The sequence below is a fragment of the Hymenobacter algoricola genome, assembly GCF_039539525.1.
GTDB classification, from domain to species: domain Bacteria; phylum Bacteroidota; class Bacteroidia; order Cytophagales; family Hymenobacteraceae; genus Hymenobacter; species Hymenobacter algoricola.
Map to the genome: position 1 here is coordinate 1 of NZ_BAABDH010000033.1, position 57671 is coordinate 57671.

Annotated in this window: 49 protein-coding genes (1 of these 49 running past the window's edge); 25 read left to right on the forward strand and 24 right to left on the reverse strand. The window is 65.1% G+C overall.

Features of this window, described 5'->3' with window-relative positions; translation table 11 throughout:
• Positions 1–173: 173 nt before the first annotated feature.
• The 6 genes from ABD842_RS08655 to ABD842_RS08680 all read right to left on the reverse strand — a co-directional run bounded on the left by ABD842_RS08655 (position 174) and on the right by ABD842_RS08680 (position 6286).
• On the reverse strand, positions 174–848 hold the full coding sequence (locus ABD842_RS08655) for a hypothetical protein (RefSeq protein WP_345112615.1): 675 nt from the start codon (positions 846–848) through the stop codon (positions 174–176).
• Positions 849–851: 3 nt separating this feature from the next.
• Entirely contained in the window at positions 852–1235 is a 384-nt protein-coding gene (locus ABD842_RS08660; RefSeq protein WP_345112617.1) for a GntR family transcriptional regulator, read from the reverse strand.
• Positions 1236–1250: 15 nt separating this feature from the next.
• Positions 1251–2027: a hypothetical protein gene (locus ABD842_RS08665; RefSeq protein WP_345112619.1), complete on the reverse strand. Its 777-nt coding sequence runs from the start codon at positions 2025–2027 to the stop codon at positions 1251–1253.
• Positions 2011–2865, reverse strand: a complete 855-nt coding sequence (locus ABD842_RS08670) for an ABC transporter ATP-binding protein (protein WP_345112620.1) — start codon at positions 2863–2865, stop codon at positions 2011–2013. Before ABD842_RS08670 ends, ABD842_RS08665 begins: the two co-directional genes overlap by 17 nt.
• A gap of 166 nt (positions 2866–3031) precedes the next feature.
• Positions 3032–4987, reverse strand: a complete 1956-nt coding sequence (locus ABD842_RS08675; protein ID WP_345112622.1) for a tetratricopeptide repeat-containing sensor histidine kinase — start codon at positions 4985–4987, stop codon at positions 3032–3034.
• A 297-nt stretch (positions 4988–5284) separates the two neighbouring features.
• Positions 5285–6286 carry an SDR family oxidoreductase gene (locus ABD842_RS08680; protein ID WP_345112623.1) on the reverse strand — a complete coding sequence of 334 codons (1002 nt, stop codon included), beginning with the start codon at positions 6284–6286 and terminating at the stop codon, positions 5285–5287.
• Positions 6287–6499: 213 nt separating this feature from the next.
• Here ABD842_RS08680 and ABD842_RS08685 point away from each other — a divergent pair, with 213 nt between their 5' ends.
• The 3 genes from ABD842_RS08685 (at position 6500) to ABD842_RS08695 (ending at position 10101) form a co-directional block, all read left to right on the forward strand.
• Positions 6500–8029, forward strand: coding sequence for a malate:quinone oxidoreductase (locus ABD842_RS08685; protein ID WP_345112624.1), 1530 nt, complete (start codon positions 6500–6502; stop codon positions 8027–8029).
• Positions 8030–8169: 140 nt separating this feature from the next.
• Positions 8170–8985, forward strand: coding sequence for a hypothetical protein (locus tag ABD842_RS08690; RefSeq protein ID WP_345112626.1), 816 nt, complete (start codon positions 8170–8172; stop codon positions 8983–8985).
• A gap of 531 nt (positions 8986–9516) precedes the next feature.
• A complete protein-coding gene (locus tag ABD842_RS08695; RefSeq protein ID WP_345112628.1) occupies positions 9517–10101 on the forward strand; it encodes a hypothetical protein in 585 nt (194 codons plus the stop codon).
• A 252-nt stretch (positions 10102–10353) separates the two neighbouring features.
• On the opposite strand, the gene ABD842_RS08700 is transcribed toward ABD842_RS08695, so the two are convergent.
• Entirely contained in the window at positions 10354–11901 is a 1548-nt protein-coding gene (locus tag ABD842_RS08700) for an ArnT family glycosyltransferase (protein ID WP_345112630.1), read from the reverse strand.
• 366 nt (positions 11902–12267) lie between these two features.
• Here ABD842_RS08700 and ABD842_RS08705 point away from each other — a divergent pair, with 366 nt between their 5' ends.
• From ABD842_RS08705 to ABD842_RS08715, 3 genes are read left to right on the forward strand one after another with little or no spacing between them, the layout of a single operon-like run.
• A complete protein-coding gene (locus ABD842_RS08705; RefSeq protein ID WP_345112633.1) occupies positions 12268–13722 on the forward strand; it encodes an AMP-binding protein in 1455 nt (484 codons plus the stop codon).
• Between the two features lie 20 nt (positions 13723–13742).
• Positions 13743–14855 (forward strand): DUF3419 family protein, encoded by a 1113-nt coding sequence (locus tag ABD842_RS08710; RefSeq protein WP_345112634.1) that lies wholly within the window; start codon positions 13743–13745, stop codon positions 14853–14855.
• Between the two features lie 11 nt (positions 14856–14866).
• Complete coding sequence (locus ABD842_RS08715) at positions 14867–16057, forward strand: aminoglycoside phosphotransferase family protein (RefSeq protein WP_345112636.1); 1191 nt, start codon at positions 14867–14869, stop codon at positions 16055–16057.
• Here the strand turns inward: ABD842_RS08715 and ABD842_RS08720 are convergent.
• The 3 genes from ABD842_RS08720 to ABD842_RS08730 are packed head-to-tail and all read right to left on the reverse strand — an operon-like array spanning position 16037 to position 20557.
• A complete protein-coding gene (locus ABD842_RS08720; RefSeq protein WP_345112638.1) occupies positions 16037–17107 on the reverse strand; it encodes a hypothetical protein in 1071 nt (356 codons plus the stop codon). The genes ABD842_RS08715 and ABD842_RS08720 overlap by 21 nt on opposite strands.
• A complete protein-coding gene (locus tag ABD842_RS08725; RefSeq protein WP_345112640.1) occupies positions 17091–19661 on the reverse strand; it encodes a PEP/pyruvate-binding domain-containing protein in 2571 nt (856 codons plus the stop codon). The genes ABD842_RS08720 and ABD842_RS08725 overlap by 17 nt, the downstream gene beginning before the upstream one ends.
• 11 nt (positions 19662–19672) lie before the next feature.
• Positions 19673–20557 carry a UbiA prenyltransferase family protein gene (locus tag ABD842_RS08730; protein ID WP_345112641.1) on the reverse strand — a complete coding sequence of 295 codons (885 nt, stop codon included), beginning with the start codon at positions 20555–20557 and terminating at the stop codon, positions 19673–19675.
• Positions 20558–20605: 48 nt separating this feature from the next.
• Between ABD842_RS08730 and ABD842_RS08735 the strand changes: the two genes are divergently transcribed.
• Entirely contained in the window at positions 20606–22870 is a 2265-nt protein-coding gene (locus ABD842_RS08735) for an efflux RND transporter permease subunit (protein WP_345112642.1), read from the forward strand.
• Here ABD842_RS08735 and ABD842_RS08740 read toward each other — a convergent pair.
• The gene (locus ABD842_RS08740; protein WP_345112644.1) at positions 22867–23112 is read right to left on the reverse strand and encodes a hypothetical protein; all 246 of its coding nucleotides are present in this window, start codon (positions 23110–23112) and stop codon (positions 22867–22869) included. The genes ABD842_RS08735 and ABD842_RS08740 overlap by 4 nt on opposite strands.
• 151 nt (positions 23113–23263) lie before the next feature.
• Here ABD842_RS08740 and ABD842_RS08745 point away from each other — a divergent pair, with 151 nt between their 5' ends.
• Entirely contained in the window at positions 23264–24610 is a 1347-nt protein-coding gene (locus ABD842_RS08745; RefSeq protein ID WP_345112645.1) for a YfcC family protein, read from the forward strand.
• A gap of 14 nt (positions 24611–24624) precedes the next feature.
• Here the strand turns inward: ABD842_RS08745 and ABD842_RS08750 are convergent, their stop codons facing one another.
• A complete protein-coding gene (locus ABD842_RS08750; RefSeq protein ID WP_345112647.1) occupies positions 24625–25026 on the reverse strand; it encodes a DUF6960 family protein in 402 nt (133 codons plus the stop codon).
• Between the two features lie 284 nt (positions 25027–25310).
• Between ABD842_RS08750 and ABD842_RS08755 the strand changes: the two genes are divergently transcribed.
• The 7 genes from ABD842_RS08755 to trpS all read left to right on the forward strand — a co-directional run bounded on the left by ABD842_RS08755 (position 25311) and on the right by trpS (position 33526).
• Positions 25311–27125, forward strand: a complete 1815-nt coding sequence (locus ABD842_RS08755) for an alpha-amylase family glycosyl hydrolase (protein ID WP_345112649.1) — start codon at positions 25311–25313, stop codon at positions 27123–27125.
• A 182-nt stretch (positions 27126–27307) separates the two neighbouring features.
• Positions 27308–29152: a glycosyltransferase gene (locus tag ABD842_RS08760; RefSeq protein ID WP_345112651.1), complete on the forward strand. Its 1845-nt coding sequence runs from the start codon at positions 27308–27310 to the stop codon at positions 29150–29152.
• 89 nt (positions 29153–29241) lie between these two features.
• Positions 29242–30081: a DUF4198 domain-containing protein gene (locus tag ABD842_RS08765; protein ID WP_345112652.1), complete on the forward strand. Its 840-nt coding sequence runs from the start codon at positions 29242–29244 to the stop codon at positions 30079–30081.
• Between the two features lie 105 nt (positions 30082–30186).
• Positions 30187–30561 (forward strand): STAS domain-containing protein, encoded by a 375-nt coding sequence (locus ABD842_RS08770; RefSeq protein ID WP_073111726.1) that lies wholly within the window; start codon positions 30187–30189, stop codon positions 30559–30561.
• A 118-nt stretch (positions 30562–30679) separates the two neighbouring features.
• Positions 30680–31597 (forward strand): ribonuclease Z, encoded by a 918-nt coding sequence (locus tag ABD842_RS08775; protein WP_345112654.1) that lies wholly within the window; start codon positions 30680–30682, stop codon positions 31595–31597.
• A 98-nt stretch (positions 31598–31695) separates the two neighbouring features.
• Positions 31696–32445, forward strand: a complete 750-nt coding sequence (locus tag ABD842_RS08780) for a queuosine precursor transporter (RefSeq protein WP_345112655.1) — start codon at positions 31696–31698, stop codon at positions 32443–32445.
• A gap of 103 nt (positions 32446–32548) precedes the next feature.
• The gene (gene trpS / locus ABD842_RS08785) at positions 32549–33526 is read left to right on the forward strand and encodes a tryptophan--tRNA ligase (protein ID WP_345112657.1); all 978 of its coding nucleotides are present in this window, start codon (positions 32549–32551) and stop codon (positions 33524–33526) included.
• A 215-nt stretch (positions 33527–33741) separates the two neighbouring features.
• Here the strand turns inward: trpS and ABD842_RS08790 are convergent, their stop codons facing one another.
• A complete protein-coding gene (locus ABD842_RS08790) occupies positions 33742–34596 on the reverse strand; it encodes a hypothetical protein (protein WP_345112659.1) in 855 nt (284 codons plus the stop codon).
• A 360-nt stretch (positions 34597–34956) separates the two neighbouring features.
• The gene (locus ABD842_RS08795) at positions 34957–36090 is read right to left on the reverse strand and encodes a CaiB/BaiF CoA transferase family protein (RefSeq protein WP_345112661.1); all 1134 of its coding nucleotides are present in this window, start codon (positions 36088–36090) and stop codon (positions 34957–34959) included.
• A gap of 160 nt (positions 36091–36250) precedes the next feature.
• Here ABD842_RS08795 and ABD842_RS08800 point away from each other — a divergent pair, with 160 nt between their 5' ends.
• Complete coding sequence (locus tag ABD842_RS08800; protein ID WP_345112662.1) at positions 36251–37903, forward strand: DEAD/DEAH box helicase; 1653 nt, start codon at positions 36251–36253, stop codon at positions 37901–37903.
• A 61-nt stretch (positions 37904–37964) separates the two neighbouring features.
• Here ABD842_RS08800 and ABD842_RS08805 read toward each other — a convergent pair whose 3' ends face one another.
• From ABD842_RS08805 to argS, 7 genes are all read right to left on the reverse strand, one after another.
• Positions 37965–38468 carry a hypothetical protein gene (locus tag ABD842_RS08805; protein WP_345112664.1) on the reverse strand — a complete coding sequence of 168 codons (504 nt, stop codon included), beginning with the start codon at positions 38466–38468 and terminating at the stop codon, positions 37965–37967.
• 111 nt (positions 38469–38579) lie between these two features.
• Positions 38580–39398, reverse strand: a complete 819-nt coding sequence (locus ABD842_RS08810; protein ID WP_345112666.1) for an SDR family oxidoreductase — start codon at positions 39396–39398, stop codon at positions 38580–38582.
• Positions 39399–39488: 90 nt separating this feature from the next.
• Positions 39489–39824 (reverse strand): hypothetical protein, encoded by a 336-nt coding sequence (locus ABD842_RS08815; RefSeq protein ID WP_345112667.1) that lies wholly within the window; start codon positions 39822–39824, stop codon positions 39489–39491.
• Positions 39825–39918: 94 nt separating this feature from the next.
• Positions 39919–40854, reverse strand: a complete 936-nt coding sequence (locus ABD842_RS08820; protein ID WP_345112668.1) for a 1,4-dihydroxy-2-naphthoate polyprenyltransferase — start codon at positions 40852–40854, stop codon at positions 39919–39921.
• 137 nt (positions 40855–40991) lie between these two features.
• Complete coding sequence (locus ABD842_RS08825) at positions 40992–41585, reverse strand: glutathione peroxidase (protein ID WP_345112670.1); 594 nt, start codon at positions 41583–41585, stop codon at positions 40992–40994.
• Positions 41586–41770: 185 nt separating this feature from the next.
• Positions 41771–42352 carry an LOG family protein gene (locus tag ABD842_RS08830; protein WP_345112672.1) on the reverse strand — a complete coding sequence of 194 codons (582 nt, stop codon included), beginning with the start codon at positions 42350–42352 and terminating at the stop codon, positions 41771–41773.
• Between the two features lie 185 nt (positions 42353–42537).
• On the reverse strand, positions 42538–44331 hold the full coding sequence (argS, locus tag ABD842_RS08835; RefSeq protein ID WP_345112674.1) for an arginine--tRNA ligase: 1794 nt from the start codon (positions 44329–44331) through the stop codon (positions 42538–42540).
• Between the two features lie 485 nt (positions 44332–44816).
• Here argS and ABD842_RS08840 point away from each other — a divergent pair, with 485 nt between their 5' ends.
• The gene (locus tag ABD842_RS08840) at positions 44817–45593 is read left to right on the forward strand and encodes a hypothetical protein (RefSeq protein WP_345112675.1); all 777 of its coding nucleotides are present in this window, start codon (positions 44817–44819) and stop codon (positions 45591–45593) included.
• Positions 45594–45822: 229 nt separating this feature from the next.
• Here the strand turns inward: ABD842_RS08840 and ABD842_RS08845 are convergent, their stop codons facing one another.
• Positions 45823–46812 (reverse strand): arginase, encoded by a 990-nt coding sequence (locus ABD842_RS08845; protein WP_345112676.1) that lies wholly within the window; start codon positions 46810–46812, stop codon positions 45823–45825.
• Between the two features lie 271 nt (positions 46813–47083).
• On the opposite strand from ABD842_RS08845, the gene ABD842_RS08850 reads away from it, so the two are divergent.
• Both ABD842_RS08850 and ABD842_RS08855 read left to right on the forward strand, forming a co-directional pair.
• On the forward strand, positions 47084–48487 hold the full coding sequence (locus ABD842_RS08850; RefSeq protein WP_345112678.1) for a type III PLP-dependent enzyme domain-containing protein: 1404 nt from the start codon (positions 47084–47086) through the stop codon (positions 48485–48487).
• A 195-nt stretch (positions 48488–48682) separates the two neighbouring features.
• Positions 48683–48838, forward strand: a complete 156-nt coding sequence (locus ABD842_RS08855) for a hypothetical protein (protein WP_345112679.1) — start codon at positions 48683–48685, stop codon at positions 48836–48838.
• A 290-nt stretch (positions 48839–49128) separates the two neighbouring features.
• On the opposite strand, the gene ABD842_RS08860 is transcribed toward ABD842_RS08855, so the two are convergent.
• Positions 49129–49665: a D-glycero-alpha-D-manno-heptose-1,7-bisphosphate 7-phosphatase gene (locus ABD842_RS08860; protein ID WP_345112681.1), complete on the reverse strand. Its 537-nt coding sequence runs from the start codon at positions 49663–49665 to the stop codon at positions 49129–49131.
• An 80-nt stretch (positions 49666–49745) separates the two neighbouring features.
• On the opposite strand from ABD842_RS08860, the gene hemG reads away from it, so the two are divergent.
• From hemG to ABD842_RS08880, 4 genes are read left to right on the forward strand one after another with little or no spacing between them, the layout of a single operon-like run.
• Positions 49746–51074 (forward strand): protoporphyrinogen oxidase, encoded by a 1329-nt coding sequence (gene hemG / locus ABD842_RS08865; RefSeq protein ID WP_345112683.1) that lies wholly within the window; start codon positions 49746–49748, stop codon positions 51072–51074.
• Positions 51075–51095: 21 nt separating this feature from the next.
• Positions 51096–51899: a polyprenol monophosphomannose synthase gene (locus ABD842_RS08870; protein ID WP_345112684.1), complete on the forward strand. Its 804-nt coding sequence runs from the start codon at positions 51096–51098 to the stop codon at positions 51897–51899.
• A 59-nt stretch (positions 51900–51958) separates the two neighbouring features.
• Positions 51959–52906, forward strand: a complete 948-nt coding sequence (locus ABD842_RS08875) for a TerC family protein (protein ID WP_345112686.1) — start codon at positions 51959–51961, stop codon at positions 52904–52906.
• A gap of 52 nt (positions 52907–52958) precedes the next feature.
• Positions 52959–53840: a bifunctional transcriptional activator/DNA repair enzyme AdaA gene (locus tag ABD842_RS08880; RefSeq protein ID WP_345112687.1), complete on the forward strand. Its 882-nt coding sequence runs from the start codon at positions 52959–52961 to the stop codon at positions 53838–53840.
• Between the two features lie 105 nt (positions 53841–53945).
• Here the strand turns inward: ABD842_RS08880 and ABD842_RS08885 are convergent, their stop codons facing one another.
• Positions 53946–56090 (reverse strand): transglycosylase domain-containing protein, encoded by a 2145-nt coding sequence (locus ABD842_RS08885; protein ID WP_345112689.1) that lies wholly within the window; start codon positions 56088–56090, stop codon positions 53946–53948.
• A gap of 162 nt (positions 56091–56252) precedes the next feature.
• Between ABD842_RS08885 and purB the strand changes: the two genes are divergently transcribed.
• Together purB and ABD842_RS08895 are read left to right on the forward strand one after the other, a co-directional pair.
• A complete protein-coding gene (purB, locus tag ABD842_RS08890) occupies positions 56253–57617 on the forward strand; it encodes an adenylosuccinate lyase (protein ID WP_345112691.1) in 1365 nt (454 codons plus the stop codon).
• A gap of 34 nt (positions 57618–57651) precedes the next feature.
• On the forward strand, positions 57652–57671 hold the start of the coding sequence (locus ABD842_RS08895) for a hypothetical protein (protein ID WP_345112693.1). It continues 205 nt past the right edge of the window; the window shows 20 of its 225 coding nt (coding positions 1–20); it begins with the start codon at positions 57652–57654; its stop codon lies off the right edge, out of view.

The window sequence follows — 57671 nt, forward strand, 5'->3', positions numbered from 1 at the left end:
ATTGCCGAAGTTGTGCGGGCGCTGCCGTGGAGTATTTGTCCCATAAGTGTGTACGAAATTCCAGCCCGGAAAATACACCTTCTCTCCCTGGGACTATACACCTAGGCCGGCCGGCCAAAAAAAGAGCCCGACGAAAGCCGGGCCTTTTCCACCAACCAAACTAAAATCAGCCGCTACTGCCGCATCATCCGCAGCGAGGCACCCGATACGGTGGCCGCGGCACTGTCGGAAAACTGGCAGCTGAACTGCGGAATAAATACATTTTCGAGTTCCAGCTCGCCCTGGCTCTGCACCGACAGGCGGGCGGCCTGAATGCGGTTGGTAGCGTCGATTTTCAGGGTCGAGCGGCTGCCCGCGCTCCGGCCGGCGGTGGCCCGCAGGTAGCCGATGCGGTTGTCGGTCAGCGCCACTTCCCCGGTACGGTTTTGCTCTATTGCCAGGCTGTCGAGGGTGAAGCCGCTCACGTCAAGCGTGTTGCCGTCGGTAGTCAGGGCCGTCAGCCGGGGGCAGCTGATGAGCACCGCGCTGTTGCCGGACCAGTCGGTATCGGTGGCCGGCCGGCTCGTTACCACCAGGCGCGACCCGACCTGGGTGATGCTCACCCTGCCCGTGGCCCCCTTGTTTACCCGCACCGCAAACGGGCCGGACGAAATTTTTACGCTCAGGCCGCTGCCCACCACCTGCACGGCGCTGAAATCCTGGTGGGCCAGAGTGGTGTAGTTGCGGAATAGGTCTTTGTCTTTGTAGCTGCCCTTGCGGTACTCGGCGCGCAGGGCCAGGTTGTAAGTCAGCAGAGAGCCCAGCAGCAGGGCCAGCGTCGTCAGCAGAAGTTTGTTGCTCGTTTTCATCGGTTAGCTTTTAGCGAGGCCCAGTTGGGCCAGTTTGAATTGCTCGTAGCGCTGGCGCAGCTCTTCCAGGTCAATTTCCAGCAGGGAAATGGTCTTGAAAAACCGGGGCAGATCCTGCTGCAGAAACCGCTCCCGGCGGTACTGCTTCACCTTCTGGTCGGCACCCGGCGCCACGAAGTAGCCGATGCCGCGCTTGTTGTAAATCACCTGCTGGTTCTGCAGAAACTCGTAGGTCCGCATCACCGTGTTCGGGTTCACCTGCAGCTCCACGGCCAGGTCGCGCACGGAGGGAATCTTGTCTTCCACCGGCCACTTGGCCAGCAGGATATTTTCGCTCACGTACCCGGCAATCTGCAGGTAAATGGCCTCGTTGTCCTGAAATTCCATGGTTTTCCGCTTCGCTTAAATTTCCTTCTCCTGCACCCGGAAGTAGGCCGCCACCCACAGCAGCAGCGTCATGGCTACCGGCACCAGCTTCACCAGCTTTTCCTGGGCCGGCGACACGTAGAGCCGGTAGTGCTCCTTGCCCAGGGCCAGGTCGGCGCCGCTGAAGGGCAGCACCATCTCGCTGACCACGTGGCCGAGCAGCAGCTTGACCACCTGAAAGTTGGCAAACAGCAGCAGCCCGGCGCCGACAAACACGGCAAAGGCTGTGCGGACCAGGTGCAGCTTCTGAAAAAACAGCGCGCCCCAGATAAAGATGGCGTGAATGAAGGCGTAGCCCAGCACCAGGGCACCCATGTTGTATTCCGGGTCGAAGAGGTTCAGCAGCTGGGGCGGCTGCCCGTGCCAGTCGTCGGCATTGACTATAACCACCGCAACCAGATAAAAGCACCCCACGCACACCAGCGTGAACACTACGAACGAGTAGAGCCAGCCCACCAGGTACTTTTCGAGGTGGGACGCCGGCAGCATCAGGATGGCCATGCCCTGCTTCTTCTCGGCCAGGCCGGCAAAGATGCTGCTGGTGAACACGGCCCCGCCCATGATCAGGAAGATGCCCAGGAAGGCGGCCTGCTGCCCCGGCCCGAACGGTTTCGACTGCAGCGTCTGCAACCCCATCAGCAGGGCCAGCAGCCCCAGCAGCACGCCCACGCCCAACAGGTAGCTTTTGCCGTACTCGGCGGTATGCTTGCGAAACAGCCGGCCGAAGCGGGGCAGGCTAAATTGATTGCTCATAAACGGGTTGCTTTAAGTAGTTGATGACCGACTGTCCGCCGCCGGCAATGGCGTTGAACAGCAATTCCATATCCACGCGGCTGGGGCGGCCGTCGGGGTTGGGCACAATGGCCTGCCGCCCGCGCACCGATTCTTCGGCGTAGAGCACCTCGCCCTCCTGCCCCTCGCGCAGGGTGGTGAAGGTGAGGCGCTCGGCCAGCTGGTCCAGCGCTTCGTTGAGCACGATTTCGCGGTTGTGCAGCACCACCACCGTGTCGATGAGGCTGTCCAGGTCGCGCACCTGGTGAGTGGAGATAATCAGGCAGCGCTCCTCGGTCAGGGCCGAGGCCATGATCTTGCGAAACTGCACCTTGGAGGGGATATCCAGGCCGTTGGTGGGCTCGTCCATCACTACCAGGCTGGTGTTGGTGGCCAGCCCGAAGGCAATCATAAATTTCTTCTGCTGCCCAAACGACAGCTTGTCGAGCACCGCGTGGTCGGGCACCTCAAACTCGCCCAGGTAGTCGGCCAGCTGCTGGTGGCTGAAGCGCGGGTAGAAGCCGGCGGTGTTGGCCACGAACTGCCGGGCCGTCAGGGCCGGTACGTAAAGCTCCTCGGGCAGAAAGTACAGGTCTTCGAGCACCGACGGCAGGCGCTGGGCGGCCGGCTGCCCGTTGATGAGGCAGCTGCCGGCCTGCGGAAAGACCAGCCCGGTCATGTTCTTGAGCAGCGTCGACTTGCCCGCCCCGTTTTTGCCCAGCAGGCCGTAGATGTGCCCCCGCTCCAGCGTCAGGCCCAGGTTCTCGAAGAGGGGCACCTGCCGGGAATACCCAAAAGTCAGCTTGTGAATGCGCACCATAGCTTATTGCTTTAGTGTACTACTTATCTAGTACACTACAAACGTAAGCAAATAATTCACCCCCCAAATACTTGGGCGAAAAATATTTTTTAATTCCGATATACGATTCGGGTCAGCGGACTACGAAACCCGGTTTCTGCGCCCGCCAGCGCGCTTTTTCGCCCGACTACTGCGGCAGCGTAATGATGAACTCGGTGCCCTCGCCCTCCCGCGACTCCACCGTGAGAGTGCCGCCGTGCCCGGTGCTGATGATGTCGTAGCTCAGCGACAAGCCCAGGCCGGTGCCCTCGCCCACGGGCTTGGTGGTGTAGAACGGCTCGAAGATGCGGGCCTTTACGCCGGGCGGAATGCCCGGGCCGTTGTCGCGCACCCGGATTTCTACTCCGCCGGGCAGCGGGCGGGTGACGATGGTTACCGCGGGCCGGTAGCTGGCGCTGTGGGGCTGCTGCTGGCGCTGGCGCACGGCGTAGAAGGCATTGGTACACAGGTTCAGCAGCACCCGGCCCAGATCCTGCCCGATAACCGGCACCGCCGGCAGGCGGGGGTCCAGCTGGGCCGTGAGCGTAGCCTGAAAGTCGGGGTGCTCGTTGCGGGTGGCCTGGTAGGCGAGGCGCAGGTTTTCTCCGGCCAGGGCATTCAGATCCGTCAGCTCCCGGGGGCCGGAGCCGGTGCGGGCGTGCTCCAGCATGCCCTTGATGATGGCCGTGGCCCGCTGCCCGTGCTGGCTGATGTTCATGATATTCTGCTTGAGGCCGTCCAGAATCTCCCGCTCCAGCCGGCCGTCGCGGGCCAGGCGCTGGGCCCCGTTTATCTCGTCTACCAGGTCGGTGCTGACCTCGGCAAACTTCTTGACGAAGCTGAGCGGATTCTGCAGCTCGTGGGCGACACCGGCGGTCAGCTCGCCCAGAAACGCCATTTTCTCGCGCTGCACGAGCTGGTCCTGGGTGGTTTTGAGCTCGGCCAGGGAAGCCTGCAGCGCCGCGTTGGCCCGCTGCTGCTGCTGGTAGTTGCGCACCAGCAGCCCGCTAAAGCCTAACAGCCCGAGCAGGCCGGCCAGCAGCGCATAGAGCCGGTAGCGGGCCGTCAGGGCCTGGCGGTCGGCGGTGGCCTGCTGGGCGCGCTGCTGCTCGTTGTAGTTGATGCTTTGCAGGCGCATTACTTTTTCCTGCCCAAAGAGCGTGTCCTTCATGGCCAGCATCAGGCTCTGGTACTTAAAGGCGCTGTCGATGGGGCCGTATTTTTTAAAGCTCTGGGTCAGCAGCGTGCTGGAGTTGAGCACGCCCCGCAGAAAGCCGTTGGCCTGGGCCGCCTGGCAGCCCCGGCGGGCGTAGTAGATGCTCGAATCGATGAGGCCCTGCTGCTGGTAGAGAGTAGCCAGGCCGACGTAGGCAAAGTTGCTGCTGCGCAGGTGGTGCCGCTTGTCCGACTCGGCAATGCTGCGGCGGTAGTAGGCCAGCGCCGCCGCCGGGCGCCCCTGCTTGCGGGCCACGTTGGCCAGCCCGTAGAGGATGTAGTTGGTGGGCGAGTGCAGCCGCTGGGCCAGCTGGTAGGCCTGCTGCTGAAAGTACCGGGCCGAGTCGGTTTCGTTGTACAGGTCGTAGGCCAGGCCGATGTTGCTGAGCTCGATGACGATGCGGTGGTCGTCGCGCAGCTGCCGGCCCAGGCGCAGGGCCTGAAAGTAGTAGGCCAAGCCCTGGCGCCGGTCGCGCAGGTACACGTAGATGATGCCGATGCTGCGCAGGTTCTGGGCCTGCATGGCCACGTCGTGGGTGGTTTCGGCCAGCCGCAGCGACTGCTGAAACAGCTCCAGGGCCCGGGACAGGTTGCTTTCGCGCAGGGCCGCGCCCAGGCGGTTCAGCGCCGCGCACTCGCCGTGGCGGTACCCGATGCGGCGGGCCAGCGCCAGGGCCCGCTGGGCGTAGGCCTCGGCCGAATCGGTGCGCAGGGCCCAGTACTGGTCGCTGCCCTTGCAGAGCAGCAACACCCGGCTGCTATCGGGCAGGGGCTGCTGCAGCTGCTGGCGAAGGGCATTCAGGGCCGGACTTTGCGCCCGGGCGGCAGGACAGGCGGCCCAAAGCAGCAGAATAAGCGCCGTAAAACGGACGCGAAACCAGGAGGGCATGCAATCAGGTGTGGTAAGGGTATGGGTCGGGGCTAAGCAACCCGGCACAGGCTCTGGGGTTTAGCTCCCGGCGACTTTGCGTGAGCAAATATCTTCCGAATTAGATTAACTCCGGCTATGGCCCCGCCCCACTCACCTACCCACCCCCGAAGAGCATTCCCAAAGCCGGCTCATCTGCCCCGAAAGCCCTTCTGGCCGGGCCGGGCGGGCAAAAGAAAACCCCGGCCTACAGGGGCCGGGGTTTTGCAGGCGCGGGAGCTGGCAGGGCCGCTGCCCCCCGAGTCAGGGTAGCAGGCCTCAGCCCTTGCGCAGCAGGGAAGTGGCCAGGGCCACGCCCGAGCCGACCAGGGCCACCGTGAGCAGCGGGTTCAGGGTGGCGGCGGTGTACACGCTGGTTTCGCGGGTGTGGCCGGGGTAGCTGCCGCGCTCCTGCAGGGTACCGGCGGCGTGGTCGAGGCCATTCTCGCGGCGGGGCCGCGGGGGGCGGCTGGACTTTTCCTGCTTGGCAAACACGTTTTCCATGAACTTATCGAGCAGGCGCGGGGTCAGGCTGGCCATGGTCATCATCATGCGGCCGCCGCCGCCGACGGTGATTTCGCGCTCCGGCGTTTCGGCGCAGTGCAGAATGGCGCTGGCCACAATATCGGGCGAGTACGCCGGCGGCGCGTGCTGGGGCTCCCGGTCCATGTAGTTTTTGGCGTGCTGCGGGTAGGGCGTGTCGATGGCCGCCGGCTTGATGAGCGTCACCGAAATCGGCGCCTCGTCCATTGCCAGCTCCATGCGCAGGCCGTCGGTGAAGCCCTTCACGGCGTGCTTGCTGGCCGAGTAGATGCTTTGCAGGATGGCCGTGCTTTCCGACAGGATGCTGCCCACGTTGATGATGGCCCCACCCCGCTGCTTGAGGTGCTTGGCCGCCTCCAGGGAGCCGTAAACCAGCCCCCAGAGGTTGGTTTCGAACAGCTGCCGCATATCCTCCACCGGAATTTCCTCCAGCTTGCCGTAAATCGAGACGCCGGCGTCATTGACCCAGGTATCGAAGTGCCCGAACTCCTGCACGGCCACCCGGGCAATGCGGCGCACGTCGTCCTGCTGGCTTACGTCGGCCACCACGTACACGGCGCGGCCCCCGGCCTGGTTGATTTCGCCGGTCAGCTGGCGCAGGGCTTTTTCGCTGCGGGCGGCCAGCACGAGGCGGGTGCCGGCCTTGGCGGCCTGCCGGGCCGTGACCAGGCCAATCCCGGACGAGGCGCCGGTGATGACCAGCACCTGGTCTTTGAGCTTTTTGAGTTTAACTGCCATAACGGGGCTCAGGAAGTGAAAAGTGAAAGAATAGGACGGTAAAAAAAAGCAAAGCGCAAGCCCTGTAAACGCGGCGCAGCCCCGCGGAGTTAATATAAAATCCGGCCCGGGCGGGGGGCAGTGCCGACGCACTCCGGCGGGGCCGGGGCAGATTTTTATAACCTGTGGCCGGCCCCGGCGGTAAAGCAGGAACCGCTGAACAACCCTGCCGCCATGACTCCTCCTGCCGATACCACCGCTGCTGCCCCGCTCCCCGACGTTGTGCTGATCGGGGCCGGCATCATGAGCGCCACGCTGGGCGTGCTGCTCAAGCAGCTGCAGCCCGGGCTGACCATCGAAATATTTGAGCGCCTCGACAGCGCCGCCGCCGAAAGCTCCGACGCCTGGAACAACGCCGGCACCGGCCACTCGGCCTTCTGCGAGCTGAACTACACCCCCGAGCGGCCCGACGGCTCCATCGAGACGGACAAGGCGGTCAAGATTGCCGAGCAGTTTGAGGTGTCGAAGCAGTTCTGGAGCTTTCTGGTGGAGCAGCAGCTCCTGCCCCCGGCCCCGGAGTTTATTCAGCGCATCCCGCACATGAGCTTCGTGTGGGGCGCCGAAAACGTGGAATTCCTGCGCCGCCGCCACGCCGCCCTCACCCGGTGCCACCTGTTCCGGGGCATGGAATATTCCGACGACCCCGCGCTGCTGCGCCAGTGGATTCCGCTGGTGATGGAAGGCCGCGACCCGCAGGAAAAAGTGGCCGCCACCCGCATGGACCTGGGCACCGACGTCAACTTTGGCGCCCTCACCCGGGCCATGTTCCGGCAGCTGCAGCAGCTGCCCGGCATCACGCTGCACTTCCACCACGAGGTGAGCAAGCTGCGCCGGGACGAGCACGGCCACTGGCTGGTGAAGGTGCGCGATCTGAGCACCGGCGAGAAGCGCCGGGTCCGCACGCCCTTCGTGTTTATCGGGGCCGGCGGGGGCTCGCTGCCGCTGCTGGAGAAGGCCGACATCCCCGAGGGCCACGGCTTCGGCGGCTTCCCCGTGAGCGGGCAGTGGCTGAAGTGCACCAACCCCGCCGTCATTGCCCGCCACCAGGCCAAGGTCTACGGCAAGGCCTCGGTGGGCGCCCCGCCCATGTCGGTGCCCCACCTCGACACGCGCATGATTGAGGGTCGGCGGGAGCTGCTGTTTGGCCCCTACGCCGGCTTCACCACCAAGTTCCTGAAAAACGGCTCCTTCTTCGATTTGCCCGCCTCGATTCAGGCCAACAACATCGGGCCCATGATTTCGGCCGGCCTGCACAACCTGTCGCTGACCAAGTACCTGATTGACCAGGTGCGGCAGTCGCCGGAAGACCGGCTGGCGGCCCTGCGCGAGTACCTGCCCGCAGCCGAAATGCCGGACTGGGAACTGGAAGTGGCCGGGCAGCGGGTGCAGGTGATCAAGAAGGGTGAAGACGGCGGCGGCGTGCTCGAATTCGGCACCGAGGTCGTCAGCGCCGCCGACGGCAGCATTGCCGCCCTGCTGGGCGCTTCGCCCGGCGCCTCCACGGCCGTGGCCATCATGCTGGACCTGCTCCGGCGCTGCTTTCCCCGGCAGCTGGCCACCGCGGCCTGGCAAGCCAAGCTGCGCCAGCTGATTCCGTCGTACGGGCTGCCGCTGGGCCAGGATGCCGGGCTGGCCGCCGACGTACGGGCCCGTACCACGGCGGTTCTGCAGCTGCAGACGAGCCAAACAACTCCGGCCCGCTAAGGGCGGCCGGGCGGGTTTGGCCAAAGCCCGAATTCTTCCCGGCCCCGCGCCAAAGTTCTGAGTAACTTGCGCTTTCGGGCGCGGGGCCCGGGGAGTAGCGTCGTATACTTATGCCTTGGTTGTTTGTTCAGATACCGCTTTTGCTGCTGCTTTTCGGCCTGCTGGAGCCGACCGCCCAGCCGCCCATCGAGCCCCTGCAGATTGCCGAGCGGTTTGTGGCGCCCGAAGGCTGGCCCCAGATGCGGGACTACCTCTGCTGCGAGGCGGCCGGCCAGGCCAGGCGCGAGACGCTGGGCCAGCAGATTCCGGCCCGGCTGCGTCGCCACAGTGAGCTGCTGCACCAGGACTCGGCCCGGGCCGTGGTGGCCGTGGAGCTGCGCGACTCCACCACCCGCAACGACTTTTACCTGCACTTCACCCGGGAAGCCGCCGGCTGGAAGCTGCAGGCCGTCCGCTCGTTGGCCATGACGGCCCTGGGCGCGCCCATGCTGAAGATGCTCACCGAAATGCCGCCGGCCGAGGTGACCCGCTACAACCAGGCCCACCCCGCCGCCAACCACGCCTTTGCCGTGGGCAACATCCGCCTCTGGGTGGGCGCCGACGCCGACATCATGCGGCACTTCAACCGCCGCCGCCCGGATTTCCAGAAGGTAGTGCGCCTGCTCAAGGCCAAGCAGTACTTTACCGCCGGCCCGGCCGGGGCGGCCGCCGACGAGCAGGCCGCCAACGCCGACCCGGCCGTGCAGGCTCTGCTCCAGTCGTTGTTTATCAGCCGCGTCACCCGCCGCGACACCAGCTGCGGCACCTGCCTCGAATTTGTCATCGGCGGCCGCGTCGACAGCACCGTGGGCGTGCTCTATCAGCCCGACGCGGCGGCGGTGCCCGCCATGAGCCCCGACCGGCTTATCGTGGTGCGGCCCCTGGGCAACGGCTGGTACCTGTATAAAACCAGCTGAGCCGGGTTCGGAAGGAGCCTCCCCCCCCCCCCGCCCCCGCACATGCTTTAAGCGCATTATCCCCGGGAGAGGGGGAGCCTGACGAACCCAACGACAAGGGCCGGCCGCTGCGCAGCGGCCGGCCCTTGCGCATCGTACATCCTGATTACCGGGAGCTGCGGGTGACTCTGGAGGCGAGAGCCGGCAAGGTCAACCCACCCGCGCCGCCGTGGCGGCCCCTCTCCCCCTGGATAGCAAACCAGGGGACGAGGCCCTGCTCCACCACCAGACGCACAGCCTGGGTGCCGGTGCGCACCAGGTATACGCCCGCCGGGCGGCGGGCCGGGCCCAGCGGTAGGCCACCGTCGGAAAACCGGCAAGGCCACTGCTACCAGCGGGGGGGGGGGTATAAATTTTCGAGGGGGCCTGAAATTTATACCCCCAACCGGGCCAGGGCAAGGGGGTATAAATTTTCGAGGGGGTCAAAAAATTATACCCCCTTGCCGGCCCGTGTTATATTTGGGGTATAAACCCCGCCGCTTAGTCTTGCCTATGAAGAATCCCCACAAACTAGCGGGCACCCCGGACCTGCTGCCCACCGTGCGGGCGTATTTCGGGCTGACCCAGGCCGAGCTGGCCTGCCTGCTGGGCGTACCGCAGCCCCGGCTGGCCCAGGCCGAAACCGACGCGCGGCCTCTGTCCACCGATGCCTACTACCGCCTGCGGGCTCTGCGTCCGCTGCTGGCCCTGCCGGAGCCCGCCCCCACCCTCACTCCCACCGACGTGGCCGCCCTGCAGGTCCGCCTGGCCGCCGCCCGCGACCAGGCGCGCCGCCTGCGCTACCGCCTCGCCCACGACGTGCCGGCCCGGGCCGCCCCGGCCGCCCGCCGCCTGGCCGTGGCCGAGGCGCTGCCCGCCGCCCTGGCCGCCACCGAGCCCGACGCGCCCCTGCCCCCGCGGACCCTGGAAAACCAGTACTGGCAGTGGCGGCTCCTGGTCAACAAGGCCATAGATGAGCTGGAAAGCCGCAGCGGCCCCGGCCCCGCGGCTCAGCTGCGCGCCCGGCTGGCCGGACTGGAAGCCGAGGCCGCCGCGCTGGCCCAAACGCTGGCTGAAGCGGGCGCGGCAGAATCTTAGGGCCGTTTCGGCGCCGATGGGCCACAGCTCGGATTTTAGCTTGGAAACTGTTTGAGTCAGGATGAGAAGGCTTTCAGAACGATGTGGAGACGCCTGCTTGCGTCTCGTCGTCTGCCCGTTTGGCGGCTATCGCTCAACGAGAAGAAGCAAGTAGGCGCCTCTACCGTGTTTGCCAGCTAACGCAAATAGCTTCTTAGAAACTGTTCCGGGCAGTCATCCGGCGGCTGGGGCGAGCATTCGAGGCCCGGCGGCTCAGCGGGCGGCCGGGGGCTGCTGCTCCCACTCGGCCAGGGCCTGCCGGTGGTCCTGGTAGAGCGTATCGAGGGCAGCCGGGGTGGGCGCGGTGCCGAGCATGACCACGGTGCCTTGCTCGCGGGCGTAGGGGTTGAGCACCGCGGCCCGGCGCTGCCAGCGGGCGTAGCGGGCGGCGTTGTCGCGCTCCTGCTCCTGCACCCGGATGACGTAGCGGTAGGGCGGCGCCGGGCGGGGCGGAAACCAGTACAGGTAGCTGCCGTTGAAGCTCTGCGCCGCGGGCAGGGCGCGGTGGCGGTTGTAGTAGTTGATGGCGCCGGCCTGGCCGTAGTTGTCGCACAGGATCAGGGTGCGGGCCCGGGTCGAGTCGGGCAGGCTTCGGTACACCTGCCAGGTTTTGTCGGCCAGCTCCTGCCAGCCCAGCATGTCGGCGTAGTCCTGGGGCAGGGGGTGGTTCTGGCCGTCTTCCCAGCGGTGGACGCCGGTGCTGCGGTAGGCCCGGCCAATGGCCTGCATGCGGGCCGGCGGATACACGCTGTAGACGTACGGAAACAGCGGCACGGCCAGCAGCAGCAGCAGCCCCGGCAACGCGGGCCGCAGCACCCGGGCCAGCCGGGGCCGGGGGGCCAGCCACTGCTGCCACCACACCGCGCCGGCCGCAAACAGGATGGGGTAGTAGCCCAGGGCGTAGTAGCTCTTGCCGTGCAGCACCGTCAGGATCAGCAGGCCCGCCAGAAAGAGAAAGCCCACGGCGCGGTAGGGCCGCAGCGGCCGGTACAGCAGCAGGGCCAGCAGCCCCGGCAGCCACACGCCCAGCGCCGGGAAGCACATCAGCAGCTGATCCTTCCAGAAGTCGGCCGCCCCGACGTGCACCAGCTGGGTGTCGTGCAGCAGGGCCATGTGGTGGCGAAACGGGATACCGTGGCGCAGCTGCCAAAGCAGGTTGGGCAGCCATAGCAGCAGCGCCAGCCCCGCCGCGGCCGCGGCCCGCCAGGTCAGCAGCAGGCGACGCTGCGGGGTCAGCAGCAGGCCCGCCAGCAGGGCGCCGATGAAGAAGAAGGCCGTGTACTTGTTGAGCAGGCTCAGCCCCAGCACCAGCCCGATGCCGTAGAGGTAGCGCGGCCGGTGCTGCTGCAGGTAGACCATGAGCCAGTAGCAGCTCAGCGTGAAGCTGAACACCTCGAACGAGTTGGGCTGAAACAGGAAGTTGAGCCGGGCGTAGGCGCCCACCAGGTAGCTCAGGCAGGCCAGCAGCTGCGCCCACCGTCCGCCCCCGAGCCGCTGGGCGGCCCGGCCCACCACGTACACCGTGGCCGCCCCCCAGAGCAGGGGCCAGAACTTCACCCAGAAGTAGCCGCCGCCCAGGGCCAGCGTGAGCCAGCTTTGCAGGGCCGTCAGCGGGGGCACCTCCAGGTAGCCCCAGGCCAGGTGGCGGCCGTAGTTGAGGTAGAGGTATTCGTCGCGGTGCAGCTCATACACGCGGCTGGTCAGCGCGAAGCCCAGCCCGAACTTCAGCGCGGCAAACAGCAGCGGGACAAGGCGCTTCATGGCAGAAAACTCTAGGGTGACGGCGGCCGGGCAGTGCAACCCGGCCGCGGCTGATGGACTCGTTAACGGGACGCTTAAGTACCGCACATTTTGGCAACGACCAAATCCCTGGCCGCAATGGCCGCCCGCCGGGGCCGCAGTCCGGGCCGCCCGCTCTGCCGCTCAAGCCCCCGGAAGCGAGGCTGCAATATCTACCTGCCTCTGTTTAGACACTTGTTTTACAAAGACTTGCCTGCCCAAAAAACTCATCTTCTCCTCCTGCGGCGGCGGAATGTGGTTTGCGGTGCCTGGGCGGACCGGCTATGTTTATCAAAACTTCCTGCCCGCCCTGCTCTCCCGCCTTTCTGAACCCGTTGCCCTTCGGCCATGCACCCCAATTTCTTCGCCACCATCCACGCTACGCTGAGTGCCCACCCCGACCGGGTGCTGGTCGTTTGGCCCGCGGCGTGCGCCGGGCAGGCGCCGGCCACCTACACCGGCGGCGCGCTGCTGCTCCGCATCGAAGCCGGGCGGGCGGCGCTGCGGGCCCAGGGCGTGCGGCCGGGCCAGCCCGTGCTGCTGGCCCGGCCCGTCAGCTTCGAGCTGATCTGCCTGCTGCTGGCGGTGATGTCGCTCGGGGCCGTGCCGGTGCTGCCGCCGGCGGGCGCTTCGGCCCTGGGGTTGTGGCGCGTGGCCCGGCGCAGCAAGATCCGCCAGGCGCTGGTAGCCCCGGCCCTGCCCTGGCCGGCGCGGCTGCTGGCCCGCGCGCTGGGCCTGCGCCTGTCCGCCGACTCCGGGGCGCTGCCCGCCCCGGCCCCGGCCTGGACCGCCCAGCGAGTCGCCGCCGGCCAGCCCGCCCTGATTTCGCACAGCTCCGGCTCTACGGGGCCGGCCAAGCCCATCCGGCGCAGCCACCGGGTGCTGCAGGCCCAGCACGAGGCGCTCCGGCAGGCCTTTCCACCCTTGCCCGGCCAGCGCGACTTCCCCCTGTTTCCCAACGTGCTGCTGCACAACCTGGCCGCTGGCGTGTGCACGCTGCTGCCCGACGTGGCGTGGGGCGCCCCGGCCCGGCTGGAGCCGGCGCGCATCGTGCGGCAGCTCCGGCAGCAAGGCGTGCAGACCCTGACGGGCAACGTGTTCTACTTCGCCCGGCTGGCCGACTACCTGACCGCGGTGCCGACCGCGCTGCCCGCGGTGGTGGCCCTGGGCGTGGGCGGCTCCCCGGTGCCCGAAGGGCTGATGCGGCGGCTGGCGCAGCTGTTTGCCCAGGCCCGGTGCTACGTCATCTACGGCTCGTCGGAAGCCGAGCCCATTGCCGTGCGCCAGCTCACCGACGCGGCCGGGCTGCCCGAAGCGGGCTACTGCGTGGGTCCCATTCTGCCGGCCCTGAGCTGGCGGCTGCACCCGCTGGGCGCGGTGTGGGTGGGCGCGGGCCGGCCGCTGGCCCAGGTCGGCGAGCTGCAGGTGAAAGGCGCGCACGTGGCCACCGCGGCCCCCGACGGCTGGCTCAGCACCGGCGACTTCGGCTACCTCGATGCCGACGGCCGGCTGTGCCTGACCGGCCGGCAGGGCAACGAGGCCATCCGGCAGCAGCAGCAGCACTACCAGCTGGAGCACGTGCTCCAGCACCTGCCCGGCGTGGCCCGGGTGGCCGCCCGGCCCGGCCGGCGGGGCTTCGTGGTGTACGTGGAGCCGGCGGCCGGGGCCGTGGTGGCGGAAGCGGCCGTGCGGGCGGCGCTGGCCGTGTTTCCGGGGCCGGTGTGCGAGCAGGTCCACTTTCGCCGCCGCCTGCCGGTCGACAGCCGCCATCTATCTAAAATCCGCTACGGGGCCGTGCGCTAACGGCTTAACTCACTCCGACCATGCAATCCGAATTCTATAACGTCGAGCTGGACCGCATCCGCTACTCCCTGGTGTGGGAGGACAGCCGCACCCTCTACGATACGCTCGACATTACCCCCGCCGACCACGTGCTGGTGATTACCTCGGCGGGCTGCAACGTGCTCAACACCCTGCTGCGCGGCCCCCGCCACGTCACCGCTACCGACCTGAACCCGGCCCAGAACCAGCTGCTGCGCTTCAAGCGCCACCTGATTCTCTACCACGACCACCAGGTGCTGCGCGGCCTGCTGGGCTTCGACGGCCCGGCGGGCGTGGCGGCGGCCTGGCGCCACCTGGCCCCGCGCCTGCCCCTGCGCCTGCGCGACTACTGGACCCCGTTTTTTGTGGCTCACCCCAGCGGCATCCTGACTTCGGGCAAGCTGGAAAGCTATATCACCGGCTTTCTGCCCACCCTCGACCCGGCCACTCAGGCCAGCCTGCGCCGGCTGGTGCAGTGCGCGTCGGTGGCCGAGCAGCGGGCCTTCTTTGCCGACTACCTGCACGGCACCCGCTTCCAGGCCCAGTTCATTGCCTACTTCGACGAGGCCAACCTGAGCAAGGGCCGCGACCCGCGCCTGTTCCGCTACGCCACCGAAACCGGCGGCCAGGCTTTTTACCAGCGCCTGTGCCAGGCCGTGGGCAGCCAGCTGCTGCGCGACAATTTCTTTTTCCGGTTCTTCTTCTTCGGCCCCACCAATCTGCCCGAAGCCATTCTGCCGCCCTGCTACCAGCAGCGCCATTTTGCCGCGCTCCGGCAGCAGCTGCCCCACCTGACCATCCGCACCGGCGAGGCCGCGGGCTACCTGCTTACGCCCGAGGGCGCCGACATCACCAAGGCCAGCCTGTCCAACATCTTCGAGTACGTGAGCCCCGAGGAGTTCGGGCGCGTGGGCCGGGCCCTGTTTGCCCACCGTGCCCGGCCGCTGCGGCTGGTGTTCTGGAACCTGCTGCAGGACCAGGGCGCCGACCCCGCCGATGAGCTGCCCCTGCTGCCGGAAGCCACCGCCGCCCTTTCCCGCCAGCCGGCCTGCTTCTACTTCCGCAACGTGCGGGTACTCGACTCCTGCCGCCACCTCATTGCCTTACCGGCCTAGCGCCCCCCATCATGGAAACCTCCCCGTATCTCAGCGTCGCATTTCTGGAGCCGCTCATGCGCCGGCACGCCCCGGAGCACAACATCCGGGTGCGGGCCGTGCGGCCTTTCGCCGTCGACAGCTCGGCCAGCATCCTGGCTACGCTGACCGCCGGGCACAGCGGCCGCCCCATCGGCCACTTCGGGCTGGAGGTAGACCTGGAGGTGGCGGGCCAGACGCAGACCCGGCGGCTGCTGCTCAAGATCAAGCCCCACGGCCGCGAAATAGCGGGCATGCTGGCGTTTCTGGCCCAGGCCTGCGGGGGCGAGCTGGCCGCCGTGTACCCGAACTACCAAAACCTGAGCGGCTTTCAGCACACCCACCACCGCGAGCTGGCCGTGTACCCGCTGACTACCGCCGCGCTGGCCCCGCGGCTCTGGGGCCTGCACGCCGACGAGGAGCAGCAGGTGTACGTGGTGCTGATGGAATACCTGGAAAACACCGAGCTGCTGAACTCGGTCATGGCCCCCGCGCAGTGGACCGACGCCCACCTGCGGGCGGCGCTGACCCAGCTGGCGGCCTGGCACGCCCGCCACCTCACCACCACCCCGCCGGCCTGGCCCGACCTGCCTTCCCTGGCGTATATGCAGCAGCTGCGCCCGCTCTGGTCGGCACTGCTGAGCAACGCCGCCACCCACGCCCCGGCGCTGTATCCGCCGGCCCGGGTCAGGCAGCTGCGGCAGGCCATTGAAGCCATTCCCGCCACCTGGGCCGCGCTGGCCACCCGCCCCCGCACCCTGATTCACAACGACCTGAACCCGCGCAACACCTGCTTCCGCCCCGGCCCCGAAGGCCTGCAGTTCTGCGTGTACGACTGGGAGCTGGCCACCTACCACGTGCCGCAGTACGACGTGGTGGAGCTGCTCTGCTTCGTGCTGGAGGCCGACCGCTACCACCTGCGCCCGGTGTACCTCGAGCACTACCGCCAGGCTCTGCACGCCCTCACCGGCCAGTACGCCGATGCCGACGCCTTCCGGGCCGACTTCCACCGTGCCGCCCTCGACTTTGGCCTGCACCGGCTGGGTATGTACCTGATGGCGCACTCGGTGAGCCCCTACCCGTTTCTGCCCCGGGTTATTCACAGCTTTTTCAACACCCTCGACCAGGCTGAAGTCCTCGCGGGGCCGGCCGCAAACCGGGCCTTACCAGCGGTGCTCGAATAGCGCGTACCGGGCGGTTTCCATCGGCAGGCCGTCGGTGAAGTGCAGGGAAAAGTTGTCGGAGCGCATCAGGCAGAACAGCACCTCCTCGTAGTACTCGCGGAAGTGCACCATGCCGTAGGCGCCCAGCAGATCCATCAGGCCGCGCTGGCGGAAGTCGGGGTGCACGCCCACGGTTTTGGCCAGCAGCACCTTGCGGGGCAGCCGGGGGTAGTCGCGGGCAAAGTCGGGCGCCGTGCCGGCGGGCAGGTGCAGGGGCTGGTAGTTGGGGTGGCAGAAGCTCAGCGCCACCAGCCCGCCCGACTCCCGGCTGCGGAACAGCACCGAGGTGTGCGGGCACAGCTTGCGGGCGTAGTCGGCGTTGTAAAGCAGCCGGAACTGGGCCAGGGAAATGGGCCGGTAGTTGGGGTTGGCGCCGAATATCAGCTGCACCAGGGCAAAGATTTCGGCCTCGTGCTGCTGCCAGCTGGCTTCGTTGAGCGGGATAAACTCGAAGGGCAGCTTGCGCAGCTCGGCCAGGGCGTCGGCCTTGTGGGCGTACACCACCGGCACCGTCTCGCGCCGGATCAGCCGGCTCTCGAAGGTGCTGCGGGGCACAAAGCCCAGCCGGGCCAGCAGCGGCGGGTAGTAGTCGGGGTGGGCGGGCTCCCGGTCAAACAGGCCCCAGGAAGGCGCGGGGCCCAGGCGCAGGCGGTAGTCGTGGTAGGTGTTGAAGTTGATGGGCCCCACCAGCGCCGGGCGGCCGCGCTGCGCGGCGTCGGCCCGCAGCAGGGCAAAGGCAGCCTGGTTGAGCCCGATATCCTCCACCGTTTCCCACCAGCCGAAATACGCATCACTGCCGTCCGCGGGGAATATGCCGACCAGGCGCAGGTCCTCGTAGTTGGTGTAGAGGATGATTTCGTTGCGGGCCGCTTCCAGCCTGAATAATGCCTGCACGGCCGCCGGCTTTTCGGCGGGCCGGAACGGCTGCGGGGCGTACACCTTGTCGGCAATGGCAAAGAAATACGGGGCCAGCTCCCCCGCGTACGGCACCCGCTCAACTGGCTTTTTCATCGGCAGCAATTCGGATTTCACCCGTGGCGGCATTCAGGATAATCTGCTGGCCGGAGCGCAGGTGCCTGGTCACGGCGGGCACGTTGACGATGGTCGGAATGCCCAGCTCGCGCAGCAGAATAACCGAGTGGGACAGCGCCGAGCCCTTCTCGATAATCACGCCCCGGCAGGTGGGAAACAGCGCCGCCCAGCCCGGGTCGGTGCGCAGGGCGCAGATGATTTTGCCGGTCACCTGAAAGTCGCCGCCCGGGTCGGTGATGACCACGACTTCCCCGCTGACCACCCCGGGAAAGCAGCCCGTGCCGCGCAGCACGCCATCGGCCGGCGCCGCTACGGCTTCCGCCGCCAGCGGCGGGGCGGGCACGGTGAGGCGGGCCGGCACGTCCAGGGTGGCGTAGTGGGCAAATTCCTGCCGGCGCTGCCTTACCAGTTCGGGGCCGTCGAGGTCGGAACCGGGGGTGAGCAGGCGGGCAATTTCGGCTTCGGTGAGCAGGAAGATGTCCCGGGCCGCGGGCAGCCGGCGGGTGGCCGCCAGCTTTTCGCCCAGGGCCAGATAAGCGGCCCGGTACATGCCAAACAGCCGGGTGCGCTCCAGCCGCAACGACTCGCGGTACTGAATGGCGCGCTGCAGGGCCGGCAGGCCACGGTTGACCCGCCGGCGCAGCCGCCAGGAGCAGGTTTGCAGCAGCCGGGCCAGCTCCTGCCCGGCCGCGGCGTGCAGCCCGGGCGTGTCGGGCCGCGCCGCGCCGGGGGCGGCCTCGCCGAGGTAGTTGCGCAGGTACTGGTAGAAAATGGCGGGCTCGGTGCGCATGGTGCGGGTTTCCAGCTTCAGCTCGCCCATGGTCCGGTCGCCGTAGCGGCTGATAAACTCCTCCACGCCCCCGAAAAACTCCGGCGCCAGGGCCCGCGTCTGCGCGTGCACGTCCGGGGGCAAGGCCAGGATCAGCTGGCGTAGCGGGGTGTGGGCGCGGGCCTGGGTGGCCAGAGCCTGCAGGTGGCGCACGGGCTGGGTGCTTTCAATCTGGGCGTCGCCGGCCAGGTAGCGGGCCAGGAAGTCCTCGGGCTCGGCCACGCCGGCCTGACGCAGATGCTTCTGCAGGCGGCCGTTGGTCATCATCACGTAGAAGTCGTTGATGATGGGCGTGGTCCAGCTTTGCAGCAGCGCGGCGTCCAGCTGCTCCTTTTCGCGCCAGATGTCGGCGGCGCTCAGCCCGGCCAGCGGCAGCTCATAAAAGCGCTGGTAGTGGCGCTGGAAGCGGGCGTGAAAGGCGGGCACGGCCCGGGGCAGCCGGCGGAAGGCCCACAGCAGCCGGCCCAGGTTCAGGGCCAGCCGGGGCAGCAGCCGCACTTTTTCGCCCAGGGTTTTCCGGCGGCTCACCACAAAATCCACCGGCTCGAGCACGCCCATCATGCGCTCCATGTCGGCCTTGTTCTGGCGGAAGGCCGGCAGCAGCTGCAGGCCGCGGTACCAGTTGTTGATGTTGTAGTAAATCCGGCCCTGCACCAGCCCCAGCAGCTGGGTTACGACCGGTTCGTGGGCCCGGATGGCGGCCGCGGGCAGCCCCAGCGCCTGCATGGTCTGGCGGTAGACGGTGGCGTAGGCGCGCTGGGCAAAGCTGAAGGTGAGCGGGGTCGTCACCCCGCAGTAGCTTTCCTGGATGTTGGAGTTGTCGTAGACCACCACCTCGGCTATGGGCTGGGTGATGGGCCGGGCCTGCACCACCCACACCTGCCCGGCGGCATCGGCCACGAATTCCACGTCCTGGGGCCCGCCAAAAGCCGTTTCCAGGGTACTGCCCAGCGCAAACAGAGTGGTGAGCTGGGCCGGGGTGAGGCAGGGCTGCTGCTGCTCTGCGGCCGGCACCGGCGCCACGGCCAGCCCGGGGCCGGCGGCGGCCAGCAGCTGCTCGGGCTTGGCGGCAATCTTATGGCGGTGGAGCTGGCCGCTGGCTTTGGCGAAGTAAAACTCGTCGGGCTCCAGCCGGCCGCCCACCAGCCCTTCGCCGAAGCCCCACACGGCGTGCACGGCCAGCTCCTGGGGGTATTCGGGAAAGGTAGAAAACAGCACGCCGCTGCTGCGGGGCCGCACCTGCCGCTGAATGATGACGGCGGGCCGGGCCACCGGCGTCAGGCCCTTCTGCTGGCGGTAGGCCACGGCCCGGGCCGAGTAGGCGCTGGCGGCGCAGTCGGCTACGGCGGCCCACACGGCCGGGAGCGTGGTCAGGTTCATAAACGAGTCCATCATGCCGGGGAAGGCGGCCTGCTGCCCGTCCTCGTCGGCCACGGAGGAGCGCACCACCACCGGCCGGGCCGGAAAGTCCCAGGTGGCCAGCACGGCCAGGATGGCGGCCTGGTCGGCGGCGCTCAGCACCGTGGCCGCCAGCTGCCCCCGGCGCGCCTCCCCGGCCGCGGCGGCCGGGGCCGTTTCGAAGGTTTCGGCGGGGATAACCAGGAAATCGGGGACCGGCTGCCCGGCCGCCCGCAGCCGGTACAGGCCGCGGGCTTTGCCGCCAATGGTGGCGCGGGCGGGCAGTTTCGGGCCGTGCAGGATCATTGGGCTGGTGGTTAAAAATTGAGGGTAATAATCAACGACAGGTAGCTGCTGAGCATAAACAGCGACACCAGCAGCTCCCCGGCCTTGAGCCGCTTTTCGTGGGGGCGGCGCCAGCTCAGGCCGTACACGAGCAGCGTGAGTAGGTAGAGCGCGGCCAGCAGCGCGAAGGGCCAGGCCGCCGCGTGCAGCTGCCGCAGCAGATAGCCCTGCACCAGCGTGCCGGCCAGCAGCACCAGCAGCACCGCCCCGATGGCCCCGCCGAAGCCCAGGGACTTGGAGTAGGAGGCAATACCGTCTTTTTCGGCCGCGGGGGCGTGAATCTTGCGCGCCAGCTCGAAGGAAAACCCGCCCAGCAAGCTCAGCAGCCCCAAAGTATAGACGGGGGAGCCGGTGCCGAAGTCGGGGCTGTAGGCCCGCCACAGCCAGCCGATGAGCAGCGGCATAATCAGCATGTGGCTGACGGCGTACAGCACCAGCCGGGGCTGCAGCCAGCGGCCCACGAAAAACTCGTAGCGCATCAGCAGGCTGTAGCCCACCACCAGCAGCCAGCCCACCAGCACCGGCCCGCCCAGGTACGCCGACCACGCCGCTTCCAGCCCGGCGCCCACCGCGGCCAGCCCCCGCAGCTGCCGCAGGCTCACCCGCCCCGACTGCAGCACCCGCTGCGGATGGTGGCGGGCGTCGAGGGCGTAGTCCTTGATTTCGTCGAACACCCGCAGCCGGAAAAAGAAAGATATTGTCGCCAGGACGCCCACGGCTTCCCGGGCGCCGAAGCCGGGGCCGGGCGTACCGGCCCCGGCCACGGAAAACACGGTCAGGAACAGGATGGCAAACAGGGCCATGTTGACCACCGGAAACCGCTCGTTCAAGTAAGCCAGCAGGTTTTTCAGATTCATTCCGCGTTATTACGAGCTCAGTACGAAAGCCCCGGAGCGGGCCCGCCGATGGTAAATATCCTCTATAAAATCCGCTATTACCTCCTAGCGGTGGTGGCCACGGCCTGCGTGCTGCTCTGGCCCGGCGCCCGGGCCGCCACCGCCGTCGACAACAGCCTGGCTACCTGGTTTTTGAAAGACGACCCGGCGCTGCGGGCCTACGCCGACTTCCGCACCCGCTTCGGCAACGACGAGGTGGTGATTCTGGTAGTCCACGACCCGCAAACGCTGCTGCAGCCCGCTTATTTCACCAGGTTCCGGGCCCTGACCCGGCAGCTGGAAGCCCTGCCGACGGTGCAGTCGGTGACCGGGCCGGGCAATGCGCGGGTGCCGGGGCGCGACCTGACCGGCGCCTCCGCCCGCCCGCTGCTGGGGCCCGGGACCGGGGCGGCCCAGGTGCGCGCCGCTCTGCACGACCGGCCCACGCTGGGCGGGCAGCTGTTCAGTGCCGACTACCGCAGCGCCCGCTTTCTGGTGGAGCTGCGCAACCTGCCCGACTTCGACAACCGCCGGGCCGAGGTGCTGGCCCAGGTGCAGCGGGTGGTGGACGCCCACTTTTCGCCCGCGCAGGCCTACCTGGGCGGCGTGGGCATCGTGTACGCGGGCCTCAACGCGCTGTCGCAGCACGACTTCGGGCTGTTTCTGGGGCTGGGCTACCTGCTCATGTTCGGGGTGTTTCTGGGGCTCTACCGCAACCTGCGCCTGCTGCTCTACACGCTGGGCATCGTGGCCCTGAGCACCTACCTCACCTTCGGCATCTACGGGGCCCTGGGCTACCGCCTGAATCTGATGACCGTGCTGCTGCCCATCGTGATTATTCTGCTCGGCATCATGGATTCGATGCACGTCATCAACGAGCGCAACCTGCTGGCCCGCCCCGGCAGCCCGGCCCTGGCCGACACGCTGCAGACGCTGCGCAACGTGTTTTACCCCTGCCTGAGCACCATGCTGACCACCGTGGCCGGGTTTCTGGCCCTGCTCACCAGCCCGATGGCCATCCTGCAGACCTTCGGCGTCTTCGCGGCCCTGGGTATCTTCTTCTGCCTGCTGTTTACCTACCTGCTGGGCGTGCTGCTGCTGCCCCACACCCGCCCCGCGCCCAGGGCTACCGCGGCGGCCAGCGTGTGGGTCGGGCAGTTCTACCAGTTTCTGCTGGCCCGCCAGCGGCTGTTTACCGCGCTTTCCCTGCTGCTGATTGCCGCCTTCGCCGTCGGCACCACCCGGCTGCGCACCGACACCTACACGCTGGGCTACCTGCCCGCCGACCACCGCGTGGTGCGCGACCATCAGGCCATTGAGGCCACCTGGGGGCCCTACATGCCGCTGGAGCTGCTGGTCCGGCCCCGCCCCGGGCACACCCTCCACGATACCGCCGTGGTGCAGGCCGCCGCCGCCTTCACCGACTCGGTGCAGACGCTCACGGGCGTGGGACGGGTGTTCGGGTTTCAGTCTTTATACCAGGGCGGACTGGAGGCGCAGGCCAAGGGCAAAGCCCGCCGGCTGCTGGCCAGTCAGGGTGCCCTGAACGCGGTGCACCGGCAGCTGCTGACCCCGGAATATGCCCCGCTGGCCCGCCAGTTTGTGCACGAGCCCAGCGGCACGGGGCGCATCACCATTTCGGGCACCATGCTTTCGGCGCGGCAGCTGACGGCCAAGATGGACTCGGTGCTGGGCATGGCCCGCGCCACGCTGGGGCCGGTAGCCACGGTGCAGCCGGCCGGCTACCAGCCCATGTATTCGGGCATTGTCCGCTACGTCACCGCCTCCCAGACCAACAGCCTGCTGTGGTCGTTTCTGCTGGTATTTGCCCTGACCTGGGCGTTTATCCGCGACTTCCGGCTGGCGGTGCTCACGGTGCTGCCCAACCTGTTTCCGGTGCTCGTGCTGCTGGGCCTGATGGGCTGGCTGGGCATTCCCCTGGATACGGCCACGGCCAGCATTGCCGCCATCGTGCTCAGCTTCTGCACCGACGACTCCATCCACTTCATCTACGCCTACCGGCAGCGGCGCCGGGCCGGCCTCTCCCCGGCCGAGGCCCGCCTGACTACGCTCACCCACATCGGCCCCACCATCGTGCTGACCAGCGTGATTCTGTTTTTCGGCTACTCGTCGATGCTGCTGGCTTCGCTGAAAACCGTGGAGCTGTTCGGGGCCCTGACCGCCCTGGCCATTATCGGCGCCCTCTACGGCGAGCTGGTCATCTTCCCGCTGGTGCTGGAGCGCTTCGACCGGGAGCCCGGCGCCAAACCAAAACCGGTGGCCGGCGGCCGCTAGAACACCTCCGGGAGCTGAATCTTTTTCAGGTACTCGGTCAGGCCCGCGGGCTGCTGAAACAGGTGAATAAACAGAATGGGGTCCTCATCCAGCACCCGCCACACTTCGGCGTAAAAGTCGCCCAGGGCGTAGAGATGCAGGCGGAAGCTGTCTTCCCGCCGCTCGGCCAGGAAGTCGCCGTGGCAGGTGAGGCAATGGGCTTGCTGCCCCATCGGGAGCTTTTTGAATACGCGTAGGTTCATAGGCGGCCTGCAGAACCCGGCGCCGTAGCCGTCTGGTTCCAAGCGAGGTAAACAATATTCGGTATTTACTATTTGCGGCCGCTTTCCAGCGGGTGAGCGGGCAAAGCGGCGTATTATATTAATACTGCGGCCGCTCTTTTACCTTCGCCCCATGAAAACGTTCCGCTTTCCCCACCCGCTCGTGCTGCTGGTCGGCTTCATCCTGCTGGCCATGCTGCTGAGCTACGTGCTGCCCGCCGGCGAGTTTGCGCGCCAGGCCGACGCCGCCACCGGCCGCGACGTGGTGGTGGCCGGCTCCTACCACCGCGTGCCCGCCACGCCCGTCACCCCGCTGCAGGCCCTGGTCGATATTCCGAAGGGCCTGGCCGATGCGGCCAGCGTGATTTTCCTGGTGTTTTTGGCCGGCGGCGCCTTTACCGTGGTCGACCATACCGGGGCCCTGCGCCGGGGCGTCGACTGGCTGCTCGACAAGTTCCGGGGGCGGGAGGCGGTGGTGATTCCCATCATCTCCGTGCTGTTTGCCACCATGGGCGCGCTGGAAAACATGCAGGAGGAAATCATTCCCCTGGTGCCGGTGCTGCTGATTCTGATGCGGCGCATCGGCTACCCGCCCCTGACGGCGGTGGCCGTCAGCCTGGGCTCGGCGGCCGTGGGCGCGGCCTTCAGTCCGCTGAATCCGTTTCAGGTGGGCATTGCCCAGAAGCTGGCCCAGCTGCCGCTGCTGTCGGGCGGCGGGTTCCGGATGGTGTTTCTGGTGGTGGCCCTGGGGTTGTGGATGGCGGGTACGGTACGCTACGCCCAGAAAAACCGCATGGCCCCCGAGGCGGCCGATGACACCACCGTAGCTACCAAAGGTGCGGGCCGGCACGGGCTGGTGCTGCTGCTGCTGCTCTTCACCTTCGCCTACTTTGCCTACGGGGTGCTGGAGCTGGGCTGGGACTTCGAGCAGATGGCGGCGCTGTTCTTCACGCTGGGCGTGGTGGCCGGCCTGGTGGGCGGCCTGGGCCTCACCGGCACCGCCGAGGGCTTCATTGCCGGCTTCCGCGACATTGCCTTCTCGGCCCTGCTCATCGGCTTTGCCCGGGCCATCTTCGTGGTGCTGGAGCAGGGCCACATCGTCGATACCATCGTGCAGGCACTGTCGGCCCCGCTGGCCCACCTACCGGTGACGGTGGCGGCGCTGGGCATGATGGGCGTGCACACGGCCCTGCACCTGCCCGTGCCCAGCGTGAGCGGGCAGGCCGTGCTGACCATGCCCCTGCTGGTGCCCCTGTCCGACCTGATCGGGCTGCCCCGGCAGGTGACGGTGCTGGCCTACCAGTACGGGGCCGGCCTCTGTGAGCTGCTCACACCCACCAACGGCGCCCTGATGGCCATGCTGGTCGCCTGCGGCGTGCGGTTCGACCAGTGGTGGAAGTTCGTGTTTCCGCTCTACCTAGTGCTGCTGGCCGTGGGTGTGGCGGCCGTTATCATCGGCATTGCCATCGGGCTGAAGTAACGCCCGGCCCGTCTTTACACAAACCGCAGCTCCCCGGCCTCGAAGATGCGCCTGAGCTTGCGCTTCTTCTCTACCAGCTGGAAGCGGGCCTCATGGCGGGTTTCGTCCCAGTACACGTCCGAAATCAGGCCCTGGTGGGGCGCGCGGCCGGGTTCGGGGTGGGCTTCTTGCACCAGGTCGCCGAAGCTGAAGGCGGGCTTGTCGGACAATTCCGTGAACAGCTCGCCGCTTACTTTGAACTGCTGCTCGTCGTAGCGGAGCAGAATCCACTCGTCGGTTTCATCTATTTTCTCGAACAGCTTGCCCACCGGCTCCAGCCACTCGAAGGTGCGGCGGTTGGCGGGGTGAATGTAGCGGAAGCCGTAGTCGGGCGTCCAGGCGTAGAGGCCAAAAACAACGGGTTTGGGTCGGGGCACGGCAGCGGGGAATTAGGAATAACAGGCGGGTGCCGCCGCCAGGACCGGCGGCAGCTTACAACCACAAAACTCCGCTATTTATTCCCGCCAGTCAATCTGCCGGCCCGATTTCAGCTCGGTTTGCGCCGCCGCCGCCGCCCGCCGACAACGCCGCCCCGCCCGGCCGGCCGGCTTATTTACTGCTTCATTTTCAGCCCGTTCAGCCCCGCGCCATAACCTCGCTTCGGTCTGGGCAGTTAGTAGGCCAAAGCTGTTGCGCTCCGCGCTGAATTTCCCGCTGCCCTATGCCCCAAACTACTTCCCTACCTACTCCCACGCTGCAAGCCGGCATGGGTGCCATTCCGCACGCAGCCGGCACCACTTTCCGCGTGTGGGCTCCTCACGCCGAGGCCGTGGCCGTGGTCGGCCCCTTCAACGACTGGCACCACCAGGCCCACCCGCTCACCCACGAGGCCGACGGCTACTGGGCCGCCGACGTCGCCGGCCAGGGTCCCGGCACCGAGTACAAGTTCTGGCTCCGCAACGGCGCCCGGGAGCTGACCCGCAACGACCCCTACGCCCGCGAAGTCACCCACTCGGCCGGCAGCTCGGTGGTGCCCACGCTCGACTTCGACTGGGAAGACGACCACTTCGCGATGCCCGCCTGGAACACGCTCGTCATCTACGAGCTGCACGTGGGCACCTTCAACCCACAGACGGCCGACCAGCCCGGCACCTTTCTCGACGTGGTAGCCAAGCTGGACTACCTGCGCGGGCTGGGCATCAACGCCATTGAGGTGATGCCGCCCACCGAGTTTCCCGGCGGCCGCAGCTGGGGCTACAACCCCTCGCACCCGTTTGCCCTCGAAACCGACTACGGCGGCCCCCAGGCGTTCAAGGAGCTGGTGAAGCAGGCCCACCGCCACGGCATTGCCGTCATTCTGGACGTGGTCTACAACCACTTCGGCCCCGGCGACCTGGACCTGTGGCAGTTCGACGGCTGGCAGGAAAACGAGGGCGGCGGCATCTACTTCTACAACGACTGGCGGGCCGAAACGCCCTGGGGCCACAACCGCCCCGACTACAGCCGCCCCGAGGTGCGCCGCTACATCCGCGACAATGCTGTGATGTGGCTCGAAGACTACCGCGTGGACGGCCTGCGCTGCGACTCCATCTCCCACATCCGCAACGTGGACGGCACCGACGACCCCAGCCGCAACCTGCCCGACGGCTGGAGCCTGATGACGTGGATCAACGAGGAGATTCAGGCGCGCATGCCCTGGAAAATCACCATCGCCGAGGACCTGCAGGGCAATGAGTACATCACCCGCCCCACCGACCAGGAAGGCCAGGGCTTTGCCTCGCAGTGGGATGCCGCCTTCGTGAACATCCTGCGCGACGCCCTCACCGCGCCCCACGATGCCGACCGCAACCTGGCGGCCGTGGCCCAAACCCTGGGGCAGCGCTACAACGACGACGCTTTTCAGCGCATCATCTACACCGAGTCGCACGATGAGGTGGCCAATGGCAAGAGCCGGGTGGCCGAGGAAATCATGCCGGGCGAAGCGGCTTCGTGGTTTCCCAAGAAGCGCACCACCCTGGGCGCCGCGCTGGTGTTTACCGCCCCCGGCGTGCCGATGATTTTTCAGGGTCAGGAATTTCTGGCCGACGGCTACTTCTCCGACGACCAGCCCCTGCAGTGGCAGCGCGCCGACGACCTGCGCGGCCTCGTGCACCTGTACCGCGACCTTATTTCTTTGCGCCGCAACCTGCCCGGCACCACCCGCGGCCTCACGGGCCAGCACACCGACGTATTTCACGTCAACGACGAGCAGAAAACCCTGGCCTTCCGCCGCTGGGACGCCGGCGGCCCCGGCGACGAGACCATCATCGTCGCCAACTTTGCCGACGTTTCGCACGAGCGCTACACCATCGGGCTGCCGGCCGCCGGCCGCTGGCACGTGCGCTTCAACTCCGACTGGCAGGGCTACGACCAGGATTTTGGCAACTTCGAAAGCACCACGGCCGAGGCCGAGGAGGGCGAGTACGACGGGCAGCCCTTCCACGCCGCCTTCGGGCTGGCGCCGTACTCGGTGTTGATTATTTCGCAGGACGCCTGAGCCGGCCCGGTTTCCGGCCGGGGCAAACCGATAGCAGGCGTGCCTGCCCGTCAGCTGGCAATAATTATGGGGGCGAAGCAATTATTGTTGTCAGGCGCTGGCAACAATAATTGCTTCGNCTTTCCAGTGTGTGAAATCGGGCTGGCTCCCATATCTTGCCGCTCCACGCCAAAACTCCCCGCATGCAAGTTCCCGCTTCCGTCCCGAATCCCGTTGCTCCCGATGCCCTGCTGGTTGAGGTGGCCTGGGAAGTCTGCAACCAGGTGGGCGGCATCTACACCGTTATCCGCTCGAAAGTGCCCGCCACGGTGCAGGTCTGGGACGAGCGGTACTGCCTGCTCGGGCCTTATTTCGCCCAGCAGGCCCAGGGCGAGTTTGAGCCCATCGACGAGTACGAGCTGGAGCACCTGCGCAAGGACGACCCGTTTGCCGGCGCCGTGCGCCAGCTGCGCGCCCAGGGCTTCGACGTGCAGTACGGCGTCTGGCTCGTCACGGGCCGCCCCCGCACGGTGCTCATCAACCCGTATCAGGTTTATAACCAGCTGGGCAGCATCAAGTCGGACCTGTGGGAGCACCACGGCATTCCGACGCCCGACACCGACGATTTGCTGCACCAGGTGGAGGCGTTTGGGCTGCTGGCGAAGATTTTTCTGCAGACGCTGACGGCCGAGGTCACCCCACCCCAGCGCGTGATTGGCCACTTCCACGAGTGGATGACGGGCGTAGCCATTCCGGCCCTGCGCCGCGAGCAGGTGCCGGTGCACCTGGTCTTTACCACCCACGCCACGCTGCTGGGCCGCTACCTGGCCATGAACGACCCCAACTTCTACGACCACCTGATGCAGGTGAACTGGGCGGCCGAAGCAGTGCACTTCAACATCGAAACCGCCGTGCGCATCGAGCGGGCCGCGGCCCACGGCAGCCACGTCTTCACCACCGTGAGCGAGCTGACCGTGCGCGAGTGCATCTACCTGCTCGACCGGATTCCGGACGCGGTGCTGCCCAACGGACTCAACATCGAGCGGTTTGTGGCCCTGCACGAGTTTCAGAACCTGCACCAGCAGTACAAGGCCAAGATTCACGAGTTTGTGATGGCCCACTTCTTCCAGAGCTACTCCTTCGACCTCGACAACACGCTCTACCTGTTTACCTCGGGCCGCTACGAGTACCACAACAAGGGCTTCGACCTGACCCTGGAAGCGCTGGCCCGCCTCAACCACCGCATTCAGCAAAGCGGCATGGAAGGTCAGGTTGTCATGTTTTTCATCACCAAGCGGCCCTTTCACAGCATCAATCCGCAGGTGCTGCAAAGCCGCGCCGTGCTCGATGAGGTGCAGGCTACCTGCGAGGCCATTGAGCGGCAGGTGGGCGAGCGGCTCTTCTACGCCGCCGCCGCCGGCACCGACCACCGCCTGCCCGACCTGGGCAGCATGGTCGACGATTACTGGAAGCTGCGCTACCGCCGCACGCTGCAAAGCTGGAAAACCACCAACCTGCCGCCCGTCATCACCCACAACCTGGTCGATGACGCGAATGACGACATCCTGAATTTCCTGCGCCGGGCCAATCTGGTCAACAACCAGCACGACCGGGTAAAAATCGTGTACCACCCCGATTTCGTGTCGCCTACCTCACCCCTGTTCGGCATGGAGTACGGGCAGTTTGTGCGCGGCTGCCACCTGGGCATCTTTCCCAGCTACTACGAGCCCTGGGGCTACACCCCGTTAGAGTGCGTGGCCCGGGGCGTGCCGGCTATTACCTCCGACTTGTCGGGCTTCGGCGACTACGTGCTGCAGACCGTGCCCGACCACGAGGAAAAGGGCATTTACGTGGTGAAGCGCCAGGAAAAGACCTTCGAGGAATCGGCGGAAGAGCTGACCGACATGCTCTGGAACTTCGTGCAGCTCAACCGCCGGGAGCGAATCATGCAGCGCAACAACGTGGAAAGCTCCGCCGAGCTCTACGACTGGAAAAACCTGCGCGTGTACTACGACCGGGCGTACACGCTGGCCCTGGAGCGGGAGTAGGATGCTCCGGAACAGCTGCGGCAAACACTGGCTTTGGCGCGAATAACTACGGTATTAATGCCTTCCCGATTGGTCTTCCTTCATCCGCTATGAGTCAAAAACCCTTGTTTGGCATTGCCCTTATCCTGCTGCTGGCGGGGGCCGCCACGGCCGTTGCGCACGAGTTCTGGCTGCTGCCACCCCGTTTTTTTGTGGCGCCCGGCACCCGGCAGAACATCCACGTCTTTGTGGGCGAAAGCTTTACCGGCGAGCGGTGGGCCGGGAAGAGCAGGCGCCTCACCAGCTTTGTGCAGTATACCCCAACCGACACCCTGAATCTGACCAAAGCCGCCAGCCAAACTGACACGCTGCACACCGCCGTGGAGCTGCGGCAGCCGGGCATCCATATGGTGGCCCTCAGCACCAACAATGCCTTCATCGAGCTGGAAGCCGGCAAGTTTAATGCTTACCTCAAAGAAGACGGGCTCGATAACGTGCTGGCCCTGCGCCAACAGCGCCAGGAGCTAGCCAAACCCGGCCGCGAGGCTTACCGTCGTTGCGCCAAAACCCTGATTCAGGTTGGCGCGCCTTCTTCAGAAGCTGCCAAAACAACGTACGGCGCCGTGGCCGGCCACCCGCTGGAGCTGGTGCCCGACCAGAATCCGTACGCCCTCAAAATCGGGGCCTCCCTCACGGTGCAGGTCCTGGCCGATGGGCAGCCGCTGCGGGGCGCGCTGGTGCAGGTGTGGCAGCGCACGCCCGGCCAACCCACGCAAATCAGCAAACTTCGCAGCAACCAAAACGGCCGCGTGTTGTTTCGATTGAACGGCGCTGGCAGTTATATGGTGAGCACCGTGCGGATGGAACCGGCCACCGACCTCAAAACGGCGGATTGGCAGAGCACCTGGGCTACGCTGACGTTCGGAGTGGCCGGTATTTCGGGCCGCTGAATTCACGGAATTTTCTCCTAACTTGGTCGTCCGGCGTACTCCGCACCCGAATATTTTTTTTCTTACCTTCGCAACTCCCTTAAAAACTCCGACACCACAGACGGTATGAAGTACTCGATTGATAAAAAGGAAACTTACACGATTATCACCATTGACGAGAAGAAGCTCGACACCACCGTTGCGCCTGATCTGAAATCGGAATTCGTGAAGTTGAACGCGGAAGGCATCAACAACCTGATCCTGGATTTGCAGAACGTGAAGTACACGGATTCGTCGGGTCTGAGCTCTATCCTCATTGCCAACCGTCTGTGCAACTCGACCGGCGGCCTGCTGGTACTCACCGGCCTGCAGGATCACGTGATGAAGCTCATCACCATCTCCAAGCTCGAGTCGGTGCTGCACATTCTGCCCACGGTGGAGGAAGGTATCGACCGCATCTTCCTGCACGCCATCGAGCGGGACCTGACCAGCAAAGAATAGCTTTTTCCCTTAGCCATAAGCGCTAAGCTGCAAGCTGCAAGCTCTTTCGTTCTGTTGGCTGGCCCTCAGAGCAAAGGCTTGCAGCTTGCAGCTTTTAGCTTGTGGCTTTTTCCATCCTATGGAGTTTGAGCTGAAAATTCTGGGCAGTGCCTCTGCCACCCCGTTTCTCAACCGCCACCACACGGCGCAGGTGCTGAGCGTGGGCCCGCACTCCTACCTGATCGACTGCGGCGAGGGCACCCAGCGGCGGCTGATGGAATACAAGGTGCGCCACCAGCGCCTGAACACCATTTTCATATCCCATCTGCACGGCGACCATTTTTTCGGGCTGTTCGGGCTGCTGGGCACTATGCACCTGCAGGGCCGCACCGAGCCGGTGTGCCTGTTTGGCCCCGCCGGCCTGGATGAGATGCTGACCACCCAGTTTCGCGTGTCGCACACCCAGCTTTCCTTTCCCCTGGAGTTTACCATAGTCGACACTGAGCAGCACGCGCTGGTATATGAAGACCGCTACCTGACGGTGCACACGCTGCCCATGCGCCACCGCATTCCGTGCTGCGGCTACCTGTTTCGGGAAAAGCCCAAGCGCCGCCACCTCGACAAAACCCGGCTGCCCGCCGGCCTCACCCCCGCCCAGCTGCACCAGCTGGCCCAGGGCGACGACGTGCGCGACGAGCAGGGCCAGATGCTGGTGCGCCACCTCGACGTGACCACGGCCCCGAATCATTCGCGCAGCTACGCCTTCTGCTCCGATACGGTCTACACCGAAAGCCTGGCCGAGCTGGTGCAGGGCGTAGACCTCCTCTATCACGAAGCCACCTTCATGGACGACCTGCGTGAGCGGGCCGCGGCCACCCACCACTCCACCGCCCGGCAGGCAGCCCAGTTGGCCCGGCAGGCGCAGGTCAAGCGCCTGCTCATCGGCCACTTCTCCTCCCGCTACCGCGACCTGGAACCCCTGCTGCACGAGGCCCGGGCCGTCTTCGAGTCGGTGGAGCTGGCCGTGGAAGGCAAGGTGGTCAGCATTCCGGAGTAAGGTCCAGAAGTAGAGCTTAGAGGGGAGAGCATAGAACTCAGACTGTTCTGCCACCAGTCTCTTTTCTAAGTTCTAAGCCCTCATTTCTAAGTTCTCATTTGTTGAAAACCTACGAACACAAGAAAACCCAGCTTTACCTCGTTCTCAGCGGCATTTTCATCGTCAACGCGCTGCTGGCCGAGATTATCGGGGTGAAGATTTTTTCGCTGCTGCCGCTGATCGGGCGGCCCGACAACCTGACGGCGGGCGTGCTGATCTGGCCCGTGGTGTTCGTCACTACCGACATCATCAACGAGTATTTCGGCAAGGCCGGCGTGCTGCGGGTGAGCTACCTGACGGCGGCCCTGATTCTGTTTGCCTTCCTCGTCATTTACGCCACCACCAAGCTGCCGCCGGCCCAGTTCTGGCTCGATGTGAACAGCCAGGACCCGCAGGGCCGTGCCATCAACATCGACTTCGCCTACCAGATGATTTTCCGGCAGGGCCTGGGCATCATTGCCGGCTCGCTCACCGCCTTTGCCATCGGGCAGGTGCTCGACGCCACCGTGTTTCAGCTCCTGCGCCGCGCTACCAACGGCCGCTACATCTGGCTGCGGGCCACCGGCTCCACCCTCGTCTCCCAGCTCGTCGACAGCTTCGTGGTGCTCTACGTAGCCTTCTACGTGTTCGGCAACTGGTCCTTCGCCCAGGTGCTGGACGTGGCCAACACCAACTACTGGTATAAATTCGCCGCCGCTATTCTGCTCACCCCCGTGCTCTACCTCGCCCACTTCCTGATTGACCGGTACCTGGGCAAGGAAGGAACCGTGGAATTGCAGCAGGAAGCAGCGGCCGACGTGAGCGTGTAGAACTGGTTTTTGGTTTTTGGTTATACGTTTTTGGTCGCTGGACCTAATGACTGCACCAACAGCCACAAACCAAAAACCACAAACGAACAACCAAAAACCAACCATGTCCCGCATCCTCACCGGCATCCAGAGCACCGGCCGGCCCCATTTGGGCAACCTGCTCGGCGCCATTCTGCCCGCCATCGAGCTGTCGAAAAACCCGGCCCACGACTCGCTCTACTTCATTGCCGACCTGCACTCGCTCACCACCGTGCGCGACGCCGAGCTGCTGCGGCAGAACACCTACGCGGTGGCTGCTGCCTGGCTGGCCTGCGGCTTCGACACCGAGAAAAACCTGTTTTACCGGCAGTCCGACGTGCCGCAGGTGGCCGAGCTGACCTGGTATCTCTCGTGCTTCACGCCGTTTCCGATGCTGGCCAACGCCCACTCGTTCAAGGATAAGTCGGACCGGCTGTCCGACGTGAATGCGGGCCTGTTTACCTACCCCGTGCTCATGGCGGCCGACATTCTGCTCTACGACGCCGAGATTGTGCCCGTGGGCAAGGACCAGATTCAGCACCTCGAAATTGCCCGCGACATTGCCGCCGCCTTCAACGCCCGCTACGGCGACACCCTGGTGCTGCCCCAGGCCCGCGTCGACGCCGAGCTGATGACCATTCCCGGCACCGACGGGGCCAAGATGAGCAAGAGCTACGGCAACATCATCGACATCTTCGCCCCCGAAAAGGAGCTGCTCAAAGCCATCAAGACCATTATTTCGGACAGCACGCCGCTGGAAGCGCCCAAGAACCCGGACGCCGACATCACCTTCAAGCTGTACGCGCTGCTGGCCACGCCCGCCGAAACCGACACCATGCGCCAGAATTACCTGGCCGGCGGCTACGGCTACGGGCACGCCAAAAAAGAGCTGTACGAGCTGATTCTGCGCCGCTTTGCCACCGAGCGCCAGCAGTTCGACTTCTACCTGCGCAACCTGCCCGAGCTGGATGCCAGGCTGGCCGAAGGTGCCCGCAAAGCCCAGGCCTACGGTAGCGTAGTGCTGAATAAGGTGCGCGAGAAAGTAGGCTACTCCGCGCGGTAAGCGGCTGCTGTCACTGCGAAGGCCGCAGTTCGTCCCGTGCGAGGTAACTATCCTCAAGTAAAGCACAAAGCCCCGACGTATGCCAACGCCGGGGCTTTCGTAGTAACGCGAAGTTCCACTTCGCGAGGCATAGTCCCCGTCGTGACGGCCATCGTTCAACGTCTCGCGAAGCGGAGCCTCGCGTTACCCCTAGCTGCCCCGGCAGGCAACCCGGCTCAGTACGTCAGGCCGTCGATGCTGACGGGGTGCTTTTGCTCGGTGTAGAAGCTGAAGCCCACTTTGCTGCCCCGGCTGACCTGCTGGTTTTCGAGCTTCTGCTTGACCGATATCTTCTGGATATCCTGCATGGGCGGGGCAATCAAATCGTTGTTGACGGCGGCAATCATGGCGCTTTCCACGAACAGGCGCAGCATGTCGGGGGTGAGCAGGTTGTCGGCCATGTCGTTGTCGGGCAGCTCCAGCTGCTGCACGCCTTCGAGGTAGTAGTGGTTTTCGATGTTGATCAGCAGGCGCCCCACCAGGTAGCCCGGGTCGTTCAGGCGCTGGTACTTGATGCTGTCGGCCATGAAGTTGTAGGCCATGATGTGGCCGAAAAACCGCCGCCGGAAGTCCTGCTCCACGTATTTGGAGCCCATGGGGCCGTAGTCTTCGGCGAAGGTGACGATGTTGGAGTGCATCACGAACACCAGCAGATCCCCCGAGAACTTGATGTGAAACTCCATGTCGTTCACCGGGCGGTACTCAATCAGCACGCTCGAATCGAGGAGGGAAAGCTTGCGGCTCAGCTCCACCACCAGCTCCTGCGACACCTGGCGCAGCAGGGCAAAGGCCTCGAGGGTGTTGCGGAAGATGGCCTGCTTGGCAATGGACTTCTGCTTGAGGCCCTCGAAGATCTGGTCGAGGCGGTCGGCGGGGGCGGCGGTGGGGGCGCCGGGGGCCGCCGTGGGCTCGTTGTTGGTAGCCGTGGCCCCGGCGGAGCTTTCGACCACGGGCGTACTCTCCGGCAGCGGCGTCGGCTCGGCATCGGAGGCCGGGGGAATCAGGTTGGTGGGCAGCTTGGTACGAGGCATCGGGTGGGGCAACAGGTGAGGCAACAGGTGGGAAGAAGCCAGCTTGCTACGGCCGGCCGGGCCGTTCAGACGCTGAGCGGCGCTTCTGGCAAGTACGAAATATTCCGGGTGCCGGGTTCGGAATGAGCCGCCAGCCCGCGGGCAGCGGCCGCCCACCCGGAGCCTGAACACCAGGTCATCGATTTTAGAGGGGATATAAAAAAATAATGACCCATACCAGCTGACGTATGGGGAGTCATCAATTTTGGAGGGGGTGTAAAACTGATGACCCACTGCCGCTGGTTGGCACCAGGTCATGATTTCTGGACAGTCGCGAAAATAGTTACCCGGCCGCCGGTTTTGTCCCGCCCCCACAGCCCGTCATTCCGCCGTATGCGCGCCCAGCCGCGGCGGGGCGGCCAGCGCTTCAGCCAACGGCCACTGCGGACTGCGAAATGCTACCGTCCGCAGCCCCGGGTGCGCAAATTCCGACGCGGGAGGCAGCAGCATCGGGGCCGCTGCAGCCTGCGTCAGCGCCTGGCCCACCGTGCGCACCGCGCCGGCCGGCACGCCCCGCCGCTCCAGCTCCTGCAGCAAGGCTGTCCCACTCAGCTCGCCGATGCGGGCGTGCAGCAGCACTTCCAGCTCGGCCCGGTGCGCCACGCGGGCTTCGTTGGTGCCAAAGCGTTCATCCGCCGCCCACGCCGGCTGGCTTAGTGCCGCGCAGAGCAGCTGAAACTGCCGGTCGGCGCCCACGGCCAGAATCAGCGCCACCCCGTCGGCGGCCCGGTACACGGTGCCGTAGGGCACGATGCTGGGGTGGCCCGAGCCCAGCGGCTGCGGATCCTGGCCCGTCACCAGGAACGTGGCCGCCTGGTTGGCCAGCGAAGCCAGGGCACTGTCGAGCAACGACACCTGCACCAGCGCGCCCAGCCCGGTGCCGGCCCGGCGGTAGAGGGCCGTCAGAAGCCCTTCCTTGAGCTGGTGGGCGGCCAGCAGATCAATCAGGGCTACCGGCATTTTCTGCGGGGCGTGGCCGGGCAGCCCGTTCAGGTGCATGAAGCCGGCCTCGGCCTGCAGCACGGCATCGTAGCCGGCCCGGCCCGAGTCGGGACCGTAGCCGGTGAGGTGGCCGTAGATAAGCTGCGGATTGTGCTGGCAGAGCGTGGCGTAGTCGACCCCCAGCTTTTCGGCGTCGCCGGGCTTGTAGCTGGCCAGCACAATGTCGGCGCGGGCGGCCAGGCGGTAGACAGCGGCCAGGCCCGCGGGGGTGCGCAGATCCAGCACCACCGACTGCTTGCCCCAGTTGGCGCAGCTGAAGTAAGCCGACACGCTGGTTTCGACCGCCTCGGCGGCGGTTTTCCAGCGGCGCGTCACGTCGCCGCCCGGGGGCTCCACTTTGACGACGGTGGCCCCCAGCTCGGCGAAGAACTGCCCCACCTGCGGGCCGGCCAGCACGCTGGCCAGCTCCAGAATCAGCAAATCGGCGAAGGGAAGCGAGGGTTCAGAATTCATGGCGGCAAAGAAACGACCAAAAAGGCGTATCCGGCGGCATTTCGGTTCCCGATCGGCCAATCTGGCGCCGACCCGAATTCCCTTATCTTTACGGCAAATCAAGCGGTTTGCTGACCGGAAAACAGGGTCAGCGCATACTTTCACTTCATTTCGCTGAACCTTGAAGTTTACCGATTTCAATCTGCACGACGACCTGCTGGCCGGAGTGGACGCCATGAATTATCTGAATGCCACGCCCATTCAGGAGCAGGCCATTCCTAAGATTATCGAGGGCAAGGACCTGATTGCCTGCGCCCAGACCGGCACCGGCAAGACGGCCGCCTATCTGCTGCCCCTGCTCGACAAGATTTCCCACGCCAAGCACGGCCACACCTCCACGCTGATTCTGGTGCCCACGCGCGAGCTGGCCACCCAGATCGACGAGCAGGTGACGGGCTTCGGCTACTTCGTGGAAGCGAGCAGCATTGCCATCTACGGCGGCGGCAAAAGCGAGAACTGGGAGCAGCAGAAGCGCGCCCTCACCTCCGGCGCCGACATCATCGTGGCCACGCCCGGCCGCCTGATTGCCCACCTGCAGATGGGCTACGTCAGGTTCGACCAGATCAAGTACCTGGTGCTCGACGAGGCCGACAAGATGATGGACATGGGCTTTTCGGACGACATCCTGAACATCGTGCGCCAGCTGCCCAAGCAGCGGCAGACCCTGCTGTTCTCGGCTACCATGCCCACCAAAATCCGCGACTTCTCGAAGCAGATTCTCAATGAGCCCGAGGAAATCCGGCTGGCCGTATCCAAGCCCGCCGCCGGCATCGACCAGCAGTTCTACATGGCTTTCGACCGCCAGAAGATTCACCTGCTCGAGCACATCATCAAAACCCAGGAGGTGCAGAGCATGGTGCTGTTTACGAGCCAGAAAGCGGCCGTAGCGGGCATTGTGCGCGCCATCAACAAGCTGGGCTACGTGGCCCAGGGCATCAGCTCCGACCGGACCCAGGAGGAGCGGGAGCAGATCATGCGCGACTTCAAGAACAAGTCCTTCCCCATCCTGGTGGCCACCGACGTGCTTAGCCGCGGCATCGACATCGACTCCTTGAGCCACGTGGTAAACTACGACATCCCGCGGGCGGCCGAGGACTACGTGCACCGGATCGGCCGTACGGCCCGCGCCGCCACCAAGGGCACAGCCATCACCTTCATTGCCGACCAGGACCAGGACCGCGTCCTCAAGATCGAGAAGCTCATTGAGCGCGAAGTAGAAAAGCAGGACATTACCGAAGGCCTCGGCCTGGGTCCGGCCCCGGAGTTTGACCCCAAGCGCTTCAGCGGCCTGGGCGGCAAAATCGGCGGCCGGCCCGAGCGGGGTGGCCGCTCGGGCGGCGGCAGCCGCGGTCCGCGCCCCGAAGGTGGGGCTCCCCGCGGCGAAGGGGGCCGCGACGGTGGCCGGCCGCGCCGCGACGCCGACCCGAAAGACCCCAAGCAAAAGGAGCGTATCGCCAATGCCCAGGCCGCGCTAGCTGCGCTCGATGCGGGCCAGGCCCCGGCTGTCCCGTATCAGCGCCCACCCCGCCCGGAAGGTGAAGCCCGTCCGCCCCGCGCGCCGCGTCCGGAAGGCGAAGCCCGGGAGCCCCGGGAGCCGCGCGCCCCGCGTCCGGAAGGCGAAGCCCGCCCACCGCGCGAGCCGCGGGCCGAAGGCGAAGCCGGTGACGACAAGCCCCGCCGCAAGCGCGGGGGCCGCAACCGCGGAGGCCGTGGGCCGCGCCCGGAAGGCTCAGCCGAGGCCGTATCCGCGCCGGCCGCCCCCAGCGCCGAGTAGCCGTACAAACTCATAAAAAAGCCCCGCTACTTCCGTAGCGGGGCTTTTTTTGGTAGTGGCTCTACAAGGATTTAACAAACTCGTCGAGCTGCTTGCGAAAGGCGGCAAGGGCCTGCTGCTGCTCCGGGTTGCGGCTCTTGAGCAGCTCCTCCAGCGGAATGCTGCGCGGCTTGCCGTTCTGCTCCACCACGCACTGGATTTCGCCGATGCGGTAGGCCAGCGTGTCGGGCCGCAGGTACGTGCCCACGCCCAGCCGAAACCGATAAGTGTGCTGGCCGACCGGCAGGGCCGGGAGGCTGCCCCAGCCGTTGAACTCCCCCCGCCCCGAAAGCTTGCCGCCGTTGGCGGCGCGGCCGTCGGCGCAATGGCTGCTAAACCACGCCAGTACGCGTTGCTGAATCTGTTTGCGGGTAGCCTCGGCTTCGGTCGCCGCTACGGCCTGGGCGCCCTCGAACACCACCTGGCCGTACTCGTTTTTCGGCCACGGCTGGGTTTGAGCCCGGGCCGTGAAGGCAGTAGCAAGCAGCAGCAACCCGGCTATGGCAAAGGAAAATCTTGATTTCATAGGCCCAAGCTACCAGAAAAAGGGCGTTACGGCCGCCACGGCGGGCCGGACGGAGTTATCGGCGGGTAATCGGGCGGGGCAAAAACCCGCGGCCGGTCCGCCTAAAATCTTCTACGCCAGCCCGAAGCCCTGCCGGATCATACCGTGAAAATCCTGCTCCGACATTTTGGCCTTGGTTTTCAGCAGCTGCTCGGCATCGGCGCCGGCAATGTAGCGGAGCTGGGGCGTGCCGTCGGTGGCGGCGGTGAAGATGACCTCGGCAATCTGCCCGGGCGTGGAGGCGGCCCCGCCGCGGCTGCTGAAGGCCGCCAGCACGCTGCGCACCTGGCCCGCGTAGGGGTTGGCATCGTCGGCGGGGTTGGCGGTCATCTGCAGGGAGCGGGTGGCAAAGTCGGTGGCCACGCCCCCGGGCGCCACCACCTTCACCTGGATGCCGAAGGGCTCCAGCTCAAACCACAGGGATTCGGAGAAGCCGTCGAGGCCGAACTTGGTGGCGTGGTAGAGCGAGTTCATCGGAAACGCCGTGCGCCCGCCCACCGAGGTGATGTTGATGATAACGCCGGCCCGCTGGGCCCGCATGATAGGCAGTGCCGCCCGCGTCACGCGGAACACGCCGAACACGTTGGTGGCAAACTGCTGCTGAATCTGCACGTCGGTGGCCGACTCGAACGGGCCCACCAGCCCGTAGCCAGCGTTGTTGACCAGCACGTCGAGGCTGCCGAAGTCCTGGTGGGCCTGCTGCACGGCGCGGGTGACGGCGGCCTCATCGGTCACGTCGAGGGCGTAGACGCGAACCGTGGGCAGGTCGGTGAACCGGGCATCGGCGGGGTTGCGCATGGTGGCGGCCACGTTCCAGCCGTGCCGGGCAAACAGGCGCACGGCGGCCTCACCGATGCCGGTGGAGGTGCCGGTGATGAAAACAGTCTTCATAGGCGGGGGATGTTGAAGTGTTTTCGGGCTGACGAATGGCTCCGCTCCTTACTTTCAATCCCCCTTTTTATTTCATCAAGCGGGCATAGTTTATCCGGCAGCAGACTCTTCGACCGGATGTCCCAGCTTTTTCAACCAATCCTTCAGCCTTGGATGCGCGTTGAGATCCAGCGGAATATCCTGCCCCGCGCCGGTCAGCAGGCTGCTGCAAAGAAGACAAATGTTCAGAATTGAAACAATCTGATTTTCGGCGCTGAAAAAGATAATAGCATCATGATAAATCGGCGCACACATCCAGCGCATGTCATCGACTAACTCAGTTTGTAGCATTGCCGCTAACTCCTCCACTTCGGGGGCAGTAGCGGTAAGCCGTTTGATTAGCTGGTTGGGTGCAGATTTCCGTGCTGGTCGGTCAGATACAGGCAAGGCTGATCCGCGTTCTGGCCCCGATTAAAGGAATAAGTGACAAGTCGGGTGAAGTTCAGACCTTGATAGTACTCACGACTGTTCGGCTCATTTTTTATAACACCTGCCCCACGCCGAACAGCACCGTAAATACCAGCGTCGTCAGCGCCATCTGCTTGAGCAGCGGGTCGAGCTGCATCGAATCCTGGCGCTGCCACACGCGGCGGGCGTTGAGCAGCAGCAGCGGGGCCGAGAGCAGGAACAGCCACTGCCAGGGCGAGTGGTAGGTGAGCGTGGCGTAGACCACGGCGCAGCCCAGGCCCAGCAGCAGCAAGAGCCAGTGGTAGCGCCGGGCATTCTGCGGCCCCAGGCGCACGGGAATCGTGATTTTGCCAGCCAGCTCATCGGAGCGGATGTCGCGGATGTTGTTCACGTTCAGCACCGCCGTGGCAAAGCAGCCCAGCGCGGCGGCCGGCAGCAGCACGGCCAGCGGCAGCGCCCGGGTTTGCAGATAATAGGTGCCGCACACGCCCACCAGGCCGAAGAAGGTGAACACCGACACGTCGCCGAGGCCGGCGTAGCCGTAGGGCTTGGCCCCGGCCGTGTAGTTGACGGCCGCCCAGATGGCGCACAGGCCCAGCCCGAAAAAGGTGAGGAAGATCCAGACCCCGCTGCTGCCCAGCGCCACCCACAGCAGGCTCAGCCCGCTCCCCAACGACAGCAGCCCAAACAGGCCCATGCCCCGCTTCATCTGGGCCGGCGAAATGGCGCCGCTCTGCACGGCCCGCTGCGGCCCTTCGCGGTGCACGCTGTCGGCCCCGTTCTGGGAGTCGCCGTAGTCGTTGGCCAGGTTGCTCAGAATCTGCAGCAGGATGGTGGTGAGTACGGCCAGGCCGAAGACGGCGGGGCGGAACTGCCCGTGGCTGGCGGCCAGAAAGCCGCCGGTCAGGATGCTGGCCAGCGCCAGCGGCAGGGTGCGGGGCCGGAACGCTGAAACCCAGGCTTTGGCGGGACTGACGGCGGGGGAAGCAGAAGGGGAAGTCGAAGACATAGAAAACAACAGAACGTCATGCTGAGCCTGCCGGAGCATCTCGCGTGCAATAGTAATTCAATCGGTGAACAATAGAATTACCCTGCACACGAGATGCTTCGGCTTCGCTCAGCATGACGTTCAATAAGCTAAAAAAGCTACTTCATAATAGCGGCTACCAGCTCGTCGCTCATCGGTTTCACATCCGACTTGTAGAAGCCCACTACGTGGCCCTGCTCATCGACCAGGTACTTGCAGAAGTTCCAGGTCGGCGCGTCGCTGACGGCGCCGTTGCGGGTTTTGTCGGCCAGAAACTGGTAGAGCGGGGCCGTGTCGGCGCCCTTCACCGAGATTTTGGCGAACATGGGGAAAGTCACGCCGAAGTTTTTCTCGCAGAAAGTGGCAATCTGGGCGTTGGTGCCGGGCTCCTGGCCGCCGAAGTTGTTGGCCGGAAAGCCCAGCACGGCCACCCGGTCGCCGTGCTTCTTGCTGAGCTCTTCCAGCTCCTTGTACTGGGGCGTGTAGCCGCACTCCGAGGCCACGTTCACGATAAGCAGCTTCTTGCCTCGGTACTGGCTGAGCTGCACTTGCTGGCCGTCGATGTTCTCGACGGCATACTCGTACACGGAGCCGGCAGCGGCGGTGGTTTCGGGGGCAGACATGGCGGTAGCGGAGTAAGAGGTTTGGGCCGGGTTGGGGGCCGAGCTGCAGGCAGCCAGCGTGCCCAGCAGGAAGACGAAGTGAGTTTTCATACGGCAGAAAGGTTAGGTCGGCAGCGCAGCTAGCCCAACAGTACTGGCCAAACCGGCGGCTGCGGGCATTGTTTCTCAGCAAGCAAGATAACGCTTTGCAGCCTTTATATGGATTCAGCTATATGATTTCCGGTTTTCCCGCCGCCGGTGGGCCGGGCAGCGGCTTGGCCGTACGGGCTGGCCGGTCAGGTGCGGGGCACCGTCAGCCACTTTTCCAGGTCGGTGGGCTGGTAGGCCAGCATCCGGTCGAGCAGGCCGGCCGGCGTGTCGTGCTGCTGGAGCTGGGCGCGGTTTTCGGGGCGCAGGAAGCCTTCCTCCACCATCTTGTCCAGGAACTGCAGCTGGTGGTCGTAGAAACCGCTCACGTTGAAGACGCCGCTGGGCTTTTGGTGCAGACCCAGCTGGCCCCAGGTGAGCACCTCAAACAGCTCTTCCAGGGTGCCGAAGCCGCCGGGCATGGCAATGAAGCCCTCGGCGAGGTCGGCCATGAGCAGCTTCCGCTCGTGCATGCTTTTCACCACGTGCAGCTCCGTCAGCCCCCGGTGGGCCAGCTCCTTGTCGGCCAGAAAATCGGGAATGACGCCGATGGACTTGCCGCCGTGGCGGATAACGCTGTCGGCCACGGCCCCCATCAGCCCCACCCGGCCGCCCCCGTACACCAGCGTGAGGCCGCGCCGCGCCAGCTCCTGCCCCATCAGGTCGGCCTGCTGGCGGTAGATTTCATTGAACCCGGGGCTGGCCCCACAATAGACGGCAACGCTTTTCATGCTTTGGTTGAGTTAGGAGTATGTCGTGGCCAGCAAAGCGAAGCAATCCGTCCCGGACACTGAGCCACGTGTTATTTGACCACCAGGTCCTGTCGGATACTTACGTCGAGGCTTTGTGGGTCAACGGTGCTCAAGTACATTTCAGAGGACGGATTTCTTCGGCTGCGCCTGGCAATGACCAGGAATTACATCCGCTCGGGCACCTCGATGCCGAGCAGGCTCATGCTGGCCTTGATGGTGCGGGCCGTCTGGGCCGACAGCGCCACGCGGAACGACTGCTTGGTCGTGTCGGGCTCCCCGATTACCTGGACTTCGGCGTAGAAGCGGTTGTAGGCCTTGGCCAGGTCGTAGGCGTACTGGGCCACCACGGCCGGCGAGAACGTGCGGGCGGCCTCGGCCACCACGCTGCCGTAGCGGGCCAGCTCCTCCACCATCTCCCGCTCGGTTTTCTCCAGCGCGGGCAGGGTGGTGAAGTCCAGGGCTTCGTTGATGCCCAGCTGCTGGGCCTTGCGGCGGAGCTGAGCAATGCGGGCGTGGGAATACTGAATGAACGGCCCCGTGTGCCCTTCGAGCTGCACCGACTCCTCGGGGTTGAACAGCATGCGCTTCCTGGGGTCCACCTTCAGCAGGTAGTACTTCAGCGCGCCCAGACCCAGGGTGTGGAACAGCTGGGCCTGCTCGTCCTCGCTCAGCCCTTCGATCTTGCCCTTCTCCAGCGTGGCGGCCTTGGCGGCTTCCACCACCTCGCGCACCAGCTCGTCGGCATCCACCACGGTGCCTTCGCGGCTTTTCATCTTGCCCGAGGGCAGGTCCACCATGCCGTAGCTGAGGTGGTAGATGGCGTCGGCGTAGGGCTTGCCCAGCTTCTTGAGCACGGCCTTGAGCACCTGCATGTGGTAGTTCTGCTCGTCGGCAATGACGTACACGCTCAAATCGTAGCCGAAATCCTGGTACTTCAGCTCGGCCGTGCCCAGGTCCTGGGTGATGTAGACCGAGGTGCCGTCGGCGCGGAGCAGCAGCTTCTCGTCGAGGCCTTCCTCCTGCAGGTCCACCCACACCGAGCCGTTTTCCTTTTTGAAGAACACACCCTTCCGCAGGCCTTCCTCCACCCGCTCCTTGCCCAGCAGGTAGGTGCCCGACTCGTAGTAGTACTGGTCGAAGTCGACGCCGATGGTCGTATAAGTCTCGTCGAAGCCTTCGTACACCCAGCCGTTCATCTGCTTCCAGAGCGTGATGACCTCTTCGTCGCCCTGCTCCCACTGCTGCAGCATGGTCTGGGCTTCCAGCATCAGCGGAGCCTGCTTCTTGGCCACGTCGGTGGCCACGCCCTCGGCTTCGAGCTGCTTGATCTGCTCCCGGTAGTGCTTCTCAAACAGCACGTAGTACTTGCCCGCCAGATGGTCGCCTTTGATGCCGGCGCTCTGCGGGGTTTCGCCCTGCCCGTAGTACTGGTAGGCCAGCATCGACTTGCAGATGTGGATGCCCCGGTCGTTGACCAGGTTGGCCTTGGTGACGGTGGCGCCGGTGGCCTTCAGGATCTGGGCCACGGAGTAGCCCAGGAAGTTGTTGCGCAGGTGGCCCAGGTGCAGGGGCTTGTTGGTGTTGGGCGACGAATACTCCACCACCACGTCCTGGGGTCCGCCGGTGGGCACGGGCGTGCCGTCGGGGCGCTGCAAGAGCTGGGCAAACAGGCGCAGCCACTCGGCGTCGGCAATTTCCAGGTTCAGGAAGCCCTTCACCACGTTGAAGCCGCTCACGCGGGCGTCGTGGGCCGTCAGCCACTCGCCCAGGGCCTGCCCGATCTGCTCGGGGCCCTTGCCCAGGGCTTTGGTCAGCGGGAAGGTGACGAGCGTAAACGAGCCGGCAAACTCCTTGCGGGTGGGCTGAATGGTAAGCTGGGCGGCCGGGACTTCAGCGCCAAAAACCTGCTGAATGGCGGCGCTGAGGGCCGCTTTGATGTCTTGTTCGAGTTCTTGCACGGGGTGCGGGATATAGAGCGAAGCGCCGCCGAATCCGGACTGCCCGGCGGAAAAGGGATGCGCAAAAGTAGCGGAAGCCGCGGCGGGGTCCAACAGGAACTGACTGAGGCTGCCGTGGAGAGCGAAATCAGCACATCGGGCGGAGCGAAGTTCGGCAGATCGGGCGCTGACAGTGGAGTAGAAAGGGCCTGGCCGGAATGCGGACAGCCTGAATTCCACCATCACATATTCGCTGCTTTATGCCAGGTATTTTAAGCCTGGTAATGCCATCTATTGGCTCAAAGCGAATCATTTCGGGCCAAAATCAATAGCGTCTCTATACGTAAACATATAGATACCCAAAAAACACAAGTCACAAATAGCAAAGGCATTTCCATGACCGCTACCGCCCCTGTATCTTACCTTTACCGCGTAAAATTATACCACCGGCTGGGAAATCCCATTAGGCTCGGCCCGTACGCGCTATTCCTTAATCTACTCTCCTGATGCGCAAGCACTCACTCCCGCTGCTGCTGGCCCTGACCGGCGGCACACTCCTCTGGACCGGCTGCCACCGCCGCCACGACCCTGAGCCGGGCCCCGCCCCCTGCGCCACCGCCCAGGCCAACCCGCTGCGCCTCCGCTTCCTGGAAAGCTTCGGCACGCCCACGCCCGATACGGCCTATACCAAGCAGGATATCACCTTTGAGGGCCCGGGCGCGCCCTACACCCGCTACGAGTGGCAAATCGGCAATGACCCGCGCTCCTTCACTCAGCCGAAGTTCAGCCTCTACTTTCCCGCCTCCTTTACCGGCAGCTTTCCCGTGCGCCTGATTGCCCACCGGCCACCCAACCTGAAATGCTTTCCCAAGGACGACGGCGTGGATACGCTCACCCAGGTGCTGACGCTGGTATCCATCCACGACCGCCGCGCCCCGGTCTACGGCAAGTTTCAGGGCAGCAACGCCGACGCGCCCCGGGATACGTTTACCATTCGGGTGTTTAGCGGCCCCAACTACGATAACCCCAACAACCCGGCCGCGTCGCCATACGACTACCTGCGCAATCTGAGCCGGGGCTGCCAGTCGCCTTACTTCAACATCGGCCTGGTCTGGCGCGGCATCCGCTTCAGTTATGGTGGAAGTGACTTCAACTGCAACACCGAGGCGGGCGCGGGCTACCTGAGCACCCGCGACTCCATCCGGGTCGACTATTCGCAGTTTGAGTCTGCTGCCAGCCTGAAGCGCATCAACCGGGTGTTTCGCGGTAAGCGCCAGCGGTAGCCGCGTCGTCTCGCGTCTCAGTGTTGCGCACTAAGCCCAAGCCAGTCTAGCAGGGTTTTTCCTCCATTGCCAAAGCAGCTCCGACCTCAATAGGCCGGAGCTGCTTTGGCAATGGAAGTTGATAGCATGGAGGGGCGTTGGTTGTAGTGTTGCTACAACGGCAATGCAATGAAGCGAAATGCTAAACTCGGCCTGCCATTCGACCAAACTAACTACCCAAACCATTCGGCTACGACGTGCCGCCCCGACCCGCCGTCACGTCCTGCACGCGCAGGTGGTCCTGGATGGCGTCGGTGGCGGCTTCCAGGATGTCGAAGGCGTTTTTGGCCATTGTGTTTTCGCTGTCGAGGGTGGGGTTGATTTCTACCATCTCGAAGCAGACCACCCGGTCGTTGTCGAGCAGGGCCTGGCAGAGCTGCACGGCCTCCTGCACGTTCAGGCCGTCGACGACCGGCGTGCCGGTGCCTTTGCTGAAGCGCGAGTCCAGCGAGTCCACGTCGAAGCTCAGGTAAACCAGGTCGCAGAAGCGCAGCTGCTCGTAGATTTCGCGGGCCACCTGCCGCGGGCCTTTCTCCTTGAACTCGGGCAGCTTGAAGTTGCGAATGCCGAGCCGCTCAATGACGGCGTCTTCCTCGGGCTCGGTGTCGCGGACCACCACGTACACCAGGTGCTCGGGCTTGAGCTTGGGGCCGGCTTCGCCCAGGTTTTGCAGGCGGCGCCAGAAAAACTCTGTTTCGGGCTCCACCACGTTGCGCCGGCAGTCGAGGTTGTCCTCGTTCAGGGCCATGGCCATGGGCATGCCGTGCACGTTGCCGCTGGGCGTGGTGTAGGGCGAGTGAATGTCGGCGTGGGCATCGACCCAGACGACGCCCAGCGTCTTGTGCGGGTAGGCGGCCTTGATGCCGGCAATGGTGGCGGCGGCGCTGCTATGGTCGCCGGCCAGCACCAGCGGAAACTCCCCGAAGCGCAGCGTCTGCTCCACGGCGCTGGCAATACCCTTCTGCACCGTGTAGATGGAGTCGATGTGCTTGGCGAAGGGAAAATGATTTTTGTCGAACAAGACGTGGTTCAGATCCGGCACGGCCACGGCGTTGAAGCGGCGGAAATAGTCGGAGCCTTTGTTCAGACAGGCAATCCGGAGGGCATCGACCCCCAGACTGGCCCCACGAGTCCCGGCTCCCAGCTCGGAGCGGACTTCAATGAGCTTAATGCGGCGCATACAGTTACATGGGCAAAAAAGGGTTAAAAGGGTTTGATGCTTGCCGATTGAGCGGGTGGGAATTCCCCTCAGGCTTGACGCGCACGGACCTTCCGCCGCGACCAACGAACAAAGCACAACCAAAACCCCGCGGGCGGGGTATCTTTGCGGGCTCTAAGTTCGGAAAAAGCTTTTGCGTTAAGAAATTAAGAAGCTGAGCTGTTTACCCCCTGTCGCCTCTTGGCTGACCGCCCTTTTTCACTCTTCGTAGTTCGCTACCCCACTTCTCCGCATGGATACCTACCACGACCTGATTTCCCAGACCTTCGATTTTCCCACCGACGAGTTCCGCGTGGAGCAGAACGAGCTGCGCTTCAACGACATCGACCTGATGGCGCTGGTCGAAAAGCACGGCACCCCGCTGCGCCTGGCTTACCTGCCCAAAATCAGCTCCCAGATTCAACGGGCCAAGGAATTGTTTCGCCTGGGCATCGAGAAGACCGGCTACACGGGCCGCTATTCCTACGCCTACTGCACCAAGGCCTCCCACTTCAGCTTCGTGGTGGAAGAGGCGCTGAAAAACGATGTGCACATCGAAACCTCGTCCTGGTTCGACACCCACATTATCCGGGCCATGCACGCCAAGGGCAGGCTCACCAAGGACACCTACATCATCTGCAACGGCTTCAAAACCGAGGACTACAAGCGCGAAATTACCGCCCTCATCAACGACGGCTTCGTGAACTGCATGCCCATCCTGGACTCGCCCAACGAGGTGGAATACTACCACGACAACGTGCGCGAGAAGTGCAACGTGGGCATGCGCCTGGCTTCCGACGAGGAGCCGCGCTTCCAGTTCTACACCTCCCGCCTGGGCATCCGCTACGCCGACGCGCTGCCGCTCTACGAGCAGAAGATCAAGGAAGATCCGCGCTTCGAGCTCACGATGCTGCACTACTTCATCAACACCGGCATTAAGGACACGTCGTACTACTGGTCGGAGCTGAGCCGCTTCGTGCACAAGTACTGCGAGCTGCGCCGCGTGTGCCCCACGCTCACCACCATCGACATCGGCGGCGGCCTGCCCATCCAGACCTCGATTCAGAAGGAGTACGACTATAAGTACATGGTGGAGGAAATCCTGCGCACCATCCAGCGCATCTGCGGGGAGGAAGGCGTGCCGGAGCCCCACATCTTCACCGAGTTCGGCATCTTCACCGTGGGCGAGTCGGGTGCCACCATCTACAGCATCCTCGACGAGAAGCTGCAGAACGACAAGGAGCTCTGGTACATGATTGACGGCTCCTTCATCACCAACCTGCCCGACACCTGGGCCCTGAACCAGCGCTTTATCATGCTGGCACTCAACGGCTGGGAGAAGAAGTACAAGAAAATCCAGCTCGGCGGCCTCACCTGCGACTCCCAGGACTACTACAACGCCGAAAAACATATCTACCAGGTGTTTTTGCCCGAGCGCAAGCCCGCCACGGACGCGCAGCCGCTCTACGTGGGCTTCTTCCACACCGGCGCCTACCAGGAAAGCCTGTCGGGCTACGGCGGAGTGAAGCACTGCCTGATTCCGGCCCCGAAAATGGTAATTCTGGACCGCGCCGAAGATGGCACCCTCACCGACTACGTGTTTGCCGAAGAGCAGAACGGCGAGTCGATGCTGCGGATTCTGGGGTATCAGCAGTAAGCGCCGCCGAAGGCCGCCCGGCCTGAAGTCGAACCCGGTCAGCGGGCGGGCCGGGTTCTTTTGGTATCATTCCGGGATATGCTGGCGTTTTCTGAATCCGGCGGATATTCTTGCCCGGCCGCAGTTGGCCGATCAGTCGTAAATCACTATTTTTGAGTCTGGTACTCTGACTTTACACTCGTTTTCTGCTTCATAATGAAAAAGCTTCTTCTGCTGGCCTGCGTGGCCGTTCTGGGCCTCGGCTCCTGCAACAAGGTTAAGTGCCCGGCCTACACCAGCATCAAAGCCGCCAACCGCGTCTCGTCGCCCATCACGGCCTCGACGGAAACCGCGCCGGCCGACCGCCAATAGCTTCGGCCGCAGCGTAAGCTTGCCATACACTCTAAAAAAGCCCGCTTGCCAGCAATGGAGGCGGGCTTTTGCGTGAATGCACCCGAAAATTCAGAACGTCATTCCGAACACTCTGCGGCCCAAGCAGAGACTGAGGCATCTCGCGTGGTGTCGTTGCAATGCTGACCCTGCCGTCAGCACCGAGATGCTTCGCCTGCGCGGATGCCGGATCAGGCACGACGTTCTTTTCCCAGCAACGTCAGCACGCGAGATTCCTCGGCAAGCTCGGAATGACGTTCTTCTTTTGGCGGCTAACCCGCCAGAATAAGAGCCACCGCCGCCCGCAAATCCGCGGCCCGGGGCTCGTAGTCGAACGTTTCGGTGCTCCCGATAAGCAGGCCCCGCACGCCGGCCCGGGCGCCGGCTTCCAGGTCGCGGGCCCGGTCGCCGAGCATCCAGCACCGGGCGGGGTCGAGGCGGAAGCGGGCCAGGCCTTTTTCCAGCATCAGCGAATCGGGCTTGCGCAGCAATGACTCACTTACGCTGGGGTGGCCGGGGGCGAAGTAAAACGCGTCGACAAGGCCGCCGCAGGCATCCTGCAGCTTCTGGTGGCAGGCGTGCACGTCGGCGGCGCTGTAGAGTCCTTTGGCGATGCCGGCCTGGTTGGTTACCACAATCAGCCGGTAGCCGGCCGCCTTCAGCCGGGCCAGGCTTTCGGGCACGCCGCCGATAACCACAAAGTCGGCGGGCCGCCACACATAGTCGCCGATTTCGTGATTCAGCACGCCGTCCCGGTCCAGGAACACGGCTTTGCCGTCGGCAACAACGGTGGGAGTTGAGTTGTTCATCAGGGCAAAGCTACGGATTCCGGCCGGCCGCGGCGGCGACCAAATGGGCGCTACCTTTGCAGCCAATCAAGATTCAGGGGATGAGAGTAGCAATTCTGGGCGGCGGCATTTCGGGCCTCACGCTGGCATTTTACCTGCAAAAAGCCGGCGTGGCCTACGATCTGTTCGAGGCCGGCCCGGCCGGCGGCAACATCCGCAGCCAACTCGTTGATGGCTACCTGCTCGAAACCGGTCCCAACTCCCTGCAGCTCAGCGACGAGCTGGAGCAGCTGCTGGCCGACCTGGGCCTGAGCGCCGAAATTGAGGACACGGCCGCCGTGAGCAAAAACCGCTACGTGCTGCGCGGCGGCCAATACCGGAAGCTGCCCGGCTCCCCACCGGCGCTGCTGGCCAGTCCGTTTTTCAGCCTGAAAGCCCGGTTCAACGTTTTGCGCGAGCTGAGCCGCCCGGCTGCCGCCCCCGACCCGACGGAAACCCTGGCCCACTTTTTCCGCCGCCGCTTCGGTCCCGAAATCGTCGACTATGCGCTCAACCCGTTCATCTCCGGCATCTACGCCGGCGACCCGGAAAAGCTGCTGCTGCACAAGACGTTTCCCCGGCTGGCCGCGCTGGAGCAAACCTACGGCTCGGTGCTGCGCGGGCTGATTAAAAGCGGCGGCGCCGGCACCCGCCGGCGCATCATTTCCCTGCGCCAGGGCCTGCAAACCATTACCGATACGCTGGCCGCCCACCTTACCCACTACCACGGCCACCAACCCGTGACGGCCCTTTTGCAGCCGGCCGCGGGGCAGTACCGGGTGCAGACGGCCGCCGGCATCCGGCCCGAAACCTACGATACGGTGGTGCTGGCGCTGCCCGCCTACGCGGCGGCCCCGCTGCTGCGGCCGCTTTTCCCCGCTGCCGCCGAGGCCCTGGCGGCCGTGTACTACCCGCCCATGACGGCCATCTTCACGGCCTACCACCGCCCCGACGTAACGCACCCGCTGGACGGCTTCGGGGCCCTGCACCCCAAAGTGGAGCAGCCCTACGCCGCCGGCAGCATCTGGACCAGCTCTATTTACCCGGACCGCGTGCCGGCCGGGCAGGTGCTGTTTACCACCTTTGTGGGTGGCACTCAGTACGAAGCGCAGGCCCGGCAACCCGCAGCGGAGCAGAAAAGCGCCGTGCACGCCGAGCTGAGCCGCTTATATGGCATCCGGGCCGTGCAACCTGTCTGGCAATACCGTTACTCTTGGGACAAAGCCATTCCCCAGTTCGACCAGCCTATCGTGGCCGCCCACGCGGCCGCTGATATGTTGGAGCAACAGGGAATTTTTGCCGCCGCCAACTGGCGCGCGGGCGTGGGGGTGCCCGATTGTATTCGGCACGCCCGGCTGCTGGCCGAAAAAATTTCCGGGCACGCAGGCTGATTCTATATCTTTGGGGTACTTATGAACGATGGGCTCGTCCTTATACCGACCTATAATGAGCGCGAAAATGCTGAGCTGATAGTTCGCAAAGTGTTTTCGCTGCCGCAGGCGTTCGATGTGCTCGTCATCGACGACGGCTCCCCCGACGGCACGGCCGACATCATCCGGGGGCTGCAGCAGGAATTTCCCGACCGCCTGTTTCTGGAAGAGCGCACGGGCAAGCTGGGACTGGGCACGGCCTACCTGCACGGCTTCCGCTGGGCCCTGGCCCGCGGCTACGACTACATCTTCGAGATGGACGCCGACTTCTCCCACAACCCCGACGATCTGTCGCGCCTCTACCAGGCCTGCGCCAACGAGGGCTACGACATGGCCATTGGCTCGCGCTACATTCAGGGCGTAAACGTGGTGAACTGGCCCATGGACCGCGTGCTCATGTCGTGGTTTGCCTCGGCCTACGTGCGCCTGATTACCGGCATGCCCATTGCCGATGCCACCGCCGGCTTCAAGTGCTACACGGCCCGGGTGCTGCGCGTCATCACCAACGACCACGTCCGCTTCGTGGGCTACGCCTTCCAGATTGAGATGAAGTGGCTGGCTTACAAGTACGGGTTCCGCATCATCGAAGTGCCCATTATCTTTACCGACCGCACCCGCGGGGCGTCCAAAATGACCAAGGGCATTTTCAAGGAAGCCTTTTTCGGGGTGGTGCAGATGAAAGTAGGCAGCTGGCTGCGCAGGTACGAGCGGACCGGCCGCGACGCCGCGACGCCAGCCAACACCCCGGCGCCGGCCCCCGCAACCCGTACTACCGAATCCCGGTAAGCGGTTCTACCACCCGCCGGCAGGGCGCGTCCGCCTGGCTGTGCTATCTTGGCCTGCGAATGGAAAACACTCCCCTCTTCTGGGTCGGCTTCAATGCCTTTGTGCTGGCGATGCTCCTGCTCGACCTGCTCATCTTCAACCGCAAGGCCCACGTGGTGACGATGCGGGAAGCCCTGGGCTGGAGTGCGTTCTGGATTGCCCTGTCGCTCACGTTCAACTACCTGGTATATCGCACCATGGGAAGGCAGGCGGGCCTGGAGTTTCTGACCGGCTACCTGATTGAGAAGTCGTTGAGCGTGGACAACCTGTTCGTGTTCCTGCTCATTTTCACCTACTTCCGGGTGCCGCAGGAGTACCAGCACAAAATCCTGTTCTGGGGCATTATGGGGGCGCTGGTGCTGCGGGCCATCTTTATTCTGGCCGGGGCCGCGCTGCTGGCCAAGTTTCACTTCCTGATGTACGTGCTGGGCGCCTTTCTGGTGTATACCGGCGTCAAGATGGCCACCAGCGGCGGGGAGCCCGAAATTGACCCGGACAACAACCCGGTGGTGCGGTTTCTGAGCCGCCATCTGCCCATTACCAGCAAGCTGGAAGGCAGCCGGTTCTTCGTGCGCAAGGAAAAGCTGCTGTTTGCCACGCCCCTGTTCGTGGTGCTGGTGATGGTGGAAACCACCGACGTTATCTTCGCCGCCGACTCCATCCCGGCCATCCTGGCCATTTCCCGCGACACGTTCGTGGTTTACACCTCCAACGTGTTTGCCCTGCTGGGGCTGCGGGCCCTGTATTTTGCGTTGGCGGGGCTCATGAAGCTGTTTCACTACCTGCACTATGGCCTCTCCCTGATCCTGGTCTTCATTGGCGGCAAGCTGCTCATTGCCGACATCTACGTGCTGCCGATGACGATTTCCCTGGGCATGGTGGGCCTGATCCTGACCGTGTCGGTGGTGGTGTCCCTGCTGTTCCCCAAGGCGGAGCAAGTGCCGGAAGCACCCGACACGCCGGCTTAACTGCGCAAGATCCGGGTTGGCCCCAGGCCCGCGGGCCGCTACTTTTGGGCCCATGCCAACCACCCCCGCCGCCATGTCTTCCGCCCAAGCTGCCCTGGACTACGCCCGCGTCGAGCAGGCCATCGAATACATTGCCGCCCGCTTCACCGAGCACCCTTCGCTGGACGAAATAGCGGCCCACGTGCACCTGAGCCCGTTTCACTTCACCCGCCTGTTTACCCGCTGGGCCGGCACCAGCCCGCAGCGGTTCCTGCGCTTTCTGACCAAGGAGCACGCCCGGCAGATCCTGGCCGACTCGGGCAGCCTGCTCGACGCGGCTGAGCAAGCCGGCCTGTCGGGCGCGGGCCGCCTCCACGACCTGTTCGTGACCTACGAAGCCATGACTCCGGCCCAGTACCGCGCCCGGGCTGCCGGCCTGCTCATCCACTACGGCTTTCATCCCACGCCCTTCGGCGAATGCCTGCTCAGCCTTACCGACCGGGGCATCTGCGGCCTCACGTTTCAGCCGGCCGCAGCGCGGGCCGAGGCCCTGGCCCAGCTGCACGCCGGCTGGCCCCGGGCCTCCCTGCAGCCCGACGACGCCCGCACGGCCCTGGTAGCGGCCCGGCTGTTTGCCCCGGCTTCCGGGCAGAGCCAGCCCCTGCCGCTGCTGCTCAAAGGCACCAACTTTCAAATCAGGGTCTGGGAAGCCCTGCTTCGTATTCCGGCCGGCGCCCGGGTTTCGTACCGCGCTATTGCCGCCGCCATCGGCCAGCCCGGCGCGAGCCAGGCCGTGGGTGGGGCCATCGGGGCCAATGCCATCGGCTACCTGATTCCCTGCCACCGCGTGATTCAGCAGCACGGCGGGCCCGGTGGCTACCGCTGGGGGCAGGCCCGCAAGCAGGCCCTGCTGGGCTGGGAAGCCGCCCGGGCCGAGCTGCCGGCGGTCGGTTAGCGCCGCGCCCGGGCAGCGCACCGTGGCCCGGCGCCGTCCTAAGAAGCAAAAAAGCCCGCCGGAGGATTCCGGCGGGCTTTTTTATGTTCGGTTTCCTGTTTGCCTCTACGGCTTGGGCTTGGGCTCCTCGGCCGGCGGCTCCACGTTGGTGTTCACGCCCTCATCCGGGGCCTGCCCGCCCAGCAGGTCAATCAGGTTCAGGGGCTCAAACTGCGCCGAGTCGGCGGCCAGCACGGTGCGGGTGGTGTCGGGGCGCACGGCGCGGAAGATGGAGCTGTGGGCCCGGCCCGGGAAGCTCAGGCTGTAGGTCAGCGACTCCCGGTCATTTGACCCGATCAGGCCCTTGCGCACCATCAGGTCGGCAATCAGACGGTGGAAGTAGCGGGCACTGCTGCGCATCTCGCCGTACTGGTTGAAGGAGCGCTGGTAGTACTTGGGCCGCGGAACGATGCTGGCCAGGTACAGGCTTTCCGACAAGCTCAGCTCGGCGGGCTGCTTGCTGAAGTAGAACCGCGCGGCTTCCGTCGCTCCATATATTTTCGGGCCCCACTCGATGATGTTCAGGTATACCTCCAGCATCCGCTCCTTGGGCACGAGCCGGGTGTTTTCGAGCAGCCACACGATCAGGGCTTCCTCAATCTTGCGGGTGACGGTTTTCTGCCGGGTCAGGAACACGTTTTTCACCAGCTGCATCGAGATGGTGCTGCCGCCGCGGGCAAAGCGCTTCTCCTTGATGTTCTGGATGGCCGACTTCACAAACGCCTTTTCCATAAAGCCCCGGTGGGTCAGAAAGCGCGGGTCCTCGGCCGTCATGATGGCCGCCTTCAGGTAGGGCGACACCTCGTTGTAGGATACAAACTCGGGGTTGGAGGCACCCACGGCGAAGGTTTTGATGGAGTCGCCCTTGTCGTTGTAGGCCGTGTAGAGAAACTCCTCGTTGAGCTTGTTCAGGTTTTCGCGGCCGAAGCGGGTGATGCGGAAGTTCTTGGGGCTCAGCCCGGAGTTGAACTGCAGGCTGTCGAGCTGGTTCATGTCCAGGGCAAAGTGCATCTTATAGGTCAGCGTGCCTTGGCCCTGCATGCCTTCCAGGGTGTTGAACATGCCCTGGGGCAAGGCCGCAAAGAACGTGTTGGCCGCCGTTTCCGCCGACAGGATATCGGCCTTCACCTGCAGGCCGGCCAGCGTTTCGCGGCGGTTGCGCAGGCCGTTGCCCTCCCGGCTCACCACCCGCTGGTCGAGGGGCAGCTTGCGGATGCTGACCACCGGAAAAAACTCCATGCGGTTCAGCGTCACCTTGGTGCCCTTGTCGAGAGCGGCAAACGCCTGCCCGAGCCGGGCCACGAAGTCGATGCCGCCGCGGGGGAAGCGCACGTCCCGGTCCGAGAGCTTGGGGTGGTTGACGATGAAGTTGGCCGCCGAAGCCGTGCCGCGCACGGTCAGCTCGTTGTCGTTGAGCTCCTTGTCGGCCAGGCTGAAGCGCAGCGTGTCGAACTGCACCCGGGCGCCGTAGCGGCGCAGCACGTAGGGCAGCGTCACGGGGCGGCGGTCCAGCCCAAACACCTCAGCATTCAGGGCGTAGTCGCCGGGCTCGATGTGGCCCTGCACGCCGACCTTGTTTTCCACCGAGTCGACCACGGCCGTCAGCTGCCCGCTGATGTCGCCATCTTCAATGGCCAGGCGCGGCATGGTGATGCGGGCCCGGTGCCGGGGGCTGTCGTAGGTAACCAGGAAGTTGCGGAAGTCGGCCTGCCCGGGCACGTTGTCGAAGCCGGCTTCGAGCAGCTGGTTGGCCAGCAGGCCGTAGTTGGTGCCCTGGGTAGTGTCGCGGGGCACTTCGGGCTTGGCGCCTTTCTTCTTATAGAGAAAGGAGAAGTTGTCGGAGCCGGCCGTTTTGCGGGCCGTCAGGCGGGCGTCGCTGATTTCGAGGTTGCTGAACACCGGCCGGCCCGCAAACAAAGACCGCACGCTGAGCGACACCGTCATCAGGCGGGCCCGGAGCAGGGTGTCGGCGGGCTGGGCCTGGGGCACCAGGCTCATGCCGTCAATCCGGACCGTGTTCAGGTCGGTAAAGCGGGCCGGGCCCAGCGTCAGCGCCACGGGGTAGCGGCGCTCCACCTTGGCTTTCACCTGCTGCAGGGCGTAGGTGAGCAGCTCCTGGCGTTTGAGCAGAAATACGCCCAATGCCCCGCCCAGCAGCACCACGAGGATGCCCAGGCTGAACCCTATTTTTCGTTTTGTTGCTGAAGTCACGCGAGCCAGTAGAGGGAGGAAGTGCGGCCGGGCATGCCAGATTCGTGCCGAACCCGCCGCCGCTCGGAAGCCAAAGGTAGCGAAAAAGGCCCGGGGCCGAACTTCTTGCCCCGCCCCATTCGCTACCTTTGACGCACTCTGGCCAACTTTGTTTCCCTCCGCATGACTGCTGCTGCCGACTTCGCCCTGCTCTCCCCGCTCACCGCCGTTTCGCCCCTCGATGGCCGCTACCGCCGGCAGGCCATTCCCCTGGCCCCCTATTTTTCCGAGCTGGCCCTGATGCGCTACCGGGTGCTGATTGAGGTGGAGTACTTCATTGCCCTCTGCGAGCTGCCCCTGCCCCAGCTCAGCGGCGTCGACGCGGCGGTGTTTGGCGAGCTGCGCGGACTCTACCAGTATTTCTCCCTCGAAGATGCCGAGGCGGTGAAGGCCCACGAGCAGGTGACCAACCACGACGTGAAGGCCATCGAGTACTTTCTGCGCGACAAGTTCGCGGCCCTGGACCTGGGCGCTTATCGGGAGTTCATTCACTTCGGCCTCACCTCTCAGGATATCAACAACACCGCTATTCCGCTCAGCCTGCAGCAGGCCCTGCTGCGGGTGCTGCTGCCGGCCTACGCCCTGGTGCGCAACCAGCTGGCCGCCCGCGCCACCGAGTGGGAAGCCATGCCGATGCTGGCCCGCACCCACGGGCAGCCGGCCTCGCCCACCCGCCTGGGCAAGGAAATCCAGGTGTTCGTGGCCCGGCTCGACGCCCAGGTGGAGCTGCTGGCCCAGGTGCCGTTCGGGGCCAAGTTCGGCGGGGCCACCGGCAACCTCAACGCCCACCAGGTGGCCTACCCGCAGGTCGACTGGAAGCAGTTTGCCGACGTGTTTGTGCAAAACCGGCTGGGGCTGCACCGCAGTCAGCCCACCACCCAGATTGAGCACTACGACCACCTGGCCGCCACCTGCGACGGCCTCAAGCGCCTCAATACCATCCTGATTGACCTGGCCCGGGACGTGTGGCAGTACATTTCGCTGGGCTATTTCCGCCAGACCATCAAGGCCGGGGAGGTGGGCTCGTCGGCCATGCCCCACAAGGTGAACCCCATCGACTTTGAGAATGCCGAGGGCAACCTGGGCGTGGCCAACGCCCTGCTCGAGCACCTTGCGGCCAAGCTGCCCATCAGCCGCCTGCAGCGCGACCTGACCGACTCCACCGTACTGCGCAACCTGGGTGTGCCGCTGGGTCACACCCTGATTGCGCTGAACTCGCTGCAGCGCGGCCTCGACAAGCTGGCCCTCGACGAGGCCGCCCTAAGCCGCGACCTGGACGCCAACTGGGCCGTGGTGGCCGAAGCCCTGCAAACCATCCTGCGCCGCGAGGCCTACCCCGACCCCTACAACGCCCTCAAAGCCCTGACCCGCACCGGCGAAGCCATTTCCCAGGCCAGCATCGGCGCGTTTATCGACACGCTGGCCGTGAGTGAGGACGTGAGGCAGGAGCTGCGGGCTATTACGCCGCACACCTACGTGGGCCTGTAAGCCTGCTCCCTTACTCCATTTCCTTTTCATGTCTATGCCTACTTTTTCTCTTTG

Coding starts and splice junctions, on each gene's coding strand:
- ABD842_RS08655 (WP_345112615.1), bottom strand. CDS start 848: ATGAAAACGAGCAACAAACTTCTGCTGACGACGCTGGCCCTGCTGCTG.
- ABD842_RS08660 (WP_345112617.1), bottom strand. CDS start 1,235: ATGGAATTTCAGGACAACGAGGCCATTTACCTGCAGATTGCCGGGTAC.
- ABD842_RS08665 (WP_345112619.1), bottom strand. CDS start 2,027: ATGAGCAATCAATTTAGCCTGCCCCGCTTCGGCCGGCTGTTTCGCAAG.
- ABD842_RS08670 (WP_345112620.1), bottom strand. CDS start 2,865: ATGGTGCGCATTCACAAGCTGACTTTTGGGTATTCCCGGCAGGTGCCC.
- ABD842_RS08675 (WP_345112622.1), bottom strand. CDS start 4,987: ATGCCCTCCTGGTTTCGCGTCCGTTTTACGGCGCTTATTCTGCTGCTT.
- ABD842_RS08680 (WP_345112623.1), bottom strand. CDS start 6,286: ATGGCAGTTAAACTCAAAAAGCTCAAAGACCAGGTGCTGGTCATCACC.
- ABD842_RS08685 (WP_345112624.1), top strand. CDS start 6,500: ATGACTCCTCCTGCCGATACCACCGCTGCTGCCCCGCTCCCCGACGTT.
- ABD842_RS08695 (WP_345112628.1), top strand. CDS start 9,517: ATGAAGAATCCCCACAAACTAGCGGGCACCCCGGACCTGCTGCCCACC.
- ABD842_RS08700 (WP_345112630.1), bottom strand. CDS start 11,901: ATGAAGCGCCTTGTCCCGCTGCTGTTTGCCGCGCTGAAGTTCGGGCTG.
- ABD842_RS08705 (WP_345112633.1), top strand. CDS start 12,268: ATGCACCCCAATTTCTTCGCCACCATCCACGCTACGCTGAGTGCCCAC.
- ABD842_RS08710 (WP_345112634.1), top strand. CDS start 13,743: ATGCAATCCGAATTCTATAACGTCGAGCTGGACCGCATCCGCTACTCC.
- ABD842_RS08715 (WP_345112636.1), top strand. CDS start 14,867: ATGGAAACCTCCCCGTATCTCAGCGTCGCATTTCTGGAGCCGCTCATG.
- ABD842_RS08720 (WP_345112638.1), bottom strand. CDS start 17,107: ATGAAAAAGCCAGTTGAGCGGGTGCCGTACGCGGGGGAGCTGGCCCCG.
- ABD842_RS08725 (WP_345112640.1), bottom strand. CDS start 19,661: ATGATCCTGCACGGCCCGAAACTGCCCGCCCGCGCCACCATTGGCGGC.
- ABD842_RS08730 (WP_345112641.1), bottom strand. CDS start 20,557: ATGAATCTGAAAAACCTGCTGGCTTACTTGAACGAGCGGTTTCCGGTG.
- ABD842_RS08735 (WP_345112642.1), top strand. CDS start 20,606: ATGGTAAATATCCTCTATAAAATCCGCTATTACCTCCTAGCGGTGGTG.
- ABD842_RS08740 (WP_345112644.1), bottom strand. CDS start 23,112: ATGAACCTACGCGTATTCAAAAAGCTCCCGATGGGGCAGCAAGCCCAT.
- ABD842_RS08745 (WP_345112645.1), top strand. CDS start 23,264: ATGAAAACGTTCCGCTTTCCCCACCCGCTCGTGCTGCTGGTCGGCTTC.
- ABD842_RS08755 (WP_345112649.1), top strand. CDS start 25,311: ATGCCCCAAACTACTTCCCTACCTACTCCCACGCTGCAAGCCGGCATG.
- ABD842_RS08760 (WP_345112651.1), top strand. CDS start 27,308: ATGCAAGTTCCCGCTTCCGTCCCGAATCCCGTTGCTCCCGATGCCCTG.
- ABD842_RS08765 (WP_345112652.1), top strand. CDS start 29,242: ATGAGTCAAAAACCCTTGTTTGGCATTGCCCTTATCCTGCTGCTGGCG.
- ABD842_RS08770 (WP_073111726.1), top strand. CDS start 30,187: ATGAAGTACTCGATTGATAAAAAGGAAACTTACACGATTATCACCATT.
- ABD842_RS08775 (WP_345112654.1), top strand. CDS start 30,680: ATGGAGTTTGAGCTGAAAATTCTGGGCAGTGCCTCTGCCACCCCGTTT.
- trpS (WP_345112657.1), top strand. CDS start 32,549: ATGTCCCGCATCCTCACCGGCATCCAGAGCACCGGCCGGCCCCATTTG.
- ABD842_RS08790 (WP_345112659.1), bottom strand. CDS start 34,596: ATGCCTCGTACCAAGCTGCCCACCAACCTGATTCCCCCGGCCTCCGAT.
- ABD842_RS08795 (WP_345112661.1), bottom strand. CDS start 36,090: ATGAATTCTGAACCCTCGCTTCCCTTCGCCGATTTGCTGATTCTGGAG.
- ABD842_RS08805 (WP_345112664.1), bottom strand. CDS start 38,468: ATGAAATCAAGATTTTCCTTTGCCATAGCCGGGTTGCTGCTGCTTGCT.
- ABD842_RS08810 (WP_345112666.1), bottom strand. CDS start 39,398: ATGAAGACTGTTTTCATCACCGGCACCTCCACCGGCATCGGTGAGGCC.
- ABD842_RS08820 (WP_345112668.1), bottom strand. CDS start 40,854: ATGTCTTCGACTTCCCCTTCTGCTTCCCCCGCCGTCAGTCCCGCCAAA.
- ABD842_RS08825 (WP_345112670.1), bottom strand. CDS start 41,585: ATGAAAACTCACTTCGTCTTCCTGCTGGGCACGCTGGCTGCCTGCAGC.
- ABD842_RS08830 (WP_345112672.1), bottom strand. CDS start 42,352: ATGAAAAGCGTTGCCGTCTATTGTGGGGCCAGCCCCGGGTTCAATGAA.
- ABD842_RS08840 (WP_345112675.1), top strand. CDS start 44,817: ATGCGCAAGCACTCACTCCCGCTGCTGCTGGCCCTGACCGGCGGCACA.
- ABD842_RS08845 (WP_345112676.1), bottom strand. CDS start 46,812: ATGCGCCGCATTAAGCTCATTGAAGTCCGCTCCGAGCTGGGAGCCGGG.
- ABD842_RS08850 (WP_345112678.1), top strand. CDS start 47,084: ATGGATACCTACCACGACCTGATTTCCCAGACCTTCGATTTTCCCACC.
- ABD842_RS08855 (WP_345112679.1), top strand. CDS start 48,683: ATGAAAAAGCTTCTTCTGCTGGCCTGCGTGGCCGTTCTGGGCCTCGGC.
- ABD842_RS08860 (WP_345112681.1), bottom strand. CDS start 49,665: ATGAACAACTCAACTCCCACCGTTGTTGCCGACGGCAAAGCCGTGTTC.
- hemG (WP_345112683.1), top strand. CDS start 49,746: ATGAGAGTAGCAATTCTGGGCGGCGGCATTTCGGGCCTCACGCTGGCA.
- ABD842_RS08870 (WP_345112684.1), top strand. CDS start 51,096: ATGAACGATGGGCTCGTCCTTATACCGACCTATAATGAGCGCGAAAAT.
- ABD842_RS08875 (WP_345112686.1), top strand. CDS start 51,959: ATGGAAAACACTCCCCTCTTCTGGGTCGGCTTCAATGCCTTTGTGCTG.
- ABD842_RS08880 (WP_345112687.1), top strand. CDS start 52,959: ATGCCAACCACCCCCGCCGCCATGTCTTCCGCCCAAGCTGCCCTGGAC.
- purB (WP_345112691.1), top strand. CDS start 56,253: ATGACTGCTGCTGCCGACTTCGCCCTGCTCTCCCCGCTCACCGCCGTT.